Origin of the sequence: Parabacteroides acidifaciens (assembly GCF_003363715.1) — a bacterium.
GTDB classification, from domain to species: Bacteria; Bacteroidota; Bacteroidia; order Bacteroidales; family Tannerellaceae; genus Parabacteroides; species Parabacteroides acidifaciens.
In genome coordinates, this window is record NZ_QREV01000035.1 from 1 (window position 1) to 51,747 (window position 51,747).

Annotated in this window: 35 protein-coding genes; 29 read left to right on the top strand and 6 right to left on the bottom strand. The window is 47.9% G+C overall.

The window, feature by feature from the left end; all coding sequences use genetic code 11:
- Nucleotides 1-625: 625 nt before the first annotated feature.
- The 3 genes from DWU89_RS13765 to DWU89_RS13775 all read right to left on the bottom strand — a co-directional run bounded on the left by DWU89_RS13765 (nt 626) and on the right by DWU89_RS13775 (nt 8,060).
- Nucleotides 626-4,891, bottom strand: coding sequence for a DUF6383 domain-containing protein (locus tag DWU89_RS13765; RefSeq protein ID WP_147292119.1), 4,266 nt, complete (start codon nt 4,889-4,891; stop codon nt 626-628).
- A gap of 720 nt (nt 4,892-5,611) precedes the next feature.
- Nucleotides 5,612-7,819, bottom strand: a complete 2,208-nt coding sequence (locus DWU89_RS13770) for a GH92 family glycosyl hydrolase (RefSeq protein ID WP_115500211.1) — start codon at nt 7,817-7,819, stop codon at nt 5,612-5,614.
- 31 nt (nt 7,820-7,850) lie between these two features.
- On the bottom strand, nt 7,851-8,060 hold the full coding sequence (locus DWU89_RS13775) for a hypothetical protein (protein WP_115500212.1): 210 nt from the start codon (nt 8,058-8,060) through the stop codon (nt 7,851-7,853).
- Nucleotides 8,061-8,175: 115 nt separating this feature from the next.
- Between DWU89_RS13775 and DWU89_RS13780 the strand changes: the two genes are divergently transcribed.
- The 5 genes from DWU89_RS13780 to DWU89_RS13800 all read left to right on the top strand — a co-directional run bounded on the left by DWU89_RS13780 (nt 8,176) and on the right by DWU89_RS13800 (nt 16,214).
- The gene (locus DWU89_RS13780) at nt 8,176-8,745 is read left to right on the top strand and encodes an RNA polymerase sigma-70 factor (RefSeq protein WP_115500213.1); all 570 of its coding nucleotides are present in this window, start codon (nt 8,176-8,178) and stop codon (nt 8,743-8,745) included.
- A 106-nt stretch (nt 8,746-8,851) separates the two neighbouring features.
- Complete coding sequence (locus tag DWU89_RS13785) at nt 8,852-9,793, top strand: FecR family protein (RefSeq protein ID WP_115500214.1); 942 nt, start codon at nt 8,852-8,854, stop codon at nt 9,791-9,793.
- 225 nt (nt 9,794-10,018) lie between these two features.
- Nucleotides 10,019-13,330 carry a TonB-dependent receptor gene (locus DWU89_RS13790; protein ID WP_244205913.1) on the top strand — a complete coding sequence of 1,104 codons (3,312 nt, stop codon included), beginning with the start codon at nt 10,019-10,021 and terminating at the stop codon, nt 13,328-13,330.
- Nucleotides 13,331-13,346: 16 nt separating this feature from the next.
- Entirely contained in the window at nt 13,347-14,828 is a 1,482-nt protein-coding gene (locus tag DWU89_RS13795; RefSeq protein WP_115500215.1) for a RagB/SusD family nutrient uptake outer membrane protein, read from the top strand.
- Nucleotides 14,829-14,834: 6 nt separating this feature from the next.
- Complete coding sequence (locus DWU89_RS13800; RefSeq protein ID WP_115500216.1) at nt 14,835-16,214, top strand: FAD-dependent oxidoreductase; 1,380 nt, start codon at nt 14,835-14,837, stop codon at nt 16,212-16,214.
- A gap of 107 nt (nt 16,215-16,321) precedes the next feature.
- On the opposite strand, the gene DWU89_RS13805 is transcribed toward DWU89_RS13800, so the two are convergent.
- On the bottom strand, nt 16,322-18,085 hold the full coding sequence (locus tag DWU89_RS13805; RefSeq protein ID WP_115500217.1) for a T9SS type A sorting domain-containing protein: 1,764 nt from the start codon (nt 18,083-18,085) through the stop codon (nt 16,322-16,324).
- Between the two features lie 72 nt (nt 18,086-18,157).
- On the opposite strand from DWU89_RS13805, the gene hflX reads away from it, so the two are divergent.
- Both hflX and DWU89_RS13815 read left to right on the top strand, forming a co-directional pair.
- Nucleotides 18,158-19,369, top strand: a complete 1,212-nt coding sequence (hflX, locus tag DWU89_RS13810) for a GTPase HflX (protein WP_115500218.1) — start codon at nt 18,158-18,160, stop codon at nt 19,367-19,369.
- The gene (locus tag DWU89_RS13815) at nt 19,366-21,363 is read left to right on the top strand and encodes a DUF4954 family protein (protein WP_115500219.1); all 1,998 of its coding nucleotides are present in this window, start codon (nt 19,366-19,368) and stop codon (nt 21,361-21,363) included. Before hflX ends, DWU89_RS13815 begins: the two co-directional genes overlap by 4 nt.
- 11 nt (nt 21,364-21,374) lie before the next feature.
- On the opposite strand, the gene xerD is transcribed toward DWU89_RS13815, so the two are convergent.
- Nucleotides 21,375-22,271, bottom strand: coding sequence for a site-specific tyrosine recombinase XerD (xerD, locus tag DWU89_RS13820; protein WP_115500220.1), 897 nt, complete (start codon nt 22,269-22,271; stop codon nt 21,375-21,377).
- A gap of 78 nt (nt 22,272-22,349) precedes the next feature.
- Here xerD and aroQ point away from each other — a divergent pair, with 78 nt between their 5' ends.
- Genes aroQ through DWU89_RS13845 form a run of 5 tightly spaced genes read left to right on the top strand, consistent with a single transcriptional unit; the run spans nt 22,350 to nt 26,481 of the window.
- Nucleotides 22,350-22,766 (top strand): type II 3-dehydroquinate dehydratase, encoded by a 417-nt coding sequence (gene aroQ / locus DWU89_RS13825; RefSeq protein ID WP_115500221.1) that lies wholly within the window; start codon nt 22,350-22,352, stop codon nt 22,764-22,766.
- Nucleotides 22,767-22,809: 43 nt separating this feature from the next.
- Nucleotides 22,810-24,264 carry a pyruvate kinase gene (pyk, locus tag DWU89_RS13830; protein WP_115500222.1) on the top strand — a complete coding sequence of 485 codons (1,455 nt, stop codon included), beginning with the start codon at nt 22,810-22,812 and terminating at the stop codon, nt 24,262-24,264.
- Nucleotides 24,261-24,884 carry an O-methyltransferase gene (locus DWU89_RS13835; RefSeq protein ID WP_115500223.1) on the top strand — a complete coding sequence of 208 codons (624 nt, stop codon included), beginning with the start codon at nt 24,261-24,263 and terminating at the stop codon, nt 24,882-24,884. Before pyk ends, DWU89_RS13835 begins: the two co-directional genes overlap by 4 nt.
- A gap of 14 nt (nt 24,885-24,898) precedes the next feature.
- A complete protein-coding gene (gene rbfA / locus DWU89_RS13840; RefSeq protein WP_115500224.1) occupies nt 24,899-25,234 on the top strand; it encodes a 30S ribosome-binding factor RbfA in 336 nt (111 codons plus the stop codon).
- Nucleotides 25,235-25,245: 11 nt separating this feature from the next.
- A complete protein-coding gene (locus tag DWU89_RS13845; RefSeq protein WP_115500225.1) occupies nt 25,246-26,481 on the top strand; it encodes an FtsX-like permease family protein in 1,236 nt (411 codons plus the stop codon).
- A 40-nt stretch (nt 26,482-26,521) separates the two neighbouring features.
- Here DWU89_RS13845 and DWU89_RS13850 read toward each other — a convergent pair whose 3' ends face one another.
- Nucleotides 26,522-27,466 (bottom strand): Rpn family recombination-promoting nuclease/putative transposase, encoded by a 945-nt coding sequence (locus DWU89_RS13850; RefSeq protein ID WP_115500226.1) that lies wholly within the window; start codon nt 27,464-27,466, stop codon nt 26,522-26,524.
- 208 nt (nt 27,467-27,674) lie between these two features.
- Here DWU89_RS13850 and DWU89_RS20530 point away from each other — a divergent pair, with 208 nt between their 5' ends.
- From DWU89_RS20530 to DWU89_RS13935, 17 genes are all read left to right on the top strand, one after another.
- Entirely contained in the window at nt 27,675-27,896 is a 222-nt protein-coding gene (locus DWU89_RS20530) for a hypothetical protein (RefSeq protein ID WP_147292120.1), read from the top strand.
- Between the two features lie 612 nt (nt 27,897-28,508).
- On the top strand, nt 28,509-31,670 hold the full coding sequence (locus DWU89_RS13860) for a DUF6383 domain-containing protein (protein WP_115500228.1): 3,162 nt from the start codon (nt 28,509-28,511) through the stop codon (nt 31,668-31,670).
- 407 nt (nt 31,671-32,077) lie between these two features.
- Nucleotides 32,078-32,995, top strand: a complete 918-nt coding sequence (gene rsmH / locus DWU89_RS13865; protein WP_115500229.1) for a 16S rRNA (cytosine(1402)-N(4))-methyltransferase RsmH — start codon at nt 32,078-32,080, stop codon at nt 32,993-32,995.
- Between the two features lie 15 nt (nt 32,996-33,010).
- On the top strand, nt 33,011-33,355 hold the full coding sequence (locus DWU89_RS13870) for an FtsL-like putative cell division protein (RefSeq protein ID WP_115500230.1): 345 nt from the start codon (nt 33,011-33,013) through the stop codon (nt 33,353-33,355).
- Nucleotides 33,356-33,357: 2 nt separating this feature from the next.
- Nucleotides 33,358-35,553, top strand: a complete 2,196-nt coding sequence (locus tag DWU89_RS13875; RefSeq protein ID WP_115500231.1) for a penicillin-binding protein — start codon at nt 33,358-33,360, stop codon at nt 35,551-35,553.
- Nucleotides 35,554-35,556: 3 nt separating this feature from the next.
- Nucleotides 35,557-37,032 carry a UDP-N-acetylmuramoyl-L-alanyl-D-glutamate--2,6-diaminopimelate ligase gene (locus DWU89_RS13880; RefSeq protein ID WP_115500232.1) on the top strand — a complete coding sequence of 492 codons (1,476 nt, stop codon included), beginning with the start codon at nt 35,557-35,559 and terminating at the stop codon, nt 37,030-37,032.
- A gap of 5 nt (nt 37,033-37,037) precedes the next feature.
- Nucleotides 37,038-38,297, top strand: a complete 1,260-nt coding sequence (gene mraY / locus DWU89_RS13885) for a phospho-N-acetylmuramoyl-pentapeptide-transferase (RefSeq protein WP_115500233.1) — start codon at nt 37,038-37,040, stop codon at nt 38,295-38,297.
- A 43-nt stretch (nt 38,298-38,340) separates the two neighbouring features.
- Nucleotides 38,341-39,675, top strand: coding sequence for a UDP-N-acetylmuramoyl-L-alanine--D-glutamate ligase (gene murD, locus DWU89_RS13890; RefSeq protein WP_115500234.1), 1,335 nt, complete (start codon nt 38,341-38,343; stop codon nt 39,673-39,675).
- A 13-nt stretch (nt 39,676-39,688) separates the two neighbouring features.
- On the top strand, nt 39,689-41,092 hold the full coding sequence (locus DWU89_RS13895) for an FtsW/RodA/SpoVE family cell cycle protein (protein ID WP_115500235.1): 1,404 nt from the start codon (nt 39,689-39,691) through the stop codon (nt 41,090-41,092).
- Nucleotides 41,089-42,195: an undecaprenyldiphospho-muramoylpentapeptide beta-N-acetylglucosaminyltransferase gene (murG, locus tag DWU89_RS13900; protein ID WP_115500236.1), complete on the top strand. Its 1,107-nt coding sequence runs from the start codon at nt 41,089-41,091 to the stop codon at nt 42,193-42,195. The genes DWU89_RS13895 and murG overlap by 4 nt, the downstream gene beginning before the upstream one ends.
- A gap of 41 nt (nt 42,196-42,236) precedes the next feature.
- Nucleotides 42,237-43,655: a UDP-N-acetylmuramate--L-alanine ligase gene (gene murC, locus DWU89_RS13905; protein ID WP_115500237.1), complete on the top strand. Its 1,419-nt coding sequence runs from the start codon at nt 42,237-42,239 to the stop codon at nt 43,653-43,655.
- 3 nt (nt 43,656-43,658) lie between these two features.
- Nucleotides 43,659-44,387 (top strand): cell division protein FtsQ/DivIB, encoded by a 729-nt coding sequence (locus tag DWU89_RS13910; protein ID WP_115500238.1) that lies wholly within the window; start codon nt 43,659-43,661, stop codon nt 44,385-44,387.
- A gap of 5 nt (nt 44,388-44,392) precedes the next feature.
- Nucleotides 44,393-45,856: a cell division protein FtsA gene (ftsA, locus tag DWU89_RS13915; protein ID WP_115500239.1), complete on the top strand. Its 1,464-nt coding sequence runs from the start codon at nt 44,393-44,395 to the stop codon at nt 45,854-45,856.
- Nucleotides 45,857-45,882: 26 nt separating this feature from the next.
- Nucleotides 45,883-47,232, top strand: coding sequence for a cell division protein FtsZ (gene ftsZ / locus DWU89_RS13920; RefSeq protein ID WP_115500240.1), 1,350 nt, complete (start codon nt 45,883-45,885; stop codon nt 47,230-47,232).
- Between the two features lie 35 nt (nt 47,233-47,267).
- Nucleotides 47,268-47,720, top strand: coding sequence for a GatB/YqeY domain-containing protein (locus DWU89_RS13925; protein ID WP_115500241.1), 453 nt, complete (start codon nt 47,268-47,270; stop codon nt 47,718-47,720).
- 82 nt (nt 47,721-47,802) lie between these two features.
- Nucleotides 47,803-49,215 carry a carbon starvation CstA family protein gene (locus DWU89_RS13930; RefSeq protein WP_115500242.1) on the top strand — a complete coding sequence of 471 codons (1,413 nt, stop codon included), beginning with the start codon at nt 47,803-47,805 and terminating at the stop codon, nt 49,213-49,215.
- 108 nt (nt 49,216-49,323) lie between these two features.
- Nucleotides 49,324-51,435 carry a hypothetical protein gene (locus tag DWU89_RS13935; protein WP_115500243.1) on the top strand — a complete coding sequence of 704 codons (2,112 nt, stop codon included), beginning with the start codon at nt 49,324-49,326 and terminating at the stop codon, nt 51,433-51,435.
- Nucleotides 51,436-51,747: the final 312 nt, after the last annotated feature.

Genomic DNA, 51,747 nt, shown 5'->3' on the forward strand with positions numbered 1-51,747 from the left:
TTGAGAAAAGGATTGCAGGTTTAAAAAGTATGCGTAAATTTGTGACGAATTTAAACGTACGTTTTTTTTCGTCATTTCGCTTTTGCCTCCTATCTTTTTTATTCCCAATCAGTTACAAGTCAAAAACAGGTCGTTTTTACCCCTAAAAAACGGGCTTTTTCGTGTTTGCTCGTCTTAGTTCATATATTTCTTATTTATAATCACTTACACCCCTTTCATTTAAGTAGTGCTCGAAGTGTAAATTTGTTGTTTTTGAAGGAATAGCGCGAGAAAGGGGGTAAAAAGGGGCAAAAACTTCTTACAAGTTTACCCGAAATGAGCGATATCGGCACTTACAATGAGGGAAAAGTGGCGTCTTTGCTGGCATAGGATAAGGGATAATCGAGGTCACATAAACTAACGAAGCCCCGGAGATGTAAGTATCTCCAGGGCTTGTTTGTGTCTGCTTTCCACCTTCACAGGCGTACTTGTAGAATGAACTTTATTTCATACTTTAGTATTATTAATCCGACCCCTTGTTCCCCTTCGCAGGTTAATTGATGTTGGTAGAGACGGACGGATGCCCGTCTCTACAACCTCGCGCGGTCGACTTTAGAATTATTTGATTATAAATTGTAATGTTAAGTTACTTTACAATAGCCTTTACAGCTTCTTCACCTTCGATCGATACGACAACTACACCAGCCGGAGCTGCGATTGTTGCATTGTCGGAGTTGATAACTGCATTGGCAACTACCTGGCCTAAGATGTTAGTGATAACAACCTTCTTACCGGCAGCACCTGCGATTTCTACAGCGCCGGCCTTAGCCATTACTCTGACTGTAGCGGCTTCGATGCTTTCGTTGGATGTTGCGCCACCTTCTGTTGTTGTCAGGCTGAATACTTCACCGTCTGTTACGTTGTCAGGTGTCAGGCCGTAACCTGCAACTGAATTATGTTCACCCGTGATGTAGTTGACAACCGGACAGTTGTTGTAGATCTTAACCCAAGCACCATTCCAGGAACCGATAGCTGAATTTCCATCCAGGTTAGACTCGATCAGGAAGTTGTCTGTGTCACCTTCATTAGCATCTTCGATCAGACGGAAGGAGAACGACCAGTTGTTGTGCTTACCTGTTGTGTATTCTCTGCGATCTGTGTTTGCAGGATCAAACAGCTTACCCGGGATCAGTTTGCCTTGTTCGTTCTTCAGGTCTGCCAATGTCTTGCCATTGGTCGGGATGTAGAAGAATTCTCCGGCCTTAACGGTACCTTCACCTAAGAATGCGTTGATCTTAGCTGCGTTTTCAGGAGTGATCACCATGTGTACACCTTCAATGAATCCGAGACGTACGGCATAACCTTTGTATGTGTACATATCCGGATGGTTGTAAGCGTGAGAGCCTTTCGTTACGCTGTCGGCCAGGTTAACCAGGAAGCGACCTGCTGTGTAACCGTTGTAGAATACTACGTGGGTTGCGTCTTCCTTCTGGTCGATAGCATCTTCTACTGATTCGAAGTAGCCATGTGTATTTGTGTTACACCATACGCCGTCGCTAACTGTGTCTTTCTCGATTGCCAACATATATTGCGGCATGCGGGCAGCCATTGCGCGGAGCGGTTCTACGATGAATACCTTAGACTCGTCGCTTGCGTTCATTTTTTCCTGAGCCAGGCCTAAGTAGCTGAAGCCGTCGATTACGTTGGAAGCAGGTGCTCCTGTTTCGTTGGTCTTGTCTTCAAACAATTTCTGGTCAACGTTTCCTACCGTACGGAAGAAGTTAACGTTTGCTTCAGGGATCGAGCGATACAACGGACGATCGTTTTCTTTCAGTGCGAATGCGGAAACCCGATCGTTCGGATTGTTGTTCAATGTATTGTATTCGACATAACCGTTTGCATCCACTACACTGGCACGACGGTAGCCATAATACCAGTCTTCACAACAGTTGTTGATACGCGTGTCGATCAGTGCATAGCAAGTAGCGTCGCCGTCAACCTGGTCGTTCTTCAGATAGAAAGAAGACAGAATAGCGAGGCCGTTTGCACGGATGTCCTTGATACCTCTCGCGATATAGTAACCGTTAGCAGCTTCGGCTGTATTCATAGCTACATAAGTCGTGTCGTTGTCAATCAGGTTGACATCTTTTACTTTCAGTACATAGCGCTGACGTACCAATTGAGGCAATACTACTCCGCTGTTTGCATCGAGTACACCGGCACCGTAACCGAATTCATTCAATGTCATCTTAGTGCCATTGTAAGCATAAACAGTGTCTAATTCGTAGTAAGAATTGTCACCAGTCGTTACTTTCAACAGTTCGTTAGACTGTACATTCAGATACTTGTCACCATTGTTATGGTTGTAGCGTAATGCATAGTTCGTGTAAGGCAGAACTTCCGGTTCGATATAGCCATAACCGTGGTATCTGCTTGTCAGAGCGGTCTTGTCTTCAACCGGTTTGATTTCGTAGTTGTCAGTCAGAAGTAACCGGCCACTCGGTATCATTCTTTCAGTTGTCATATAGTTTCCGAAGTAGTCGCCATACGTGTTATCGATGATAAAGTAGCGTCCGTCTTCTTCATACAGCTGACCTGTAAAGAGATCATTGCATGGCGCTCCGAATTCGCGGTTGTGGATTGTAACCAGGTCGCCGCAGTCGCTACCATACTTTTCAACAACCCACATGGTTGCCGGCATCTGTTTGTAGTCCTGAGCATCCAGTTCTTCAACATCGTACATCAACATACCGTAGAAGTTATCAACGAGGTATCTTCCTGCATTCACTCCGTCTTTAGCCTTGATCGTGTACAGACCCGGATTCAGGGTTGCACGTTTCAGGTGTGTGAATTTATTGTTGAATGCCATACGACATTTCAGAGGTCTTGCATCTGCAGCGTCAGCGATAGCAGCTGTCAGGCAGTTGCCGGAATTGCTAAGGTCTTCGAGTTTCAATACGATTTCAGTACCGTTGTTTGTCCAGGAGTTACTTGCCTGTGAAGCGTTAGCCTGAACATCCGAACCGTAAGCAAAATGAGTAGCTACCCAAGATTCTGCCCAAGATTTCTTAGCCGTATAGTCTGCTACGCTCTTTTCAGAAGCGTTCAGCGGTTCGATCACCAAGCTGTCCAAAGTAGGATAGTAGGTGAAGTTATAGAAGAAACGGGCACGAAGCGGAGCTGGTGAGCTTGCATTGTAGGTTTCATGTTTCAACTTCAGGTTCGCGTTCATCGGAGAAACCGAATTACCCTGCCAGAAAGCGGTATCGACCATCAGGTAAGTACCTTTCTGATCATTCATGTATTGCAGTTTCATGAAGTGATTTCTGCAGTTGAGCAGGTATTGAGTCTGTGCATTTGCTACGTTATAGGTATTTAACCGGGCTTCTGCATCAGCTAATGCTTTTTCGCAATTATTATATCTTTCCAATGCGGCTTTATAAGCATTTTGAGCATTGATCAGATTTTCGTTTGCAGTAGCGAGAAGGCCTTTAAATAATTTGAGGTTGTTGTAGACTATTTTATAATTATTATAATAGGTCTCTTTTTCCCCGTCAAACGCAGCCAAAGCCATGCTTACTTTTTGCCTATCTCGCCCAGTTAAAACTGACATAGCTGCACTACCTGTAGTTATAGCCGCTTCAATTTTTGCAATGGAGTCTGTTTCGCGATGGAATATATCTTTCTGTGTTAAATAATTATTATTACGTTGCAGGTCTCTGTTATCAATAGATTCGGCAGTTGCAACAATCATCATGGCTACATCATAGGCAGCATCAAATCCATTTTGCAGAGTGGCTAATTCTCCTTCGTTATATTGAATGGTGCTCTCTACTATGTTTTTAAATGCTTGTGCATTAGTCAAATCTGCTTCAGCTCCAGAACTGTTTTCTCCACCATAAAGAGTCCGTTCTGCATCTTCCAAATCGAGTCTTGCAAAATTAGCAGCCATCAAAGCGCTCTCATATTCATCTGGGTTTGTTGTCCCGCCTAATTGGCTAACCGATGCCCGATAGAAGTCGAGGATGGCAGTGTAGTCATCTTCTGCTTGGTAAGCCATGTCTGCATCCATAACACCACCTGTGTTCGGAGTGATTTCAACGGCATCGTCCAGACCTTGTTTACCTTCGAAGAACAGGAATTTAGCCCATTTCTTATCTACGGATGGCTTGTGATAGTCTATCATCGAATTGAAGGCATAAGAGTCCAACGTGATAGGAGCAGCTTCGACCGGTTGGATCTTTAAGGCATGGATCGCTTCCGAGTTGTTGATCATCTCGTTTTTCGAACCTTTGCGTGAGTACACGTAACCGTCATAGCTACGGCTCATTGTGATCACAGAGTCTTTTGTGAAATAGGCATAAGGTGCCACTTCTCCGAAGTCACTGCTGTTCTGAGAGTCGGTGTTATACCATTCCCAGTTTTCAACACAGCTTTTAACCATCCAGCTCGGATCTCCCAAGGCTTGGTTTTGATAGTTAGTCGAAGCGGCAAATGCAGGATCGAATGTCAATTCTACGTTTGTCTCTTTGTTGATGAATTTCCATTTGCCACCACCGACAGTATTATCTTCATCATAGACCAACTTCCACAAAGAAGGATTCAACGGCGCATTTTCAGCCGGGACCAAACGCAAGTAAAGCTTACCTGTCATCATGTCGCGATACTGAACCAATACTTCTTGCTTGCTGGGGTTGGGTCTGTCAGCCTGCATGTAACGTGGGTTGTAGTGAGTTGATGTTCTCAACTGGTACCATTTGTCAGATTGAATCTGATTCACGGTCTTAGTTGGAAAAGCAGCTCTTACATCAGCTCTACGAAACTCATAAGGTCTTTCAGGAACCGCAGCGTTCGTAGCTACTGAACCGGCTACCAGGGCGGTAGCCATCAGAGTAGAAAACAATTTGTTCATAATCCAATTAATTTAATTAATAAAAAAATATTTGAGCATCTATAAATTCTCTATCTTATGTACGCACGTATCTGGATGTTGAAATTCTGTAATTTGACTACAAATACGTACGTTTATTTTAGTCATTTTTTGAGGGTTCGTCCGGCTAAACGGGTTTTTTGTACTTGGTAAGCTATCTGATTGATAAGAAAGAATATAGAAAAAGAAAAATTCTTTGGCAAAAGGGTTGCCGGTTTAAAAAGTATGCTTATTTTTGTGACGAAAATAAACGTACGTTTTTTTCGTCATTTCCTTTTGGATATCCTATCTGATTTATTACCAATAAGTTATAAGTTGATTTGTGGCTGTTTTTATCTTTGAAAAACAGGCGTTTTCTGAATTTTTGCAATTACTCATATATTTCTTATCTATAGTTATTTACCTCGTTGTGTTGAAGTAATACTGCAAGTGAAAAAGTGCGGTTTTTGGAGAAAAGTGGGTAAATTAGGGTGGAAATGAGGGGCGGGTAGTGCTGAATTATGGATTTTGGGTTATGATTTATGATTAAACTGCTGTTTTGGCTTTTAACTTCCATTTTTAATTTTCAATTAATTTCTCTGGCTTTCGTATTTACAGAATGCAAATGAGCGCGGAATAACGCAGACTATTTTTTCTATTATCTGCGTTATTTCGCGCTCGTTTGTGTCATCAGCGTCCGGTAAATACGGACTTAGCTGTTGATTATTTTGCCGGCTGGTCGGTCATCGTGAATACCAGATTGCCGCCGTCCATGATGTCTTTGTGGCTGATGGTCAGGCCGGTTACCGGTTTGCCGTTGAGCTCGACGGATTTTACGTATTTATTGGCTTTCGACAGGCTTTTGGCTTCAACAGTGAAAGTCTTATTTCCGGGGAGTGAAAGCGAAACCTTTTCTATCTGTGGTGCGCCCAGCACATATTCGCCGCTGATCGGGTTGACAGGATAGAAGCCCATGGCCGAGAAAATATACCATGCAGACATCTGGCCGCAGTCGTCATTGCCGCACAGCCCGTCCGGTTTGGCGAGATAGAAACGGTCGAATATTTCACGGATTACCTGCTGCGTTTTCTCCGGGTGACCGGCGTAACTGTAGAGGTAAGCGACGTGGTGGCTCGGTTCGTTGCCGTGCGCATATTGTCCGATCAGGCCCGTAACATCCGATACGAAGCCGGTGTTTTCAGCCGTACTTTCCAGGAAGAACAGGGAATCCAACTTCGTCACAAAGGCTTCGTTTCCGCCCATGAGGTCGATCAAGCCTTGTACGTCGTGCTGTACGTGCCAGGTGTATTGCCAGGAATTGCCTTCCGTAAAGTCGCCACCCGATGAGCTGGCGTGTGACAACAGGAAGGAGTTGAACGGCGTGCGCCAGTTTCCTTTGGAGTCTTTTCCCCGCATCAGCTTGAGTTCCGGGTCGAACAGGTTCTTATAGAATCCGGCACGTTTGGAGAAGTGCTCGTAATCTTCCGTCTTGCCTAATGCTTTTGCCATCTGGGCGACACAATAATCGTCATAAGCGCATTCCAATGTCTTGGAAACGGATTCGGTATCGATGATATCGAACGGGAAGTAACCGTATTTCTCGAACGTTTCCCAATCGGAGTTGTAATGGCTCACGGTCGCACTGGCTTTGACCGCCTCATAAGCCTTTTCTGCGTCAAATCCTTTGAAGCCCTTCAGGTAAGCGTCTACAATCACCGGAATGGCGTGGTTGCCGATCATGCAGAAATTCTCTTTTCCCCACAAAGCCCAGATAGGCAGGAAGCCCTGTATCTGTTGGTGGTCCAGCATTGTCTGGATCATGGCGTCGACTTTATCCGGGTTCAGGATCGTGTACAGCGGATGGGCGGCGCGATAGGTGTCCCAAAGCGAGAACGTTGAATAATATTCGCCGGTCAGGGAGGTGTGGACATTGTCGTCGATGCCCCGGTAGCGTCCGTCGGTGTCGGCAATGTTGTTCGGCTGCATCATCAGGTGATACATGGAAGTGTAGAAGCTGGTCTTTTCGTCTGTCGTTCCTGTAACTTGTGCACGGGCGAGGAGTGCTTGCCACTGGTCGTGCGTTGCCTGGCGGACAGCCTCGAAGTCCCATGCCGGGTTTTCTTTTTGCATGGAGGCAAGCGCACCGTCGATGCCGACGCTCGACATGGCAATTTTTACCTGCACGGCTTCACCCGGTTTCGTGTCGAATTCGAGTACCAGGCGTTTGGCCTTTTCCCCTTTCTCTGCGGGAAGTTCTTCTTTGACCGTGTAAGGATGGTCGAATTTGATGACATAGAAATAATGGCGTGTCACCCAGGCGCGCGTCTGGTTGTGGCCGGTGATCGTCTGGTTGTCCGGCATCTCGATGTCGGCTTCCAGGACATGTGTTTTGAGGCTTTCCACACTGCCGACCATGCCGCGTTGCAGGTCGAGGAGCAGGCGGGCAGGACCTTCGTTCTTGAATGTATAGCGGTGGAGAGCCGTGTGGGCGGTTGCCGTCATTTCTGCATCCACACCGTAGTCCGACAAGGTGACGGCATAGTAACCCGGCGCAGCTTTCTGTGTGGATTTGTCGTATTCGCTTTTATACGTATTATTCTTTATATCGCCGCTGAAGGGGAAAAGCAGGATGTCTCCGAGGTCCGGGCAACCCGTTCCGTTGAGGTGCGTCTGGGCAAACCCTTCGATAAAGTTGTCGTCGTAGTTATATCCCGAACAATACCTCCACGAACCGACGCCGGATTCCGGGCTGGCTTGTATCAGGCCGAACGGGGCACAGGCGCCGGGAAACGTATGGCCGTTATCCGCATTTCCGATAAAAGGATTGACATACTGGCAATAATCTTCTTCGATATTGTCTTTACTTTGCGGTGCAGGGGCGCACGCGCTGACTATCCCTAACAGGGACAGCCCGATCAAAAGGTCCTTCATGAATTAGAATATTATAATTATTATTGTATTGTTATTCCTTTTTCCCGTCTTTCATCTTTTCCCGTATCTTCAAGCGTTTGATCTGCAAGAAACGCAAAAAACCGATCACAAGAACAGTCACTCCGATTACACAGAAATATTGTACATAATCAGGGTCTGCCTTTTTCCCGGGCCAACCGATCACGCTCATCACGATCAGGTATATTAACAGGACTGCTGTTGTGATATTTATTTTCTTCATCGACTCTTCTTGTATTTAAACATGCAAACTTAAAGAAAAAAATTATCTTTGCCGGCCAGAAAGCGCGAAAAGTCAGATTTATGCATATCTTTATCCGCGAATTTAGGATACAATTATGAAAGGCGAATCCGAGATACACTCTTTTAATCAGTTATATTCTGACTATAAAAGTCGTTTTGTCCGTTTTGCCAATACATATGTCGGCGACAGTATGATTGCGGAAGATATAGCGATCGAAAGTCTGATGTATTATTGGGAGAACAGGGGGAATCTTGCGCCCGAATCGAACGTGCCGGCTTATATCCTGACTGTAATCAAGCATAAATGTTTAAACTACCTTCAGCGTTTGCGTACGCAGGAAGATATAGTTGAGTATTTGAAGGATTGTGATACGTGGGAACTGAACTTGCGTATCGCCACCCTGGAAGCCTGCAATCCCGAGAAATTGTTTTCCGACGAAGTGATCAGTTTGGTCACTAAAGCCTTAGAAACATTGCCGGAACAGACGCGTGACATCTTTATCCGCAGTCGCTACAACAACCAAAGCCATAAGGAGATCGCAGATGCCCTGGGCGTCTCGACAAAAACGGTGGAGTATCATGTCACCAAAGCCCTAAAAGTCATGCGTGTAGCCTTAAAGGATTACTTCCCTTTACTGGCATTCTTTCCCCGTTTCTTCTGCTGAGATTTGCTCCCGGCAAATCACCTGTTACAACTTAATTAAAAAAAAGTTTCATTTCAGGTTAGGGATGTTTTCCGCTTATTTGCTTTATAAGTAGAAACGGAAAAAGATGGAAAAAGAAACATTATATAAATTCTTTGACGGAAAAGCATCTCGCGAAGAGAAGGACGCTATTCGCGCTTGGCTGGAAGCCTCTCCTGAAAACGAAAAAGAGCTTTTCAGGGAACGTGAGTTCTTTGACGCGATGATACTGTCGGGAAGCGGCAAGGAGGCGGACAAGGGCAAGAAGGCGCGTCCTTTCTATATGATCGCCATGCTCGAACTGATGAAAATCGCTGCCGTATTTGCGATTACGATTGCTTGCGGAACTTATTACTATACATCGGAAATCCAAAAGATCGGGCAGACGATGAATACGATCACCGTCCCTTCCGGCCAGCGTGTGAACCTGACTCTTCCGGACGGAACGAATGTCTGGCTGAACGCCCGCTCGGAACTGCGCTATCCGGCTGTCTTTACCGGTGACAGACGGGAAATAATCCTGGACGGGGAAGGCTATTTTGAGGTTACTCATAATGTGGAAAAGCCTTTTATCGTACAGACGAGCAAGTGTAATGTGGAAGTGCTGGGAACGAAGTTCAACGTGGAGGCGTACAGTGATTCGGAAGATTTTTGCACTTCGCTGATGGAAGGCTCTGTAAGGGTTTCCAGCACGAAGAACCCGTCGATGAACCTTGTCCTGACTCCCAACCACCAAGCCTCTTTGGTCGACGGACAGTTGCAGGCGAAGTTGATATCCGATTTTGACCTTTTCCGCTGGAAAGAAGGGTTGATCTGCTTTAAGAATATGGACTTCAAGCAATTGATGGCACGCTTTGAGAAATGCTACGGCATACGTATTATTATAGAAAACCAGCAGGTGGGCGATTATGTCTGTAGCGGTAAGTTCCGTATATCGGATGGGATAGATAATGCGTTGCGCATCCTGCAGAGAGACGCGAAATATACATTCGAGCGGAATAAAGACGAATCAGTTGTCTATATAAAATAAGTAATATAACGTAATGTTTAATCTTAAAATGTAATGCCTATGGTTAGAGAGAAAGGTTAACCTTTAAGCAAAAAAATGCCGACAAGCGTCCCCACACTTATCGGCATAGACTTAACACAATTAATTAACTGTATTAATAAACTTGATTTCAAAGATATGAATAAAAAATCTTTGTCGATGTCTGATTTAGTAAAAAGGCCTCGATGTAAACAATTTTTTAGAATCATGAGAATAACCACATTGTTATTATTCGTGTTCATTTTCTGCATGCACGCGGAAAATTCCAATTCCCAGAACGTGAACGTCACAATTAAAAGAAGTAACACGGAACTGGAGAATGTGTTGAACGACATTGAAAAACAAACTGATTTTTTGTTTGTTTACAACAATTTTGTAAACGTCAACAGGAAAGTGTCTGTTAACTTGAAAAAAGCCTCTTTGGAGGAAGTCTTGGCAAACCTGTTCGAAGGAACAGATGTGAAGTATTCCATCGACGGCTCCTACATCCTGCTTTCCGCAGGTGGAACAACGACTGCCATTCCCTTGTCGGCCCAGCAGGGCAAAACAATCACCGGAGTTATTGTGGATGACAACGGTGAACCGGTTATCGGCGCCAATGTTGTCGAAAAGGGTTCGAGGTCGATCGGTACGGTAACCGATGTGGACGGTAAATTCTCTTTGGCACTGAGCAATCCTTCCGCTACGCTGGTTGTGTCTTACATCGGCTATTTGACGAAGGAAGTGCCCGTTGGCAACCAGTCTGCGCTGCGGATTACGTTGGCGGAAGATACCCAGAATCTGGAAGAAGTAGTGGTAATCGGTTACGGTACGGTAAAGAAGAGCGACTTGACCGGTTCTGTCGGCTCCATCCAGGTAGACAAGGTGCAAGGTCTTGCCATCAAATCTGTAGACCAGATGTTGCAGGGACGTACTTCCGGTCTGTATATGGTACAAAACTCCGGTATGCCGGGTGCCAGCTCTACGGTTCGTATTCGTGGTGGTAACTCTATTTCCGGAGGTAACGAACCGCTGTATATCATCGACGGTATGCCGGTTTACCCGAGTGCGGATAACAGCCAGACGGCGTTGAGCCCGTTGAACTCGATCCCGACGTCGGACATCGAGTCGATCGAAGTTTTGAAGGATGCCTCTTCAACGGCTATCTACGGTTCCCGCGGTGCCAACGGTGTTATCATTGTGACGACCAAGAAGGGTAAAAGCGGAAAGACTTCCGTTGCTTTTGATGCTTATTGGGGCATTCAGAATATTTATAAGAAATATGATTTGCTGGATGCCCGTTCATTCGAGAAACTGGCGAATGCTTCCTTGGTAAACTCCGGCGGTGCAGCCGTTTATGACGAAAGCGCACCTCCCGCAACTACGGACTGGCAGGGATTGACGTCTAACGACAATGCGCTGACCCAGAATTACCAGGTGAGTATTTCCGGCGGAAACGACAAGACTTCATTCCTGACCTCTTTCAACTATTTCAACCAGGAAGGTGTCGTCAAGGCGACAGAGATGGAGAAATATGCTTTCCGTGCCAATATCGACCACAAGATATCTTCTACGATTAATTTCGGATTGAACCTGACCATGACGAAGGTTGACAATAACCGGGTCGGGAACTCAATTCTTACGTCCCGTCTGACTACGCCGCCGAACCTGCCCGTGTACGACGAAAACGGCAACTATACGTTCAGCGATGCCAATGGCGTGATCATGTTCGATAACCCGGTTGGCGTATTGAATGAAAAGGTGGACTGGCATACTTCTTTCCGTTCATTGGATAATGCTTTTGTCGAATGGACGATCCTTAAAGGGTTGAAGTTTAAATCTTCATTCGGTATCGACATCGAATATGCAACAAATAAAAGCTACAATCCCCGCTCTGTCTATTCCGGTAGCCAGAGAAGCGGTGAAGCCAAGAAATCGTCTGCCAATACCTATACATGGATTAATGAAAACATCCTGACTTATACGAATACATGGGGAATGCATTCTTTTACAGGAATGGTTGGTTATACGCAGCAGTCTTCTACGTATGACGGCTTCAACGCCGGTTCATACGGTTTCCTGAATGACAACTTGCAAATGAACAACCTGGGATCTGGTACGACTTACACGGCTCCGGGTTCGGATGTGAGGAAATGGGCCTTGAATTCTTATCTGGCACGTGTCAACTATACGTTGAACAATAAGTATTTGCTGACTGCCTCTATTCGTGCCGACGGTTCTTCCCGCTTTGGTAAGGACAACCGTTGGGGATATTTCCCTTCTGCCGCTTTGGCTTGGAGAGCTTCCGAAGAATCGTTCATCAAAGACTTGAATATCTTTAGTAATTTGAAACCGAGAATCAGTTTCGGTATTACGGGTAACCAGGACGGTATCGGTACTTATCCTGCTTATGCATTGCTGGGTTCGACCGGTTATGTAAGCGATGGCGATAAAGTGACCGGTTATTATCCTTCACAGGTTGCCAATACGAACTTGAAGTGGGAAACGACAGCCCAGTTTGACGCAGGTATCGATTTCGGCTTTTTCAATAATCGCCTGACAGTCGTTCTTGACGGTTATATCAAGAAGACGCACGACTTGCTGCTGAATGTTAAGATACCGGGATCTTCCGGCTTCTCTTCCGGACTGAAGAATATCGGTGAAGTGAAAAATAAAGGTTTTGAATTGGCGATCAATGCGACGCCGGTAGAAGGCGATTTCACTTGGAATACAAGTTTGAACCTGACATACAACAAGAATAAAGTATTGGATCTGGGTGATGTCTCTTTCATTTACCCGAGCCAGCCGGGACAGGACGAGACCGGTACGCATCTCGGACGTATCATACAGGTCGGACAGCCGTTGGGAACATTCTACGGATATGTTTATGACGGACTTTTCAGCACGACGGACGATATCAAATCTTCCGCCCAGCCGACAGCCCAGCCGGGAGATATCCGGTTTAAGGACATCAGCGGACCGGACGGCGTTCCCGACGGACAGATCAATGACCTCGACCGTACCATTATCGGTTGTGCACAGCCTAAAGTGTTCGGAGGTTTCAATAATACCTTCTCTTATAAGAATTTCGATTTGAATGTAAATACGATTTTCTCTTTAGGAAATGATGTGTATAACGGTACGAGAGTGATGATGGAAAACATGCAAGGCTCGAGCAATATGTTTGCATCGGTTGTGAACCACTGGACCGAGTCGAACCAGAATGCGGCTTTCCCGCGCCCGCTCCGTTCAAAAGCCGTGATGCGCGTGTCTGACCAGTATGTGGAAAACGGTTCTTACTTCCGTTTCCAGAATATCACGCTGGGCTATAATGTGCCTACCGATTTCTTAAGCTTCACGAAATATGTCTCTGCTTTGCGTGTTTACGCTTCTTTGCAGAACTTCTTTACGATTACGAGCTATTCGGGCGATAATCCGGAAGTGAGTAAATACGGTCAGGATAACCTGGGCGCCGGATATGATGCTTTCTCCTATCCGTTTGCGAAATCAGTGTTGTTTGGTTTGAATGTTAAATTCTAATTGAGTCTAAGTAGTTATGAAAAAGATAGCATTTATAATATTGAGTTCAATCATGATGGGCTCTTGTACGGACATGGACTTGATACCGGAGTCTAATTTGAGTCCTGAAAACTTCTTTAAATCGGAAGAAGATGCAGCGGCGGCTGTTTATGGCACCTACGCTACCTTTGCCGGAAATGATATTTATAACCAGTTCTGGGAAGTATTGCAAAGCCAAGGTACGGATGACAGCGAATGGGGAGGTGGACGTACGACGAATAACCTCGATAAGAATGCCTTGGATAAATTTGAGTTCGATGGAAACACGAACTTAGTCTATTCGGTTTGGGTCAGACATTATGTGGCTGTCAACCACGCTAACTTTGCGATCGAAAACATCTCGAAGATGGGAGACGGCCTGATTAAGCCGGAAGCAAAAAGCCGTCTGATAGGCGAAGCGAAGTTCTTGCGCGCGTTGGCCTATTTTAACCTGGTCCGTACGTATGGCGGAGTTCCTTTGGTATTGAAGGAAACGACATCGCTGGACGGGTTGGAAGTGCCTCGTAATTCGTTGGATGAGTGTTACGCACAGATCATAACGGATTTGCAGGATGCAAAAGCCGCTTTGCCGGTAGTCACGCAGATCCCGACCGGTTATCTGGGACGCGCCACGAAAGGTTCGGCTTCCGCTCTGTTGGCTAAGGTCTATTTGACTCGTGAAGACTATCAGAATGTTGTGAAAGAAACGGCGGAAACGATGCAGATGGGTTATAAGTTGTGGGAGAATTATGCCGACAACTTCGACCTGGAAAAGGAAAACGGGCAAGAGTCTGTTTTTGAAATCCAGTATAAACGGAATACTCCGGGCGTGCTTGGCAGTAACTTCAATGGCTATTACCGTCCTCCTTTCGTGAATATAAACGGTTGGACCGGATATGGTGACGATCCGGTGACACGTAATCATTACGAATGTTATGAGGAAGGCGATTTGCGCCGTGACGTAAATGTCCGCCTGTACACGTTGGAAGAATATCCGAACATGTCTACCAACTATGAGTTCCCTTGCTACGTGAATAAATTCCTGGATTTGTCGCCGCAGGCAATCCGGTCACAGGGGAGCGAAAACAATTATCCGGTGTTGCGTTACTCGGATGTTTACCTGATGCGTGCGGAAGCGTTGAATGCACTTAATCCTTCTGATGCGGAGGCTTATGAGAACCTGAATATAATACGTCGTCGTGCTTTCGGCAAGGACATGAACACGGCTTCCGATATCGACATCAAACCCGGATTAAGCAAAGAGGCTTTCCTGGATGTGATCCTGTTGGAACGTCGCCGCGAGTTCGCGTTTGAAGGGCAACGCCGTTTCGACTTGCTGCGTACGCATAAGTTGAAGGAGGCGATGATGGCTCAGAACCCGACTATCGCTTCAGTCATAGAGGACAAACATTATTTGTTGCCGATACCTGTGACTGAAATGGATGCAAATAAACTGTTGGAACAAAATCCTGGATGGTAATAGCGTATGAAAAGAAGAAATTTTATAAGAAACATTAGTTCTTTAGGCTTGGCATCTGTGGCGATGGGGAAACCCTTCGCCGCAGAGAGTCCCAAAACGGACGCTTCGCCGGGTAAAGCCAAAATACCGGTGTATGACGGTTGGGACGTGATTGTTGTGGGAGGTGGACCTTCGGGATGTGCTGCGGCTACGGCTGCGGCACGCGAAGGTGCCAAAACACTGCTGATAGAAGGAACCGGCGCTTTGGGCGGAATGGGAACATCCGGACTGCTGAATGCTTGGTGCCCTTTCACAGACGGTGAGAAGATTATTTATAAAGGACTTGCGGAACGGGTTTTCAAGGAATCCAAGAAGGGCGTCCCGCATGTCCATTATGATGATTGGGTTCCCATCAACGGCGAGTATCTGAAGGTTGTGTATGATGACCTGGTTACTTCTGCCGGCGTCACCGTTCTCTTTTTCTCTACGATGGCGGCTGTCGAGATGAAGCAAAAAGGTGTCGTGGAGGCGATAACCGTTGCCAACAAGGCCGGCCTGTCGACTTATAAAGCAAAGGTCTTTATCGATTGCACGGGCGACGGCGACCTGGCTGCCTGGGCAGGCGCAAACTTTGTGATGGGCGATGGCGAAGGATCCGTACAGGAAGGAACTTTGTGTTTTACGGTGGCGAATGTCGATCCGTATGAATACTCATTGATCGGGACTGTGCATAGCAATCAAAAGAACAGTCCGGTTCATTCGATGGTAGGCAATCCGAACTATCCGTTAGTGAAGGACCGGCATATGAATGACAAAGTGATAGGCCCCGGATTCCTGGGCTTTAACGCCGGCCATGTCACGGTCGACAGCACGGACCCTGCTTCTTTGACCGATGCCATGATGAAAGGGCGCAAACTGGTACATCAACTGCATAAAGGGTTGGTGGAGTTCACTCCGAAGCCGTTCGGAGCCTCTTTCCTGGCGGGAACATCCAGCCTCATGGGAATACGGGAAAGCCGACGGATCAAATGCGATTACACCTTTACACTGGAAGATTGGTTGGCCCGTCGCGAATTTGAAGACGGCATCGGACGTAACTGCTATTATATCGATGTCCACAAAGAGGGCGCAACGAAATATCCCCGCTATAAAAAGGGAGAGTCGCACGGGATTCCGTTCAGTTGTCTGCTGCCTGCCGACTTGAAGAATGTGATGGTTGCAGGACGCTGTATCTCGACAGACCCTTATGCTCACGGCAGTCTGCGCGTGATGCCTCCTTCCCTGGTAACTGGCGAGGCAGTCGGCGTTGCGGCAGGACAGATTTGCAAGTCCAAATCTCCCGATGTCCATCAGGTGGATATCCAACAATTACGGAAACGTTTACGGGAAGAAGGTCAGTTGATCTGAATCTCTTACTTCTGCTTCAGCTTTAGGGAATAGGCATCGGGCCGGAAACGGATGGGCATCGGATGGAAAACGGATGGGCATCGGTTTCCCGGCCGATGCCTGTCCGTTTATGGAAGGATAACCTTGTAATGCTTCTGGAAGTGGGGCGTCTCGATTTGTAAGATATAGATTCCCGGTTTATTGGAAACCGGAACGGACGCTGAACCTTCCCGTATCTTTTTATATAAGAGGCAACTTCCACTTATATCGGTGAGTTTGATATATCCCGGCTCCGGTATGTTTTGCAGGTAAAGCTGTCTGTCTTTTATAAGGTAATGGATATTGCCTGTTTTTAGGTTTGTAAGCCCGGTGCTTTGTTTATCCGGTGCGGGCTCGGCATTGTATGGGGCTAAAGGGGCGTTTGTCCGTATCATATTGGCTGTTTTGGCGGACAGATCGGACGATACGTTTATATGGGTTTCGGATGAGGCCTTGACGAAGAAGGCGGAGAATGGCAGTAAAGCATAGTCGCCGTTGAGGGGATAAGCCGTGTAGCCGGAACTGCTGTACACATAAACATATCCGTCCAGCGCCTCATTCTTCTCGATTTGTGATAAGGGGAGCGGGGCCGGTAAAGGATTGCCACATAAATACCAGCCGTAGTTCTCCCGGTTCCAGGCGGTCATGCCGGTAGCCAAAGGGATGCTTAACGTGCCGGTGTTGGCAAAATCTTCGGGAATATCGCCGGGGCGGGAGGAGAACGACAGTGTCTTGTTCGTCGCTTGGCTGTCTAATGCGATCAGATAGCCTCTGTTCTTTTCAAATATGGGAATGTCATCGGAACGAACCGGAACGACTTCCCAGTTCCCGTTTGGGCGATTGGCCGATGCGCGTTTATCTCCGTTGTAACACTGGACATACAGGAAGTTCCCTCCGGCATTCGGAGTGCCGTCTTTCTGATTAAAGCGGGAATCTATGCCGGAAGGATAAACATCGAAAGGGAAAGATATAAAATACCATTTCCCTGTTTCCTCGAAAGTCTTATGAACGGTTATGCAGTCGGAGATTGCGATTGCTCCTCCCGACTGGATGGAAGCTTCGGCTTCAAACAGTTCCAAATGATTCGCCATAAATTTTGTTCCCGGGTTGATTTGCAGATTGCCGGAACTGATCGCGGCAGCATTACAATAGGTGTCGGCAGTGATAGAGACATTTCCCTTTATCAGTGCGCTGCGGTGTCGGAGCGGGGGAAGATGCGACCAGCGGATCGTGTCGTTCCAGTTACCGGTGCCGGTAAAAAGCGAGTGGGTTGGGATGGTGCCGGATGCAAAGGCGTATTGCAGGCAATAGTAACCATTAGGATCAGTACCGGTAGCAGAAAAGAAATCTATTTTTAACGGAGTGTTTGGGATGATAAGTGCATTATATGGACATGCGATGTTACTATCAGTGATTTTTGCAATAACCTGTACGGATGTGTCCTTTTCGGTATAGATACGCATGCTTAGGTTGTTGCCTCTATTCAGATAGTTCCCTCCGTAAAAGATTTCAGCTGTTACATCCGAATAAAGAGTCGGGGTGTATTTTTCAAACCTGACGGCACTTCCTAAAGGCATTCTTAATCCCATTTTTCCTCCCAGTTTGTCAATGTTGACGGAAGATACGTCGAGAATCTGAGTTCCTCCTTTTGCTGAATATCCCCAATTATCCCATTCCGAATCCCCGAATGTCTGTAGCCTGAATGTGTCGGATACAAGCGTATTGTCGCTGCTGTTTACAAAACTTTCCCATGAAGATGGATCGGAAACTTGCGCTTGAAGTGAATAACCGGTACCGAAGAATAGAATCTTAACAAGTGCGCATTGAACAAAGTGCATGACTTTCTTTTTCATAGTTAATACTATTTTGGATTGTTATTATGGTTGCAAATATACATAAATAATTGAATTTACTATCTTTGCCGCATGAAAGAATTTATTATATCTGAAGCACAGACAGAAAAGGCCGTTCTTGTGGGGCTGATTACCCCCGAACAGAACGAACAGAAAGTAAGAGAATACCTGGATGAATTGGCTTTTCTGGCCGATACCGCAGGCGTCGAGGCTGTGAAACGCTTTTATCAGAAACTGGATTATCCGAACTCCGTTACTTTTGTCGGTTCCGGCAAGTTGCAGGAGATTAAAGAATATGTGGTGGAAAATGAGATCGGGTTGGTGATATTCGATGACGAACTTTCCGCCAAGCAATTGCGCAACATCGAGAAAGAGCTGCAGGTGAAGATACTGGACCGTACGAACCTGATCTTGGATATCTTTGCCAGTCGCGCGCAGACCGCCCACGCCAAGACACAGGTGGAATTGGCACAGTATAAATATATGCTGCCGCGCCTGACCCGTCTGTGGACGCACCTGGAACGTCAGCGAGGCGGTGTCGGTATGCGCGGACCGGGTGAGACGCAGTTGGAGACGGATAAACGTATTATCCTGGATAAGATATCCAAGTTGAAGCGTGACCTGGTTGAAATAGACAAGCAGAAGAGCGTGCAGCGGAAGAACCGCGGCAAGATGGTTCGTGTCGCCCTGGTCGGATATACCAACGTCGGGAAGTCCACTTTGATGAATCAGCTCAGCAAAAGCGAGGTGTTTGCCGAAAACAAACTGTTTGCGACATTAGACACGACTGTACGCAAAGTGATTGTCGACAACCTGCCTTTCCTGCTGTCCGATACTGTCGGCTTTATCCGTAAGTTGCCGACCGAGCTGGTCGAATCCTTCAAGTCGACTCTGGATGAGGTGCGTGAGGCCGATTTGCTGGTCCATGTCGTTGATATTTCCCATCCGACATTCGAGGAACAGATCGAAGTGGTGAACCGTACGCTGTCAGAGATCGACAAGACGGAGAAGCCGATGATTATGGTGTTCAACAAGATCGACGCTTTCACTTTCGTACCGAAGGAGGAAGACGACCTGACACCGCGTACGCGCGAGAATATCGACTTGGATGAATTGAAACGTACGTGGATGAACAAGATGCAGGACAACTGTATCTTTATCTCGGCCAAGGAGCGGACCAATATCGATGCCCTTAAAACCTTGTTGTACGAACGGGTGAAGCAAATTCATATTACCCGTTTCCCTTATAACGATTTCCTGTTCCAACAATATGACGAAGAATGATTGATACTGAAGATTTGAGGAAACTGCGACCGCAGGAAATTGCAGCATTGGAGGCAAACGGCTGTAGTGCAGAAAGCTGGGATAACATATGGGTTGTTAGTGCTTTCAGAGGCGAATATGTGGTTAATGTTCGCTTTTCCGGGCTTATCGTATTAGGTCTTTTCAAGAAAGAGTTTACGTTTCCGGGCGGGGTGAAGAAGCATAGCGGTATTCGAAATGCAACTTTGCATAATTGTCAGGTAGGGAATAATACGTTGATAGAGGATGTGCATAATTATATAGCCAATTACGTTATCGGCGATGAATGTATTATTCAAAATGTAAACGTAATGATTGTTGAAGGAGAAGCCTCTTTTGGGAATAATGTTTTGGTCTCTGTCTTGAATGAGACAGGAGGACGTGAAGTTCCTATTTATGGAGGTTTGTCTGCTTCGTTGGCTTATCTGATCGCATTATACCGGCATCGTCCTGAATTGATAGACAGGTTGCAGTCGTTAATTGCGAAATATGCTGAAGATGTGTCTTTGGAATATGGTATTGTTGGTGATTATGTGAAAATCACCAATGTGGGGACACTTCGGAGCGTATGGATTGGTGATTATGCGACGGTTGAAAACTGTACCCGGCTTGCTAATGGTACGATACGGAGTAACGAAAAGGCTCCGACTTATATTGGCGACAGTGTGATTGCCGAAGACTTTATCATCTCTTCCGGCGCTGTTGTTGCCGATGCGGCCAAGATCATCCGTTGCTTTATCGGGCAGGCTTGTCATGTGACGCATAACTTCTCGGCTCACGATTCCCTTCTGTTCAGTAATTGCACCTTCGAGAACGGGGAGGCCTGCGCTATCTTTGCCGGGCCGTTTACGGTTTCGATGCATAAGAGCAGTCTGCTGATTGCCGGGATGTATTCGTTCCTGAATGCCGGTAGCGGTTCGAACCAGAGTAACCATATGTATAAGTTGGGTCCGATCCATCAGGGAATCGTGGAGCGCGGCTCTAAAACAACCAGCGATTCTTATATCCTGTGGCCGGCGCGTGTCGGCGCTTTCTCTCTTGTGATGGGACGCCATCATCATCATAGCGACACGTCGGATATGCCGTTCTCCTATCTGATAGAGAAGGATGATGAAACCTATCTGGTGCCAGGTGTGAACCTGCGCAGTGTCGGGACGATCCGTGATGCGCAGAAATGGCCGAAGCGTGATAAGCGTACAGACCCGGAACGCCTGGATATGATCAACTACAACCTGCTTAGTCCGTACACGATCTATAAGATGATGAAGGCTGTCGGAATCCTGAAGAACCTCCAGGAGCTGGTGGGCGAAACATCCGAGGTCTATTATTACCAGAACACCCGTATCAAAGGCTCTTCTTTGCGGACTGCCCTTGAACTCTACGGAATGGCTATCAATAAGTTCTTGGGCAATTCGCTGATTAAACGCTTGGAAGGGACGCTATTCCGCTCTATGGATGAGGTCTGGGCGCAATTGAAACCGACCTCTGCGGAAGGCCGGGGCGAATGGCTGGACCTTTCCGGATTGATCCTTCCGAGGGAAGAGTTGGATAAGTTGATCCAAAAGATCGAGAATGGAGACATTCATTCGCTTGATGAGATCGAACGATTCTTCGCAACGATGCACAGCCGTTACTATGATATGGAGTGGACATGGGCATACGATAAACTTGAAGAATATTACGGCATCAGCCTCTCGTCCATATCAGCAGAGCAAATCATCGAGCTTGTCCGCCGCTGGCAGGACTCTGTGATCGGGTTGGACAACCTGCTTTACAAAGATGCAAAGAAAGAATTTTCCCTGACATCCATGACCGGCTTTGGCGTAGACGGCTCGGACAAAGAAAAACAGGAAGACTTCGAAGGCGTACGCGGCGCATTCGAAAGCAACCCGTTTGTAACAGCCGTCAAAGAACATATCATTGCCAAACGTGCTTTGGGGGATGAATTGATTGATAGAATAACTCCGTTGATGTAATATCTTTGAAGTTATTTATTTCTCGGATGATGTTCCAGTATCTCTTTCCGGAGGAATTGGCGGTCGATATGCGTGTATATTTCGGTGGTGGTGATCTTTTCGTGCCCCAGCATTTCCTGGATCGCGAGCAGATTGGCGCCGCCTTCCAACAGATGGGTTGCGAATGAGTGGCGGAACGTATGCGGGCTTACATTCTTCTTGATCCCGGCCAGTTCCGTCTGCTGCTTGATGATATGGAAAACCATAATTCGCGACAAGCCCGTACCCCGACGGCTCAGGAACAGGATATCTTCAAATCCTTTCTTTACGGGAACATGGTTACGGTCATACAGGTAGTTCTTAATTTCCTTTATCGCGACTTTCGAGATCGGAACCAAGCGTTGTTTGCTCCCTTTCCCTTCCACCTTGATAAATCCTTCATCGAAATAAACGTCTGTGAAACGCAGCGTTATCAGTTCCGATACGCGCAGGCCGCAACTGTACAGCACTTCGAGCATCGCCCGGTTCCGTTGCCCTTCCGGTAGCGTTAGGTCGATCGTGTCGAGGATGCTGTTTATCTCGTTGACAGTTAGGACTTCGGGCAGCTTCAGCCCGATCTTGGGCGATTCTAACAATTCGGTCGGATCGATTGTTATATAATCGTCGAGGAACAGGAACCGGTAGAATGATTTGATACCCGAAATGATCCTTGCCTGCGAGCGTGGATGGATGCCGATGTCACGGAGCCGGGCGACGAACTGTTGCAGGTCGTCATAGGTGACCTCTTCATACTTCTTACCTTCACTTTCGACGAAGTTTGTCAGTTTGTCGAGGTCTGTCAGGTAAGCGTCGATTGAGTTGGGCGAAAGTGCTTTCTCCAGACGGAGATAAGTCTTGTATCGTTCTATTTTGTCATTCTCTTGATGCATGATTCATAATTCTTTACTATCTTTGCCGGATATTTTCTGCCCGTACAAGGTAGTGCAAAGGTAATAAATTACAGCAAAATGAAGAAGATTCAGATCATCAACGGCCCTAATCTTAATCTGTTAGGCAAGCGCGAACCGACAGTCTACGGAAATGCTTCCTTTGAAGGTTATCTGAGTGAATTACGTGCTAAGTATCCGCAATGTGAAATTGCTTACTTCCAGAGCAATGTGGAAGGCGAGATGATAAACAAAATCCATGAGGTCGGCTTCGATTACGACGGGATTATTATGAATGCAGGCGCTTATACGCATACTTCCATCGCGCTGCACGATGCTATAAAAGCTGTAACGACCCCGGTTGTGGAGGTGCATATCTCAAACGTACATGCCCGCGAATCCTTCCGTCATGTCTCCATGATTTCAGCAGCCTGCAAGGGCGTGATCTTAGGATTCGGACTGGATTCATACCGGTTGGCTCTCGAATCGTTCCTGTAATAGTGATTAATAGGTAAAAATAATAGGTAAATATTTAGGTTATATGTTAAAGCATACGAAGATTGTTGCTACCATTTCCGACCAGCGTTGTGAGGTCGAATTTATCGACTCGTTGTATAAGGCGGGAATGAATGTTGTGCGCCTCAATACGGCTCACATGGCGGAAGAAGGATTGACTAAAGTGGTGACTAATGCCCGGGCGGTGTCCGGTCGCATCGGTATCCTGATGGATACGAAAGGGCCGGAAGTGCGTACTACGATTTCGCAGGCCCCGATTCCTTTTACAACCGGAGAGCTGGTGAAGATTATGGGGAATCCGGATATGGAAACTTCGCATGATTGTATTTGTGTCTCTTACCGGAATTTCGTGAACGACTTGGCTGTCGGCAGTGACATCCTGATCGATGACGGAGACCTGGAACTGAAAGTGACGGAAAAGAAAGACGACTATCTGGTTTGCGAAGTACAAAACGACGCCACCTTAGGAAGCCGTAAAAGTGTGAACGTGCCGGGCGTACGTATCAATCTCCCTTCCCTGACGGAGAAAGACCGCAAGAATATCCTTTGGGCCATTGATAACGACCTGGATTTTATCGCCCACTCCTTTGTCCGTAACCGGCAGGATGTACTGGATATCCAGCGTATCCTGGACGAGCACAACAGCCCGATCAAGATTATCGCCAAGATCGAGAACCAGGAAGGTGTCGACAATATAGACGAGATTCTGGAAGTCGCTTACGGTATCATGATCGCCCGCGGTGACTTAGGTATCGAGGTGCCGGCCGAAAAGATTCCGGGTATCCAGCGTGTTCTGATCCGTAAATGCGTGGAAATGAAAAAGCCGGTTATCGTGGCTACCCAGATGCTTCACTCTATGATCAATAACCCGCGTCCTACCCGTGCGGAGGTGACGGATATCGCCAATGCAATCTATTACCGTACGGATGCCTTGATGCTGAGCGGTGAAACGGCTTACGGCAAATATCCTCTCGAAGCGGTCCAGACGATGACGAAGGTGGCTCGTGAGGCCGAAAAGACAAAGTTGGCTGCCAATGATATCCGTGTTCCTATCGAAGGAAACGACTTGGATGTCACCTCTTTCCTGGCAAAGCAGGCGGTTAAGTCTTCCACTAAATTGCATGTGAAAGCGATTATTACCGATAGTTATACCGGACGTACAGCCCGCTACCTGGCAGCATTCCGCGGAACATCTACCGTATTTGCCATTTGCTACAACCCTCGTGTGATGCGTATGTTGTCTCTCTCTTATGGCGTATGGGCCGTTTATCAGCCTTACAATGACAGCCGCCGCGGTTATTTCTTCCAGGCGTTGAACGAGATGATCAAGAGCGGACGTATCACACGCAACAACATGGTGGCCTACCTGAGTGGTAGCTTCGGTGAGGGAGGTGGAACAAGCTTCCTTGAAATCAACAACGTAGGAAAGGTGTTGGATGCCGGAAACAACTATCAGTTGCCGACGTTTAAGGAAGTATGACTTTAGACGAATATATCCTTTCTCATAGTGACGAAGAAGGTGCACTGCTCGCGGCTCTGGACCGCGATGCGAATGTGAACCTGCTTCGTCCGCGTATGTTGTCGGGGCATTTGCAGGGGCGGATTCTGAAGATGTTTTGCCGGATGCTTCGTCCCCGCCGTGTGCTCGAGATCGGGACCTATACGGGTTATGCTACCCTTTGTATGGCGGAAGGGGTGGAAGAGGATGCTTTGATCCACACGCTCGAGATCAACGACGAGATGGAAGATTTCATTATGAAGTACCTGACGCAGTCGCCCCACCGGGATAAGATAAAAGTCCATTTCGGCGATGCCCTCGAAATCATTCCGACGTTGGATGAGACATTCGATCTTGTCTTTATCGATGCCGACAAACGGTTGTATTCGGACTATTTCGACCTTGTGTTTCCGAAGGTGCGCCCCGGTGGACTGATCCTTGCCGACAATACGTTGTGGGACGGCCATGTGATAGAAGATCATCCGAAGGATAAACAAACACTGGGTATTCTTAGTTTTAATGATAAAATCAAAGAAGACCCGCGTATTGAAAAAGTTATCTTACCTTTGCGTGACGGCCTTACTATGATCTGGAAAAAATAAAGCAGTAAGAAATTATGGAAAGTACAAGATTAAGTAAAATAGAACGCCTCCTGCAAAAGGAGTTGAGTGATATCTTTCAGAAACAGACACAGGCCATGCATGGTGTTCTGATTTCGGTGAGTGTGGTACGTGTCAGCCCGGACCTGAGTGTCGCACGTGCCTATCTGAGCATCTTCCCGTCTGAAAAGTCGAAGGAATTGCTCGAGAATATCCGGACAAATACGAAGGCGATCCGTTTCGACCTGGGACAGCGCATCCGTCAGCAAGTCCGTAAGATTCCCGAACTGACATTCTTTATCGATGACTCATTAGATTATATCGAGAATATTGATAATCTGTTGAAAAAGTAAAAGCTACCGCGTTGAACTTCCCGTTTTATATAGCCCGGCGTTACCTTTTTTCGAAGAAATCCCACAATGCCATTAATATCATTTCGATGGTGTCCGTTTGTGGGGTTGTCGTTGCGACGATCGCTTTGGTATGCGCGCTGTCTGTATTGAACGGGTTTGTCAGCCTGGTTTCCTCCATGCTCAGCAACTTCGATCCGGAATTGAAGATACTGCCTGCGCATGGAAAAGTGTTCGATCCGACCTTGCCGGCTGTCCAGGAAGTGAAGAAGCTGCCCGGAGTCGCCTTGTTTTGCGAAGTCCTCCAGGATAATGCGCTCGTTCGCTACCGGGACCGCCAGATTGTGACGACGGTCAAAGGTGTGGACGATACGTTTGCGAAGCTGACGCGGATCGACAGTATCCTGATCGATAGCCGCGACGGTAAGTTTGTTCTTGCTGATGAAGTAGCGAATTTTGCCAGTCTCGGTGTCGGAACCGCCACACTCTTAGGTGTCCGTGCCAACTACTCCGACCCGTTAGAAATCTATGTTCCGAAAAGAGATGAGAAGGTGAATCTTGCCAATCCGGCGTCCTCCTTTAATCTGGATTATGCCTTTATCGGCAGTGTTTATGCCACCAACCAGCAGATGTATGACGAAAACTTCATGTTGCTGCCCCTCCCGCTGGTCCGTTCCCTGTTCCATTATGAAAAAGAGGTCTCCGCTATCGAGTTGGCCCTGGCTCCCGGTGCGGATGTAAATTCGGTCAAGAGCCAAATAAAATCGCTCCTGGGCGAAAATTTTTGGGTCAAGGACCGTTACGAGCAGCAGGAAGCCTCTTTCAAGATGATGCAAGGGGAGAAGTGGATGATCTTCCTGATCCTTTGTTTTATCCTGATCCTTGCCCTGTTTAATGTGATCGGTTCCCTGTCCATGTTGATGATAGAGAAGAAAGAGGATGTCCGGACGTTGCGCAATATGGGTGCCGACGATCGTCTGATCCGCCGTATCTTCCTTTTTGAGGGTTGGATGATTTCGGGGCTCGGTGCACTGATCGGCGTTATTATCGGCCTGACACTTTGCTTGTTGCAACAAGAGTTAGGAATTATCAAGTTAGGCCAGGCCGCCGGCTCTTTCATTATTGATGCCTATCCTGTCCGGGTTGAAGCTGGCGACGTTATCCTTGTCTTTATCACTGTCCTGACCATCGGCTTCCTTGCCGCCTGGTATCCTGTCCACTATTTAGGAAAGAAATGGCTGGATAAATAAAAGATTGGTCGAATGGATAAGCTTAAAGAGTAACTGATTATTATAAAGAAGAAATTTCGTCTTTGGTCAGTCCGGTGCTATTGGCGATGGAATCGATATCCATGCCCATGCGTTTCAGGTTTGCAGCTACTTGACGTATGCCTTTTGCTTTTCCTTCCGCTTTTCCTTCTGCAAGACCTTCTGCTTTTCCTTCTATTCTGCCTTCCAGCTTGGCGGTGTCGATCGCGTCGTTTTGGATTATAATGTCATCTATATGCCGGTCGTAGACAAGGCGTTCCCCAGGCGACATAGAGTAGTATTTCAACTTTTCGCGGGCTTCCCGAAGGCCGGGGGTAGTCGTGTCGGGACGGATCGTGCCGTCTTTCAGGTACTTGATCCATTCGTCCAAAGGAGTGAGGGCCGCTTTATCGAACTCGTTTACACGGACCAGGATGTATTCGGGGAACACTTCGGCGGGGAGGCGCGAGACGATCACATTGCGTTCACGCGTATTAACACGCAGATGGTCACCGGTATGCACGCCAATGAAATGGTTCTGCCCGTGATAGATATAATCGTCACCAACACCGATGTCGAAATAAAGAATGCTGATGGAATAAACTTTTTTGATTTCCTGGTAGCCCTCGCCAAGGGAGATATGTTCGGTGATGGCTTTGGCAACGCCGTAGAGGATACGTTCCAGATAATGGATTTCGCGTGTGTTCTGGATTTCGACGATGATAATCTCGCCTTTGCTGTTGAGCGCCTTGATGTCGACGCGGTTGAACTTGTCGTTCGCACTCTCCTGATTACCTTCGCTTTCGAGGATTTCTTCGATCTTGATTTCTTCTCTTAACATGACAGTCAGGAAACCTTCGAGCACATCGAAATTGGCCTTCTGGCGCAACAGACGTTTGATGGCCCAATCGAACCGGATATACCGGTCTTGCAATTCTTTTTTTTCCTGCTCTTCCATGCTCTTAAGATCTGATTCGTTCTTTTTCATAGTCAATGTTTTTTAGTTATTACTTAATGCACAAATGTACACATTATAAATGAATAGGCAACGGATTGGGAAGAAAGTTTCACTTCTTGCCAGAACTGAACTATCCATCAAAACTTTCAATTTTCAACTCTTAACTTTCAACTATCCGGGGGGGGCTTATTGTATAAAACGCATTTTTCGGGCTCGAAAGGCATTCGAAACAAAACAAATGTTAATCCACTTTTCGGCCGCCGAAAAGGGGCTGATCCCTCTTTTCCGGGAGTTTTTTGCCGGAAAGTCAACCTTTATTTCATTTATCCGGTACTTTATCGCCATGAAGACGGTCACCGTACCCTATGAAGACGGTCGCCATTCCAATGAAGACGGTCGCGAGGGCGATGAAGACGGTCGTCGTGGCGACAAGCTCTCGAAATTTTTCTTGCATATTTGAGACGCAGTCCGTCTTTGTTTTGCTACAGGCGATTCTCCGGGAGTTAAGCTTTATCACTTTGCCGGTGTTTCCGGTTTCAGGTAATCAAATTGCACGTTTTTTCAGACAGCCTGCGCACCTCGCTCCATCTCTTGTCAGTAAAGAGGGATAAAACCATGAAAAGAGTCAATCCAAAATCGATCAAGATTTCGGACGAAATAGAAAAAACGGCAGGGAAGGGGGTTCTTGTATATTCTTCCGGTTTTATTCGGAGCTATAAACAACTATTTGTAAATTAAAATCTATTATTAATGTACGCGTGTACATAAATACAATGCGTCTTTATAAGAACCAGTGCGAAACCGGGAGATGTTATCGCTTGATATCTTGCCCTTCGCTTTCTTGGTTCGTGTTGGAAAGAGGCGTTTTCGTACGAAGTAGGCTATCTTGTTGATAAGAAAGAATATAGAAAAGGAAAAAATATTAAGGAAAAGGATTGCCGATTTAAAAGTTATGCGTATTTTTGCCAAAAGAATTTGGTACGCATTAGTGATTGATTATAAAGTATTGGAAGCGTACATATTATTGGATTGAACTTATTACACTTTAGTATTAATATTAAATTATTTGATTATGAACAAAAAGTTTTCTACTCTTGTAGCTGGTGCTGCGCTCTTACTTGGTGCGGTGTCGGCTAATGCGCAAGTAGGGTTTGATGGCGACATTAAGCTGAAGGAAGGACAGAGCGAGAATCTCTACCAAATTCAGATTAAAGGTGGCTACCTTACAATTAATGAAACAGGGAAGTTGGATACTGTAAATACAGTAACTTCTAAAAATTTAGCAAGAACATTGTGGTGTGTTACTGTTGGCAAGGAAGTACAGGGACAGCAACCTAAGTTTGACTTTTTGAATAAAGGAGCTCAAGCTTATTTGGATGTAACTATGGACGGACTTGCTGGTGCAGCTTATGCTCCTGAAGTTTCTTATCCTGCTGCCGATACAGCTGCTGTTGGTGGTGAAATTGGTGGTTGGGCTTATTCTTCTGTTTATAAGAATGGTATTGAATTAAACAAGCCTCTTTTCTCTTATTTTACTCCGGACTCTGTTGTGGGTCTTGTAATTGATGGCAGTGTTGTCAAATTGAAAAAAACAAGTGCAGATAAGATTGCTACAGTTTTCACAGACTCTGTATCGTTGGTTAAGGCTGATGCTATCGAGTTGAATGCAGAAGAAATTAATACTGTTTTAGGCTCTCAGAAAGCTACTGACGGTGTTGATTTGACTTTTACTCCTGACGTAAAAGGTACAGATCTTAAGAATCCGTTTAAAGTGGGTAAATTCTTAGCAGTTCAGGCTACTACTGATGGATCTACTGCTGATGGTCATTTTGTAAATGTTTTGAGCAAGGACTCTTCTTATTTGTATGTAGATACTTCTTATACAAATGTTATTGGTGCTGCAAAATTCCTGGCTTATAAATGGTCTGATTTGAGATATGCTACTATTGGTAAATCTGCTCAGGATTCTATTAAAGACAATGCACTTGCATCACAATTTAAGTTCTTGTTTACTTACTATCCTACAAACGACAGTTTGGAAATCCAAGTAAAGGATGTGATGTTTGAAGATGCAACTGGTGTTTTCGTTGATACTCCGACTGATTCTGTATATGTTTCTTTGCAGGAATTAGTTAAGGATCAGACTCGTATTTTGACAGTTGACTCTGTTGCTCAGAATACAAGAATTGGTTTTGGTTATAAGGGTTGTGGTACTATTACAAGCGATAAGACTTCTAAGGATAATGGTTTGTATGTTATCTATAACGCTAAAGGTCAGGTATTAGCTTCTCCTATCCACAAAAATGGTTCTGCTTATGAATGGGTAACTCTTGATGAACAAGATCCTGAACATATGCCGGCTTATCAGTGGTTGGTACAAAAGACTCAGAATTCTGAAACGTTGAAAGCTACTTCTCCGCTTAAGATTACAAACCGTGAGTTTAAACACAATACAACTGTTCAGTTACGTTCAAAAGATGATAAGATTACTGCAGATGCATTTAGCTTTACTGGCGTTAGTGTTGCTGCTGGTTCTGTAGTCAGATTCGAACAGATCACAGACTCTACAATCTTGAAAGATTCTTATCTGGGATATAGAAAGTTCGATAAAGATAGCTTGAAGGTTGCTAAATATAAATTCAACTATTTGCATCCGTATGCTCAGGATAAGTGGATTAAGAGAGGTGAAGGTAAAGACTCTGTTTTGTATGCTACAGATGGTTATACTGCATTTACTATCTCTGAAGGTACACAGGTTAACTATGGTGAAAATCCTGCAAATGTTGATGGTTTGAAGGGTATTGCTAAATTGTACAGAAATCAGTATTTGATTTCTTTGAATGCTGATACTGTAGGTGTTGGTGCTGAAAATAAGATCGTTTTAGGTCAAGTTGTTTTGGATAGTGTATATTTCAAAGAAAATAACCACTATGATAGCAACCACTATTATGCAATTGTAGAGGCATCTGCTAATGCAATCGCTTCAAATAAGTTTGGTGTCGCTGATGATGGTATGACTGCAAACTTGAAATCTCAGCCGCTGGCTGAAACAAGAACTTCTGCATTTGCAATCAAAGTTGATGATGTTCCTTTGTATCGTCGTTTCAACAATGTAGCTTTGAATGAAAGTGCAACTGATGGCGCTGATACATTGCGTTTCATGGAAACAATTCGTAAAGAATACTTGATGGATGAAAACAACCGTGAAGGTGGTTTGATGGATAAGAATGTTAACTATCTGGGTATCTGGACTGCTGATAAGGCAACAGGTCTTGGATTCCATGTTGATACTGCTTGGGTTACACGTGGTTTAGGTTATATCAAACCGCAGTACTTGATCTCTGTAGATCGTACAGTCGTTCCTGCTAAGGGTGGTTATATCTGTGAAGAAACAACTGGACATATCACTGCTGATGGTACACCGACAGACAACGCTGAAGAATGCTACCACTCTAAACCGGGTGTTGCTGGCTTCGTTCATGCTAAGTTCTTAGTAAGCTTTGCTGACTCTGCAGCTGCACATGGATTTGATAAACCTTATACAGATATTAAGAATGGTTACACTCGTGTTGGTTTTGTGAAAGCTATTCAGTCTGGTGATAAACTCTTTATCTTGGTTAATGGTTTTGAAAACATGAAACCGGAAGATCTGGATACTGCTACAGTAGCTAAAGCTTATACGGACGCTAAGATTTATAACACTTATGTTAAATCTTTGAAGAATGATAATCATAAGAACTATACTTGGTCATTCCGTTATGTAACTCCTGAAACTGCTGCTAATGTTGTAAAAGAAGGTCCGGAAAATTCATTCTTAATTGAATCTGCTTCTTACGAACCGGTAGCAGCAAACAACAGAGATATCGCTCCTGAAAAAGCAGCTTGGATTAAGATGCAGAATGGTTGCATTGTCTTGACAGACAAATCTTCTACATTCTCTAATGCTAAGACTGGTGGTGACGGTGCATTGGTGTTCAATGTTGAAAACAAAGAAAACGATGATCTGGCAACAGACAACGAAGCAATCGCTACATCTGAAGTAACAGTTATTGCTCAGAACGGTGCTGTAAGAATTGCTAACGCTGAAGGCAAGAAAGTTGTTATCACTAACATCTTAGGCCAGACAATTGCTAACACAGTAATCACTTCAAGCGACGCTGTAATCGCTGCTCCTGCCGGTGTAGTTGTTGTAGCTGTTGAAGGCGAAGAAGCTGTAAAAGCTATCGTTAAATAATAATTGATGCATTTATTAATTAAATAAATCAATCTGCTCCTCCTTTCGTGAGAAAGGAGGGCGGAAAAACAAATAGGCCTTTCCGGTAGAAATATCGGAGAGGCTTTTTGTGCTTATATGTGAACGGGTAAAAGGGGGTATGAGGTGGACTTTAACCTTCGGAGAGTGCGATATTTGAAAACGATCCCGTATAATCCCCCAAATATGCGATTCTGACGGACTTTAGGCTGCCAAAATGTAAGCATTTTTCCGACCTGTTGAAAACTTTTTTTTACTTTTCTCTTATATTTCTTGGCGGTTAAATTAGGAAATGTGTATTTTTACCATCCGATAGGGTGATGTATGTGCAAATCAATCAACTACGGGCCCTTATTTTAAGGAAAAGTTTAACACAGAGTAGCGAAGGAATGGAAGAAAAAGAAGTCTGTTATCATGTGCCGGTAATGCTTCGTGAAAGTTTGGAAGGAATGGACATTCAGCCCTCCGGGACGTATGTCGATGTGACCTTCGGAGGGGGAGGACACTCCCGCGAGATATTGAACCGGCTGGATAACGAAGGAGAACTGTATGGATTTGATCAGGACGCCGATGCTGAAAACAATATTCCGGCCGATCCCCGTTTTGTCTTTATCCGTAGTAATTTCCGATATTTATACAACTTTATGCGCTACCACGATGTAGTGGGTGAAGTCGATGGACTGTTGGCGGACTTAGGTGTCTCTTCTCATCATTTCGATGACAAGGAACGCGGGTTCTCTTTCCGTTTTGACGGTGCGTTGGATATGCGGATGAATACCCGTGCGGGACAGACTGCGGCGGATATCGTCAATACATATACGGAAGAACAGTTGGCAGACCTGTTCTATCTTTACGGCGAATTGAAGGTGTCGCGTAAGTTAGCCTCCGTGCTGGTACGCAGCCGGGAGACGAAGAAGATAGAAACGATCGGCGACTTTTTAGAAGTGATAAAGCCCTTTACGGGAAAAGATAAAGAGAAGAAGTTCCTGGCTCAGGTCTTTCAGGCGCTCCGTATCGAGGTCAACGACGAGATGCGTGCTTTGAAGGAGATGTTGCAACAGACGCTGCAGGTGTTGAAGCCCGGCGGGCGGTTGGTGGTGATCACCTACCATTCCCTGGAAGACCGCCTGGTGAAGAACTTTCTGAAGACAGGGAACTTTGAGGGTAAGACGGAACAAGATTTCTTTGGAAATATCAAATCGCCCTTCCGTTTGGTGAATAACAAGGTGATTGTGCCTTCGGACGAGGAGATCGAACGTAATCCCCGTTCCCGGAGTGCGAAGTTGCGGATCGCTGAAAAATTGTAGTTAATATATAGGGTTATGGACGCAGGGAAGAAGAAAAAGAAGAAGGAGAGCCGTTTCTCCTTTTTGTACATACTGGGCGGTGGAATCCTGAAGGAGGATTTCATTGTTAAGCATACGCGTATGATTGTGCTTATCGTCATCCTGGTGTTCTTCTTTATTGGTAACCGGTACACCTGTATGCAGAAACTGCGCGAGATCGACCGTCTGCAACAGCAATTGCGCGATGTCCGTTTTGAAGCACTGTCCATATCCTCGGAACTGACAGGCAACAGCCGGCAGTCGCAGATCGAACTATTGATTGAAGAACAAGGTATAGAACTGGAAACGGCGAAGAATCCGCCGTACGAATTGTATAAGTAAAGATGGCTGAAGAGATCGAACCAAATGAACTTGCCCCGAAGAGTAACCGGATTCTATTCTGTTACTTTTTCATCGTGTTTCTGCTCGGCGGGGTGGCAATCGCCATTCTGGCGCGGGCTTTCGACACGGCTTTCGTAGAAAGGGATACCTGGCTGAAGGTGGCCGAGAGCCAGAAACGTCCGAACCGCCTGATCTATCCCAGCCGTGGGAATATCTATTCTTCCGATGGCAAGCTGATGGCAACCAGCGTGCCCTGTTTCTATATGTATGTCGATTTCAATGCCGATTGCTATTCCCATCCGACCCCTAAATGGAATAGCCTGGACACGCTCCTGAAGAGCAAGAATAACGGGATCGATTCGCTCTCGGTCTATCTCTCCCGTAAGTTGAAGAACCGGACGCCTGCCGGATATAAAGCTTATTTGTTGAGCGGTTTGAAGAAGAAGAGCCGACAGTTCCCTGTTTATGAGAAAAAGATATCCTATTCGGATCTGAAAGAAATACAGAAATACCCGTTCTTCCGTTTAGGACGGTTCAAGAGCGGTTTCTATACGCGCGAAATGGTGGAACGACAGAAACCGTTCGGCTCATTGGCATCCCGTACGATCGGCGATACCTTCCGCGATATCGATCCGAAGACAGGGCTTACGAAAGGCAAGAACGGTTTGGAGTTGCAATACGACACTCTGTTGCATGGCGAAGCTGGTCTGAACTCCGTGCGCCGTGTGGGAGGCGGATGGACAAACGTCGTGGAAATCGATCCGGTGGAAGGAATGGATATCCGTACGACAATCGATATAAATATCCAGGATATAGCCGAGAAGTCTTTACTCGATATGCTGAAGAAGATCGATGCCGCATCCGGTACGGCTGTCGTTATGGAAGTGGCGACAGGCGAGGTGAAAGCTATTACCAATATGGGACGTATCCGCGAAGGAGTTTATGGTGAAGATACGAACCACGCTGTTGCGGACGAGACGGAACCCGGCTCGACGTTCAAGGTCGCTTCCATCATGGTTGCCCTCGAAGACGGTGTTTGCCAGCCCGGCGATACGGTGGATGTCGGCAACGGTATTTATATGTATAAAGGCGCCCGTATGACAGACCATAATAACAATAAAGGCGGTTATGGGCGTATCTCGGTAGAACAGGCGATCTGGAATTCCTCCAATATCGGAGTCGCCAAGACCATCCTGAAAGGATACGAAAAGAATCCGACCAAGTATGTGGAAGGGCTTTACCGCCTCGGCTTGAATGAAGACTTGCGTTTGGAAATCCCCGGAGCCGGCCGTGCCAAAATACGCCGCCCTGATGATACGGTCCGCTACTGGTCGAAGACGGCGCTCCCCTGGATGTCGTTCGGTTATGAAACGCAGATACCGCCGATCTATACGTTGGCTTTCTATAATGCCATTGCCAACAACGGGAAAATGATCCGTCCGATTTTTACTAAAGAGATCATGCATAACGGCAAGACCGTGCAGAGTTTCTCGACCGAAGTGATACGGGAGTCGATTTGCTCGGAACGCACGCTGAATATTATAAAAGATATGCTGTTAGGCGTCGTGGAGAAAGGGACGGGTAAAGCAGTCCGTTCCGATTTCGTCCGGATAGCCGGAAAGACCGGTACGGCGCAGATTGCGTCGGGCGGTGTCTATCGCCAGGCTGGCCACCAGGTCGCTTTCTGCGGTTATTTCCCTGCCGATGCTCCGAAATATTCCTGTATTGTCGTGATCCGCCAGCCGCGTATCGGTTATCCTTCGGGAGGAACGATGTCCGGTGGTGTGGTAAAAGCGATAGCGGAAAAAGTATATGCCAGCCATATGTCTTTCGATATCCGCGATATGGAACGCGATTCGCTGGCTGTTACGATGCCGCGCCCGAAGGCAGGCGACCGGGTTGCCTTGGACGAAGTGTTGGACAAACTGGACATCGATATGAATACGGATGAAGCTGCCTCCCGATGGGTGACGGCTTCCATCGACGACAGCTTGCAGGTTGTCAAACTGAAAGATATACCTGTCCGGGAAGGACTTGTGCCGAACGTGGTCGGCATGGGTGCCAAAGATGCCGTCTACCTGCTCGAAAGTGCCGGGTTGCGGGCTTCCCTGAATGGGCTGGGGCGCGTTGCTTCCCAATCCGTATCACCGGGCGCCAAGGTATCGAAAGGACAAACAGTCTCATTAACGTTAAAATAGACTATGGAACTAAAAGAACTCATTCGTCCGTTGGAAGTACTTGAGATCGTCGGAGACGCAAGTGTCGAGATCGCAGGTATCCAGTCTGATTCCCGTAAAGTGGAAAAAGGCTTTTTGTTTGTGGCCGTACGCGGTGTCTCTGTCGATGGTCATGCCTATATCGAGGGGGCGGCCGGGAAAGGAGCTGCCGCAATAATCTGCGAGGAAATTCCTTCGGATGAAAACATACATACATTCGGAAACAATCCTGTTTTTATTCGGGTGAAAGATTCGGCGGAGGCATTGGGTAAGGTGTTGTCTGCCTGGTACGAGAATCCTTCGGACAACCTGATCCTGGTCGGTGTGACCGGAACAAACGGGAAGACGACGATCGCAACTCTCCTGTACGAGATGTTCCGCAAGATGGGGCATAAAGTAGGCTTGCTTTCGACAGTATGCAACTATATCGATGGCGAAGCGATTCCGACCGACCATACGACGCCCGATCCTGTAACCCTCCACAGCCTGATGGCGCGGATGGTGGAGGCCGGTTGCGAGTATGCCTTTATGGAAGTCAGCTCCCATTCGATCGACCAGAAACGTATCAGCGGTCTGTCGTTCGACGGTGGTATCTTTACCAACCTGACACGCGACCATCTGGACTATCATAAAACAGTCGAGAATTATCTGAAAGCAAAAAAGAAGTTCTTCGACGACCTGCCCGCATCGGCTTTTGCCCTTACGAATGCGGATGATAAATCCGGCTTGGTGATGTTGCAGAATACGGCGGCAAAGAAGTTGACCTATTCGCTCCGCATGCTCGCCGATTTTAAGGGAAAGATATTGGAATCCCATTTTGAAGGGACCGAGATGTTGATTAACGGCCGCGAGGTGATGACCCGCTTCGTAGGACGTTTTAATGCCTATAATCTGCTGGCCGTATATGGTGCGGCCGTTTCGTTAGGGAAAGACCCGGAAGAAGTGCTGGTCGTATTGAGCGATCTGCATTCCGTCTCCGGACGCTTCCAGACGATACAGTCTCCGGCAGGATATACGGCGATTGTGGATTATGCCCACACGCCCGACGCGTTGGTGAATGTGCTGAATAGTATCCATGAAGTCCTGGACGGCAGTGGCCGGGTAATCACCGTGGTCGGTTGCGGCGGAAACCGCGATAAAGGCAAACGTCCTATCATGGCGAAAGAAGCATCCCGCTTGAGCGACCAGCTGATCCTGACATCCGACAATCCCCGTTTTGAGGAGCCGGACGAGATCATCCGGGATATGGTTGCCGGACTGAACGCTGCCGATATGGAGCATACGCTCTGCATCACGGACCGTACACAGGCCATCAAGACCGCTACCATGCTGGCAAAGAAAGGCGATGTAATCCTCGTAGCCGGCAAAGGTCATGAGGATTACCAGGAGATAAAAGGCGTTAAGCACCATTTTGATGACCGTGAGAAGCTACGGGAAATATTTGCAACACAACAACAATAAAAGACATGCTGTACTATCTGTTTAATTATTTGGATCAACTCGATTTCCCGGGTGCCGGTATGTTCAAGTACGTATCATTCCGTTCCGGGTTAGCATTGATCCTGTCTTTATTCATTTCGACGACTATCGGACGCCGTATCATCGACAAGCTGCAACTGTTGCAGATAGGCGAGACAGTGCGTAACCTCGGCCTCGAAGGGCAGATGAGCAAGAAAGGGACACCGACAATGGGAGGTATCATCATTATCATTGCCATCGTGGTGCCGACATTGCTCTGTGCGAAGTTGACGAATATATACGTGATCCTGATGTTAGTGACAACTATCTGGTTAGGTGCATTAGGGTTTGCCGACGACTATATCAAGGTGTTCCGGAAGAACAAGGAAGGCATGCACGGCAAATTCAAGGTGATCGGACAGGTCGGCTTGGGACTTATCGTCGGCTTGGTTCTCTTTATGAGCCCGGATGTCGTGATCAAGGAGAATATGGAAGTGCGGCATGACAATGTGATCGAGGAAGTACGCTATCATACAGTGGAGAAGAAGTCTACCAAGACGACGATCCCTTTTGTGAAGAATAATAATTTCGACTATGCGCAGTTGGTGAACTGGGCCGGTCAATACAAGGAAGAGGCAGCCTGGCTGGTCTTCGTCATAATGGTTATCTTTGTCGTGACAGCCGTGTCTAACGGGGCGAACCTCACGGACGGACTGGACGGACTGGCGGCGGGAAGTTCCGCCATTATCGGGGTCGCGCTCGGGATTCTGGCGTATATGTCGTCGCACTTCGAGTTTGCTTCTTTCCTGAATATCATGTTTATTCCCGGGGCGGAAGAGTTGGTGGTGTTTGCGGCGGCCTTTATCGGGGCGACGGTCGGATTCCTGTGGTACAACTCTTATCCGGCACAGGTGTTTATGGGAGATACGGGCAGTCTGATGTTGGGCGGCGTCATCGCCGTGTTTGCGATTATTATCCGGAAGGAATTGCTGATACCGATTCTTTGCGGCATCTTCCTGGTCGAGAACTTGTCAGTCATTATGCAGACGGCTTATTTCAAATATACGAAAAAGAAATATGGCGAAGGGCGGCGTATCTTCAAGATGGCGCCCCTCCACCACCATTTCCAGAAAGCCGGTAATGCGGGCATACAGGCGATGATACAGAAACCCTTTAACGTCGTTCCCGAATCGAAGATCGTGGTGCGTTTCTGGTTGATCGGTATCATCCTGGCGGTGATTACGATTGTAACATTAAAAATGCGATAAACGGTAGAGACGGATGGCATCCGTCTCCTTGAAACAAATAAAAATGAGCAGAATAGTAATATTAGGAGGAGGCGAAAGCGGCGCAGGTGCCGCCGTGTTAGCGAAGGCGAAAGGATTCGAAGTGTTCCTTTCCGATTTCTCGTCTATCAAACCTAAGTATAAGGATATGCTGGACGCCCACGGGATTTGTTGGGAAGAGAATCAGCATACCGAAGCCGACATCCTGAATGCCGACGAAATCATCAAGAGCCCCGGGATTCCCGACAAGGCTCCCATTATAAAGAAACTGAAGGAGAAAGGTACGCCTATCATCTCCGAAATAGAATTTGCCGGACGCTATACCGATTCGAAGATGATCTGTATCACCGGAAGCAACGGCAAGACGACGACAACCATGCTGACTTACCATATCCTCCGCCAGGCGGGTGTCGACGTCGGTCTGGCAGGTAACGTCGGCAACAGCCTCGCCCTTCAGGTGGCTGAAGACCCGCACGCCGTCTATGTGATCGAACTGAGTAGCTTCCAGCTCGACAACATGTACGACTTCAAGGCGGACATCGCCATCCTTCTGAATATAACGCCAGACCATCTGGACCGCTATAATTACGAGATGCAGAACTATGTGGATGCCAAATTCCGCATTATCCGGAACCAGACGGCAGCAGATGCTTTCATATTCTGGAACGACGATCCTATCATTGCCCGCGAAATCGCCAAACGGCACCCCGAGGCAACTCTTTACCCGTTCGCCGAGACTCATGAAGCCGGCGTAAAGGGCTATACGGAAAATAAAAAGATAGTAATTGAAACCTCAAACGGAACGTTTACAATGGAAGAAGATTCATTAGCATTATCGGGAAAGCATAATCTGTATAATTCCTTAGCTTCGGGTATCGCCTCCAAAGTGGTGGATATCCATGACGAGAATATACGGGCTTCGCTGAGTGACTTTACCGGGGTGGAACATCGTCTCGAGAAAGTGGCGCGTGTACGTGGAGTCGATTATATCAACGACTCGAAAGCTACGAATGTGAACTCCTGCTGGTATGCCCTGCAGAGTATGACTACTCCGCTTGTGCTGATACTCGGCGGAACGGATAAGGGAAACGACTATTCCGAAATTGAAGAGTTGGTGAAGCAAAAGGTGCACGCCCTGATTTTCCTCGGTGTGGACAATGCCAAGCTGCACGGCTTCTTCGACGGCAAAGTGCCGGTGATCGAAGATGCCCGTTCAATGGAAGAAGCTGTATCGAAAGCATATAAACTGGCTGAAAAGGGAGACACTGTCCTGCTGTCGCCCTGCTGCGCCAGCTTCGACCTCTTCAAAAGCTATGAGGATCGGGGTGACCAGTTCAAGGCCTGTGTACGGAATCTGTAAAAACAAATAAACAATGGATCTGGCAAGTAAACTATTCAAGGGAGACCGGGTGATATGGGTGATCTTCATGTTCCTGTGTCTGATCTCGGCAATCGAGGTCTTTAGTGCGACGAGTACGCTCGCCTACAAGAGTGTGACGCATTGGGACCCGATCGTGCGGCATGGTTCGTTCATGTTGGGAGGTTTCGTGCTCGTTTTGCTGATGCACAATGTGCCTTGCCGGTTTTATGCTTTGCTTGCCGGTGGTGCATTCCTTTCGGTTGTATTGCTGCTATTGTTGTTTGTGCCGGGGTTAGCTGTGGTGATAAACGGGGAACCCCGTTGGTTGAATTTGTTCGGCTTCACGTTCCAGCCGTCGGAGATTGCGAAAATCACCCTGATCGGATATACGGCTTTTGTCATGAGTAAACAGAACTGGTTCACGGACAAGCAGATGTTCTGGTGGATAGAAGGAGGGACGCTTGTTATCTGTGGCTTGATCTTCACGACCAACGGTTCGACGGCTATCCTGCTTTTCTGTATCATTCAGATGATGGCTTTTTTCGGCCAGATATCGTTTGCCCGTCTGGCAAAGTTCTGGGGAATCCTGATCGCTGCGGGGGCATTGATGGTGGGCTTGCTGTTTGTGACGCCGGAGAGTGTGATGAAATATATGCCGGATCGCGTCCATACCTGGAAAGCGCGTATCGAGCGGTTCACCGATCCGACTCCGCCCGTGCAGTTCGAGCCGGGAAAGGCTGTCAACATCGATGGCGACGACTACCAGGTTGTTCACGGCAAGATTGCCATTGCCAGTGGCGGCATCTGGGGCAAGTTCCCTGGACACGGACAGCAGCGCGACTTCCTGCCGCAGGCTTATTCGGACTTTATCTATGCTATTATCATTGAAGAGATGGGGATTGCCGGAGGAATCTTCGTCCTTTTCCTCTATATAGCCCTGCTTGTCAGGGTCGGGATGATCGCCCGCAGATGTGATAAACTGTTCCCGAAATTCCTGGTTTTGGGCTGCGGGCTGCTTCTTGGTGTACAAGCCCTGACGAATATGGCGGTGGCGGTGGACTTGATACCGGTCACCGGTCAGCCGTTGCCGCTGATCAGTCGCGGAGGTACGTCGACCGTGATCAGTTGTGCCTATATCGGCATCATTCTTAGTGTAAGCCGCTTCGGCGCCAATATGGGAAATGAGGACGATACGGACGCACTGGCATCGGATGAAAATTCCATGGGCATCGAACCGGAAACGGATGGGCATCCGTCGGAAAATGGGTCGGCACCCGTTGAAAACGGGACGGGAGCCACAGAAAATGGGACAGGAGCCACAGAAAACGGGACGGGAGCGGATTCCAACCCCCTCGAAGCCATTGCCGAACTGAAAGAAGAAACAAGAACGGAAACAACAACAGAAACTAAAATATGAAACAGTACCGAATCATCATAAGCGGCGGTGGGACCGGAGGACATATCTTCCCGGCTATCTCGATCGCCAATACCTTCAGGAGACGTTTCCCGGAGGCGGAAATACTGTTTGTGGGAGCTGAAGACCGGATGGAGATGGAGAAAGTCCCGGCCGCCGGTTACCGCATCGTAGGGTTGCCGGTGAGCGGCTTCGACCGTGCCCGGTTGATGAACAATATCCGCGTTGTCGGCCGCTTGGTCAAAAGCCTCCGGCTTGCCAAAAAGACGATACGCGAGTTCAAACCCGATATCGCCGTCGGTGTAGGCGGTTATGCCAGCGGGCCGACCTTATGGATGGCGGCTTCCTTAGGGATTCCTACCCTGATACAGGAGCAAAACTCCTATGCCGGTGTTACGAATAAACTGCTGGCCAAGAAAGCCAGCAAAATATGTGTGGCCTACGATGGCATGGAAAAGTTCTTCCCGGCCGACCGTATTGTCGTGACTGGTAATCCGGTTCGCCGCGATCTGGAAGAGGCGCAGGGGAAACGCGAGGAGGCCCTTGAGTTCTTCAAGCTTTCGCCGGAGAAGAAGACGATCTTAGTGGTCGGCGGAAGCCTGGGCGCCCGGACGATTAACCGCAGCATACAGGGCGACCTGGACAAGCTCTTTGCCGCCGAAGGCGAAGTGCAGGTGATTTGGCAGACGGGGCGTTATTATCAGGAAGAGGCCCTGAAGCATCTGAAAGCCTACCGGGGCATGCGCATCTGGTGTTCGGATTTCATCACCCGTATGGATTATGCCTATTCGGCAGCCGACTTGATTATCTCCCGTGCGGGAGCCAGCTCGATCTCCGAACTTTGCCTCTTGCGGAAGCCGGTAATCCTGGTTCCTTCCCCCAATGTCGCGGAAGACCATCAGACGAAGAATGCCCTGGCTCTGGTCGAGAAAGATGCCGCCATCATGATCGCCGACAAGGATGCCGAGGCACAACTGGTGTCGAAAGCCCTCGAAGTCGTCCACGACGAAGAGCGTCTCCGCACCCTGAGCCGCAACATCGCGACGCTGGCCCATCACCAGAGTGCCGAACATATTGTAGATGAAATTGTAAAGATCATCTCGTAAATATTATCTTTGTAACAACGAATAGTAAAGAATAAGTAAATATGGATATAAACAATATAACGGCTGTCTATTTCGTCGGTGCCGGCGGTATCGGGATGAGTGCCCTGATCCGTTACTTTCTTTCGAAAGGGAAGAAGGTGGCCGGTTACGACAAGACCCCTTCCGGTTTGACGGAACAGTTGAACTATGAAGGAGCCGTCATTCATTATGAGGATAATGTTGACCTGATCCCCGATGACTTTACCGATCCGGCAAAGACATTGGTGGTCTATACGCCTGCCGTTCCCGAGGCCCATTCGGAGCTTTGTTATTTCCGGGGGAACGGTTTCGAGGTGATGAAACGTGCCCGCGTGTTGGGCGAGATCACCAACTGCAACCGCGGACTCTGTGTTGCCGGTACGCATGGCAAGACGACGACCTCGTCGATGATAGCCCACCTGTTGAAACAGTCGCACGTCGACTGTAACGCTTTCTTAGGCGGTATCCTGAAGAACTATGACAGTAACCTGATGCTCTCAGCAAAGAGCGACCTGACCGTGATCGAGGCAGACGAGTTCGACCGCTCCTTTCACTGGCTCAAACCCTATATGGCCGTTATCACCGCCGCCGATCCCGATCACCTGGACATCTACGGAACTCCGGAGGCCTATCGTGAAAGCTTCGAGCACTTCACTTCGCTGATCCGTCCTGACGGCTGCCTGATCATGAAGCAAGGCATCAACGTCACGCCCCGCCTGCAGGAAGGAGTGAAACTCTATACCTACACCGGTGAATTGTCAATTGTCAATTGTCAATTGTCAATTAGTAAGGTTCCCGATTTCTACGCCGAGAATGTCCGTATCGGCAACGGAGAGATCTTCTTCGACTTTGTCGGTCCCGATGTCCGCATCCCGGATATCCAGTTGGGCGTCCCTGTAAAAGTAAATATCGAGAACGGTGTGGCCGCTATCGCCCTTGCATGGCTGAACGGTGCGACACCGGAGGAAATCAAACACGGCATGGCAACCTTTGCCGGTCCGCGCCGCCGCTTCGACTTCCATCTCAAGAAAGATAACATCGTCCTGATCGACGATTATGCACATCATCCCGCCGAGCTGAAGGCAAGTATCCTTTCCGTAAAGGAACTGTATGCCGGACGCAAGGTGACCGGTATCTTCCAGCCGCACCTCTACACCCGTACGCGCGACTTTGCCGCCGACTTTGCCGCCAGCCTGTCGCTCCTGGATGAACTGATCCTGCTGGATATTTATCCCGCACGCGAGGAACCGATACCGGGTGTCACTTCGCAGATCATCTTCGATGCCGTGACAATCCCCGGCAAGCGGTTGATCCGGAAAGAGGAACTCCTGGATGTCGTCTCTGCCGAAGCAGGCAGGCTCGACGTAGTCCTGATGCTTGGCGCCGGCAATATAGAATTGCTGGTAGAACCTGTAAAACAAATATTGGATAAAAAAGAATAAAGAGTGGTCCGTATCGTATCCATAATAGTTGCAATACTGTTGTTCTGTTACATCGTATTTGTCTCCTTCTTCTTCCGGGAAAGCAGGCAGAAAGACTTGTGCCGGGACTTGCAGGTGGTAGTCGTGGACAGCCTCGACAAACATTTTGTGAGCGAGAGCGACCTGGTCTCCCTCCTCAAGAATGCCGATCTGAACCCGATAAAAAAGCCGATGAACGAGATCAACACAGACCGGATTGAAAATGAACTGCTGAAGAACGAGATGATCGCCCGCGTGGAAGCCTACAAGACTCCTTCGGGCATGATTAAATTGGAAGTGGAGCAAAAAATACCTATCTTGCGTGTGATAAGTCCGAGAGGCAATTACTATGTGGATAATTTGGGTAGCACGATGCCTGTCAGCCGCCGCTATGTGGCGCACGTTCCCGTTGTAAGCGGATACGTGGAAAAAGAGTTAGCGGTAACCGACTTATACAAATTTGCATTATTTTTGCAGGAGAATGATTTCTGGAATAATCAGATAGAACAGATATACGTTCATCCGGATAATGAGGTGGAACTGGTCCCCCGGGTCGGTAACCACCGTATCGTGCTGGGCTCCCTGGCCGGTTATGAAGAGAAGCTGGATAACCTCCGGCTCTTCTACGAAAAGGCGATCCCCAAGGTGGGATGGGAGAAGTACGGCATTATAAATTTAAAATATAAGGATCAGATTGTTTGTACTAAAAGATAGAGAATATGGCATACACAGACTTTATAGCAGCCATCGACCTTGGCTCTTCTCACATGGTCGGTATGGTAGGTGCGAAAGGCCCTTCGGGGGCTCTTTCCATAATAGCCTACGAAGTAGAGAATTCCGAGACCTGTATTCGAAGAGGATGTGTATATAATATAAAAGATGCAGCCGGTAAGATCGTGCGCTTGATCCGCAAATTGGAGAACAAGTTGGGCGGTTCCCGTATCGGCAAGGTCTATATCGGGGTGGGAGGCCAGTCGCTTCGCACCATCAGCCATGCCGTGTCGAGAGTGATCGGCGACGGTACGGTGACCGAAGAAATCCTGCAGGAAGTGGATAAGGAGTGTCGCCAGTATCATCCCGATATGCTGGATGTGCTGGAAGTCGCACCGCCCGCCTACTTCCTCGACAACCAGCCGGAAGCCCATCCCGTGGGAATGGGTTGCTCCCGGATAGATGCACGCTATAAGCTGATCGTCGGACGTCCGTCGCTTCGCCATGCCGTCACGACCAATATGACGGAACAGATCAAGCTCGATGTGGCAGGCACAATCGTCTCGCCATTAGCCTTGGCCGATCTGATCCTGACGGAACAGGAGAAAGATAAAGGATGTGCGCTGGTCGATTTCGGTGCAGGCGTAACCTCTGTCACGATATATAAAGATGGAAGCCTGGCAGGTCTCTATGTAATTCCGTTGGGCAGCCAGTTGATCACTCGCGACCTGATGTCGTTGGGCATACCTGAAAAGGAAGCCGAACGGGTGAAACGCACCTACGGCAATGCCATCTGGGAGAAAGACAACGAACAGCAAGTGGTCTCTGTCGACTTGGCGGACGGACAACATGCCGGCGAGGTTAAGCTCTCCGATATCAATATGGTCGTGGAAGCCCGTAGCCGCGAGATCATCGAAAACATATACGCCCGTCTGGAAGATGCCGGAGTGGTCAAGACACCGGGTTACAGTGTTGTGATTGCCGGTAATGGCGCCGCGCTGAAGAATATGCGCGAAGCCCTCAGCGAACGCTTCAGGATGGATGTCCGTTATGCATCTGTCCGGAAAGACCTGATTGCCGACGGCGAGATGATTGCCAACAACCCCGAATACACGACCGCAGTCGCTCTCTTGCTGAAAGGCCGGGAGAACTGTGCTGCTTATGTTCCCGAAACAGAAAAGAAGAGGGAGGAACCGGTTTCTAAACCGATCCAGACAGCTCCAGAGACAGTTGCTGCGGACTTTATTACGGAAGAGGAAAAGAAGGAAACAACGGAACAGCGCAGTGACGGAACGAGCGAGTCCGATAAGAAATCGGATCGAGGATCTGATAAAGGATCATCAAAGACGAATAAGAATACCTCTAATAAAAAGCCCGAAGAGGAAGGCCCGAGTTTATTTGGAAAATGGTTTTCCAAAAAGATAGACGATATGAGTATCAAGATCAATGAGGCATTGAAAGAAGAGAAGTAATCGGTAACAAATAAAGACAGACGACAATGGACGATAAGACATACGATTTTGATTTGGCAAAAGCGCCTCAGACGATCATCAAAGCGATAGGCGTCGGTGGCGGTGGTGGTAATGCTGTCAGCAACATGTACAAGGAAGGCATACATGATGTCTCTTTCGTGTTGTGTAATACCGATAATCAGGCTTTGCAGAAGTCCGATGTGCCCGATAAGTTGCTGATCGGAAAGAATACGACTCGTGGTCTCGGATCGGGAAATGTCCCCGAAAGAGGCGAGGAAGCGGCTCTCGAAAGCGAAGATGAGATCCGCGAGATGCTGGACGACGGTACTCGTATGGCCTTTGTCACTGCCGGAATGGGCGGTGGTACAGGTACGGGAGCAGGGCCGATCGTAGCCAAGATATCGAAAGAGATGGGCATCCTGACTGTCGGTATCGTTACGATTCCTTTCCTGTTTGAAGGCCGTCAGAAGATTGTGAAAGCTGTCAAAGGCGTGCGGAAGATGGCGCAGAATGTGGACTCGCTGTTGGTGATCAACAACGAACGCCTGCGCGATTTGTATTCCGAAGAACGTATGAGCGTCCCGCAAGCCAACCGGAAAGCCGATGAAACACTGACGATCGCCGCTAAAAGCATCGCCGAGATTATTACGACTAATCTGGAGCAGAACGTCGACTTTGCCGATGTCGACACGACGATGCGCAACAGCGGTGTAGCCCTGATCAGTATCGGGTTCGGTGAAGGCGAAGGTCGCCTGCAACGGGCTATCGATGAGGCTTTGCACAGTACGCTGGTCAACGATATAGACAATATTTTCAATGCCAAACGAGTTGCCTTCGTGATCTACTACAGCCACGAAGATGCGCTCCGCATAGATGAGATGGATGATATCCACAACTTCATGGCACGTTTCAAGACAGACTATGAAGTGAAGTGGGGGCACGGCTATGACGATAGCTTAGGGGCCAAGATTAAGATCACGATCCTGGTAACTGGTTTCGGTCTGGAAGACGTCCTGTCCAAACAGCAACAGACACTCGATACCGAAGAAGATCTTCTTGCCGCCGCCCAAAAAGCCGAAGAGCTTAAGAAGAAAAAGGAAGAGGAAGACCAGTTGATCAATCGCTATTACCGCGATTATATCAACTTCCGCCCGAAAGCGGAAATCGTGATCCTCTCGACCGACGAGCTGGACGATGACAACCTGATCGCCCTTCTGGAAGAGACTCCGACCTACAAGCGGAATGCAAAAGAAATCCTGCAAGTACGCCGGAAAGACGACGGAGCGGCCCGCCCGCAGGGAACTGCGTTCCAGTCTTCATCCGCCAATCAAGGCAAGAAGCCGAAGGCAGGCGGTACAGTAATCAGTTTCCGATAAATAATTCATAATTCATAACTCATAATTCTAAATAGATGGATTTGTTTGAAAGAGTCAGCGAAGACATTAAAAACGCAATGAAGGCGAAAGACAAAGTAGCCCTTGAAACACTGAGAAACGTCAAGAAGTTCTTTCTCGAAGCAAAGACTGCTCCGGGAGCCAACGATACATTGAGCGATGCCGACGCATTGAAGATCATGCAGAAGCTCGTGAAACAAGGCAAGGATTCCGCCACTATCTACGTGCAGCAGGGACGCCAGGACCTGGCCGATGCCGAATTGGCACAGGTAGCCGTAATCGAAAAGTATCTGCCGGAACAGATGTCCGCCGAACAACTGGAAGCCGAGATAAAAGCAATCATCGCACAGGTTGGCGCCGCCGGTCCGAAAGATATGGGCAAGGTAATGGGCGTTGCCTCCAAAGCATTGGCCGGAAAAGCCGAAGGCCGCATGATCTCGGAGGTCGTTAAGAAATTATTGAATCAATAGTAATAGGGGGTGTCAAAAGCCCCCTCTATTAGCTTCTCTTATCTATACCACCAAATGTTTATTATTCAATTCTCTTTATACCATGATTACTTTTATTTGTTGCCTTATCGCGCTGATCGTAGGCTATTTCGTTTACGGTAAATTCATTGAACGTATTTTCGGTATCGATGCCAAGCGGCAGACACCTGCTTATACCCATCAGGACGGGGTGGATTACATTCCGATGCCCACCTGGAAGGTTTTTATGATCCAGTTTCTGAATATCGCCGGACTGGGCCCGATCTTCGGGGCCATCATGGGAGCGAAGTTCGGAACGGCTTCTTTCCTGTGGATCGTGTTAGGAAGTATCTTTGCCGGTTCGGTGCATGATTACCTGTCCGGTATGTTGTCCCTGCGTAATAACGGGGAGAGTCTGCCGGAGATTATCGGACGCTATTTGGGAGCGAACTTCAAGCAGTTTATGCGTGCCTTCACGGTGCTTCTGATGATATTGGTCGGTTCCGTATTTGTTGCCGGACCTGCCGGGCTGCTGGCAAAGCTGACGCCGGAGCATCTGGATGCTACTTTCTGGATTATTATCGTATTCCTCTATTATATCCTGGCGACGCTGTTGCCTGTCGATAAGATTATCGGCAAGGTCTATCCGTTGTTTGCAGGTGCTCTGCTGTTTATGGCGATCGGTATCCTGATCATGCTGTTTGTCCATCATCCGCCGTTGCCCGAGATTACGGACGGAATGCCGAATACCTATCCCGGCCATCTGCCTATCTTCCCGATCATGTTCGTGAGTATCGCCTGCGGGGCTATCTCCGGTTTCCATGCGACACAAAGCCCGTTGATGGCGCGTTGTATCAAGAATGAGAAATACGGCCGGCCGATCTTCTTCGGTTCCATGATTACGGAAGGTATTGTTGCCCTGATCTGGGCGGCTGCCGCTACTTACTTCTATCATAATAACGGGATGGGCGAGAACAATGCAGCCGTTGTGGTTGACAGCATAACAAAAGAATGGCTCGGTACCGTAGGCGGTATATTGGCCGTGTTAGGTGTGATTGCCGCGCCGATTACTTCCGGTGATACAGCCTTTCGTTCGGCGCGCCTGATCGTGGCGGACTTCCTGCACCTCGAACAACGCAGCATCGCCAAGCGCCTGATGATCTGTATTCCTCTTTTCCTGGTGGCTATCGGCCTTTTGCTTTATAGCCAAAAAGACAAGGACGGTTTCGATATGATCTGGCGTTATTTCGCCTGGAGTAACCAGACGTTGGCCGTGTTCACCTTGTGGGCTTTGACGGTCTATCTGGTAACGGCAAAGAAACTGTATATCGTGACTCTGATCCCGGCTCTGTTTATGACAGCCGTCTGTTCAACCTATATTTTTGTCGCCCCCGAAGGCTTGGGTATGGAAACCGGCCTGTCGCAGATTATCGGCGTTGCCATCACGGTTGTCGTCTTTGCTTTCTTCTTGGTTTGGAAAAAGAAAAGCTGTAAATGATCATTTGCTCTTTTCCCAGAAATTGAAGGAAAAAGGTCAGAACTATAAAGCCCGGGCGGACTTATCCTTTTATCTTTATCCGCAGAAATCATTAAAAGGATAACCGCCATGAAAAAACTGATCAATTTACTGAGCCTTTTTTGCCTGTCTGCCCTGCTTCCGTTGTCGGCTGTAGGGGAACCTATTGACCGTGAAGCTGTGGTGAAGCGGCACAAGGTGTTTACGACAGGCACTCTGCTGAAGAGTCCGGCACAAGTGGGTAACGGCAAATTTGCTTTCGGAATGGATATCACCGGCTTGCAGACATTTGCCCCTTTTAATACCCTCTCCGATTGGGGGTGGCACAGTTACCCACTGCCCGAAGGGACGAAGGTGGAGGATTACCGCCCCGTCGTTGTCGAAACGCACGGCAAAAAGATCGCCTACGAACTCCGTGATCCCAACCAGCCTGCATTGTCGGAATGGCTGACGCAGAATCCACACCGCATAAACTTAGGACGGATCGCCTTTCGCCTGCTGCGCGAGGACGGGAAAGAAGCCCGTGAACTGGACATAAAAGCCGCCCGGCAGGAGACCGATCTTTGGACCGGTGTGGTCTGCAGTCGCTTTGAACTGAATCGGAAAGAGGTGAAAGTACGTACCGTCTGCCACCCGGAGAAAGACATGATCGGGGTCACTGTCGAATCGGAACTGCTTAAAGACGGATCGGTCAGCATCTACCTGGATTTCCCCTATGCGGATAAGCGCCAGTTCCCTCATTTCATGGGACGTTACGATACGATCTCCGGTCATACCTCCTCGTATGAAAAGTTGGCGTCTAACTCCGTACGTATCAGCCGGACAATGGATGATACCCGCTATTATACCCAGCTTGACTGGACCGGGCAGGCCGTCTTTAGCCGTGAATCGGCAGATGCGCATAAATTCGTCCTTCAACCCCAAAACACCAACACGATTTCTTTCACCTGCTGCTTCTCGCCTGAGCCGGTGGACAAGGTGACGGAACCCGTCGCCTCGATCGAACAGAAGAGCGCTGCCAGCTGGGAAAAATACTGGCGTTCGGGAGCTGCCATCGACTTGTCGGGCAGTAAAGACCCTCGCTGGCTGGAACTGGAACGCCGCGTCGTCCTCTCGCAATACCTGATGCGTGTGAACGAAAGCGGCCTCTATCCTCCCCAGGAATCCGGCCTGGTGAATAACGGCTGGTACGGCCGCTTCCACTTCGAGATGATCTGGTGGCATGGCGTGCACTATGGCCTGTGGAACCGGATGGAATGTTTCGACCGCTATCTGAACGTCTATAAGGACTTTATGCCGCAAGCCCTCGAACGTGCCAAGAGTGAAGGACGTTCCGGAGCGCGCTGGCCGAAGTGCACCGCTAACTTCAACCGCGAATGGCCCGGTAGCGCCCATGCCTATCTGATCTGGCACGAGCCCCATCCGATCTACTTCGCCGAGATGCAATACCGCCAGAATCCTACGCCTGAAACATTGGCGAAGTGGAAAGAAATCGTCTTGAACACGGCCGATTATATGGCGGACTACCTCTTCTACGACAAGAAAACGAAACAATACGTCCTTGGTCCTCCCGTCGTTGTCGTATCCGAGAATACAGACCCGTTGCAGACTATCAACCCTATTTTCGAACTGGGCTATTTCCGTTACGGCCTGCGTACGGCACTGGAATGGGCGGACCGCTTGGGACTGCCGGAAAAGAAGACGAGGAAATGGAAGGAGGTCCTTTCGAAGATGGCTCCCCTTCCGGTTGCTGATGGTGTCTACACGACCTACGAAGGCATCCCCGATATGTGGACGAAATATACCTACGAACACCCCGCCCTGACCGGCGTATATGGTATGTTGCCCGGTGACGGTGTAGATCAGGCGACTTTCAAGCGTACGCTTGAAAAAGTCACGAAGGAATGGCAGTTCGACCGCATCTGGGGCTGGGACTTCCCGATGTTGGCAATGGCAGCCGCCCGCACAGGCCAGCCGAAGTTGGCTATCGATATGCTGATGCACCCCTCTGCCGGCTTTCAGTTCGACGAACACGGCTTGGCGACAGGTGGCCCGTTCCCTTATTTCCCCTCCAACGGCGCACTGCTGACAGCCATTGCCATGATGTGTGGCGGTTGGGACGGTTCGTCAGGCGATGCCCCCGGTTTCCCGAAAGACGGAAGCTGGACGGTCCGGTATGAAGGGTTTGTCCCGATGCAATAGTCGTTCAAGGGGGGGCTTATTGTATAAAACGGATTTTTCACCTTCGGAAGAGGTCCGAAATTAAATAAATGTTAATCCACTTTTTAGCCGCCAAAAAGGGGCTTTTGCCGCTTTTTTGAGCGTTTTCCGCCATTACGACCGTCCTCTTTGCCATCACGACCGTGCTAATAGGTAGTGCACTCGGCAGCTCGCGAAGATTAGGACGGTCACAATGGCAATTTGGACGGTCGTAATTGGAAAGAGGACCGTCTTTAGGGCAAAAAAGCACCTGAATTTCCTTGGGATATTTGGGACGCCGTCCGTTTTATTTTC

Coding starts and splice junctions, on each gene's coding strand:
- DWU89_RS13765 (WP_147292119.1), bottom strand. CDS start 4,891: ATGAACAAATTGTTTTCTACTCTGATGGCTACCGCCCTGGTAGCCGGT.
- DWU89_RS13770 (WP_115500211.1), bottom strand. CDS start 7,819: ATGAAGGACCTTTTGATCGGGCTGTCCCTGTTAGGGATAGTCAGCGCG.
- DWU89_RS13775 (WP_115500212.1), bottom strand. CDS start 8,060: ATGAAGAAAATAAATATCACAACAGCAGTCCTGTTAATATACCTGATC.
- DWU89_RS13780 (WP_115500213.1), top strand. CDS start 8,176: ATGAAAGGCGAATCCGAGATACACTCTTTTAATCAGTTATATTCTGAC.
- DWU89_RS13785 (WP_115500214.1), top strand. CDS start 8,852: ATGGAAAAAGAAACATTATATAAATTCTTTGACGGAAAAGCATCTCGC.
- DWU89_RS13790 (WP_244205913.1), top strand. CDS start 10,019: ATGAGAATAACCACATTGTTATTATTCGTGTTCATTTTCTGCATGCAC.
- DWU89_RS13795 (WP_115500215.1), top strand. CDS start 13,347: ATGAAAAAGATAGCATTTATAATATTGAGTTCAATCATGATGGGCTCT.
- DWU89_RS13800 (WP_115500216.1), top strand. CDS start 14,835: ATGAAAAGAAGAAATTTTATAAGAAACATTAGTTCTTTAGGCTTGGCA.
- DWU89_RS13805 (WP_115500217.1), bottom strand. CDS start 18,085: ATGAAAAAGAAAGTCATGCACTTTGTTCAATGCGCACTTGTTAAGATT.
- hflX (WP_115500218.1), top strand. CDS start 18,158: ATGAAAGAATTTATTATATCTGAAGCACAGACAGAAAAGGCCGTTCTT.
- DWU89_RS13815 (WP_115500219.1), top strand. CDS start 19,366: ATGATTGATACTGAAGATTTGAGGAAACTGCGACCGCAGGAAATTGCA.
- xerD (WP_115500220.1), bottom strand. CDS start 22,271: ATGCATCAAGAGAATGACAAAATAGAACGATACAAGACTTATCTCCGT.
- aroQ (WP_115500221.1), top strand. CDS start 22,350: ATGAAGAAGATTCAGATCATCAACGGCCCTAATCTTAATCTGTTAGGC.
- pyk (WP_115500222.1), top strand. CDS start 22,810: ATGTTAAAGCATACGAAGATTGTTGCTACCATTTCCGACCAGCGTTGT.
- DWU89_RS13835 (WP_115500223.1), top strand. CDS start 24,261: ATGACTTTAGACGAATATATCCTTTCTCATAGTGACGAAGAAGGTGCA.
- rbfA (WP_115500224.1), top strand. CDS start 24,899: ATGGAAAGTACAAGATTAAGTAAAATAGAACGCCTCCTGCAAAAGGAG.
- DWU89_RS13850 (WP_115500226.1), bottom strand. CDS start 27,466: ATGAAAAAGAACGAATCAGATCTTAAGAGCATGGAAGAGCAGGAAAAA.
- DWU89_RS20530 (WP_147292120.1), top strand. CDS start 27,675: ATGTTAATCCACTTTTCGGCCGCCGAAAAGGGGCTGATCCCTCTTTTC.
- DWU89_RS13860 (WP_115500228.1), top strand. CDS start 28,509: ATGAACAAAAAGTTTTCTACTCTTGTAGCTGGTGCTGCGCTCTTACTT.
- rsmH (WP_115500229.1), top strand. CDS start 32,078: ATGGAAGAAAAAGAAGTCTGTTATCATGTGCCGGTAATGCTTCGTGAA.
- DWU89_RS13870 (WP_115500230.1), top strand. CDS start 33,011: ATGGACGCAGGGAAGAAGAAAAAGAAGAAGGAGAGCCGTTTCTCCTTT.
- DWU89_RS13875 (WP_115500231.1), top strand. CDS start 33,358: ATGGCTGAAGAGATCGAACCAAATGAACTTGCCCCGAAGAGTAACCGG.
- DWU89_RS13880 (WP_115500232.1), top strand. CDS start 35,557: ATGGAACTAAAAGAACTCATTCGTCCGTTGGAAGTACTTGAGATCGTC.
- mraY (WP_115500233.1), top strand. CDS start 37,038: ATGCTGTACTATCTGTTTAATTATTTGGATCAACTCGATTTCCCGGGT.
- murD (WP_115500234.1), top strand. CDS start 38,341: ATGAGCAGAATAGTAATATTAGGAGGAGGCGAAAGCGGCGCAGGTGCC.
- DWU89_RS13895 (WP_115500235.1), top strand. CDS start 39,689: ATGGATCTGGCAAGTAAACTATTCAAGGGAGACCGGGTGATATGGGTG.
- murG (WP_115500236.1), top strand. CDS start 41,089: ATGAAACAGTACCGAATCATCATAAGCGGCGGTGGGACCGGAGGACAT.
- murC (WP_115500237.1), top strand. CDS start 42,237: ATGGATATAAACAATATAACGGCTGTCTATTTCGTCGGTGCCGGCGGT.
- ftsA (WP_115500239.1), top strand. CDS start 44,393: ATGGCATACACAGACTTTATAGCAGCCATCGACCTTGGCTCTTCTCAC.
- ftsZ (WP_115500240.1), top strand. CDS start 45,883: ATGGACGATAAGACATACGATTTTGATTTGGCAAAAGCGCCTCAGACG.
- DWU89_RS13925 (WP_115500241.1), top strand. CDS start 47,268: ATGGATTTGTTTGAAAGAGTCAGCGAAGACATTAAAAACGCAATGAAG.
- DWU89_RS13930 (WP_115500242.1), top strand. CDS start 47,803: ATGATTACTTTTATTTGTTGCCTTATCGCGCTGATCGTAGGCTATTTC.
- DWU89_RS13935 (WP_115500243.1), top strand. CDS start 49,324: ATGAAAAAACTGATCAATTTACTGAGCCTTTTTTGCCTGTCTGCCCTG.